At 70.0% G+C, this 56029-nt stretch carries 53 protein-coding genes, 1 tRNA gene and 1 riboswitch (2 of these 55 cut by a window edge); of the genes, 27 read left to right on the top strand and 27 right to left on the bottom strand.

Annotation, left to right across the window (positions count from 1 at the left end; genetic code table 11):
* Window positions 1-619: the 3' portion of a DUF3750 domain-containing protein gene (locus B9N97_RS34080; RefSeq protein ID WP_244561078.1), read on the top strand. It extends 113 nt beyond the left edge of the window; the window shows 619 of its 732 coding nt (coding positions 114-732); its start codon lies beyond the left edge, outside the window; it ends in the stop codon at window positions 617-619.
* Between the two features lie 771 nt (window positions 620-1390).
* Here B9N97_RS34080 and B9N97_RS34070 read toward each other — a convergent pair.
* The 11 genes from B9N97_RS34070 to hisG all read right to left on the bottom strand — a co-directional run bounded on the left by B9N97_RS34070 (window position 1391) and on the right by hisG (window position 10845).
* Window positions 1391-1466: transfer RNA gene (locus tag B9N97_RS34070), tRNA-Phe, on the bottom strand.
* Between the two features lie 118 nt (window positions 1467-1584).
* A complete protein-coding gene (locus tag B9N97_RS34065; protein ID WP_085092235.1) occupies window positions 1585-1788 on the bottom strand; it encodes a DNA gyrase inhibitor YacG in 204 nt (67 codons plus the stop codon).
* A 30-nt stretch (window positions 1789-1818) separates the two neighbouring features.
* Window positions 1819-3054: a ribonuclease E/G gene (locus B9N97_RS34060; RefSeq protein WP_085092234.1), complete on the bottom strand. Its 1236-nt coding sequence runs from the start codon at window positions 3052-3054 to the stop codon at window positions 1819-1821.
* Window positions 3051-3674 carry a Maf family protein gene (locus tag B9N97_RS34055; protein ID WP_085092233.1) on the bottom strand — a complete coding sequence of 208 codons (624 nt, stop codon included), beginning with the start codon at window positions 3672-3674 and terminating at the stop codon, window positions 3051-3053. The genes B9N97_RS34060 and B9N97_RS34055 overlap by 4 nt, the downstream gene beginning before the upstream one ends.
* Before the next feature lie 25 nt (window positions 3675-3699).
* Window positions 3700-3918 (bottom strand): translation initiation factor IF-1, encoded by a 219-nt coding sequence (gene infA / locus B9N97_RS34050; protein ID WP_012977999.1) that lies wholly within the window; start codon window positions 3916-3918, stop codon window positions 3700-3702.
* Window positions 3919-4075: 157 nt separating this feature from the next.
* Window positions 4076-5224 carry a lysozyme family protein gene (locus B9N97_RS34045; RefSeq protein ID WP_085092232.1) on the bottom strand — a complete coding sequence of 383 codons (1149 nt, stop codon included), beginning with the start codon at window positions 5222-5224 and terminating at the stop codon, window positions 4076-4078.
* Between the two features lie 67 nt (window positions 5225-5291).
* Window positions 5292-7643 (bottom strand): hybrid sensor histidine kinase/response regulator, encoded by a 2352-nt coding sequence (locus B9N97_RS34040; RefSeq protein WP_085092231.1) that lies wholly within the window; start codon window positions 7641-7643, stop codon window positions 5292-5294.
* Between the two features lie 187 nt (window positions 7644-7830).
* Complete coding sequence (locus B9N97_RS34035; protein WP_085092230.1) at window positions 7831-8304, bottom strand: arsenate-mycothiol transferase ArsC; 474 nt, start codon at window positions 8302-8304, stop codon at window positions 7831-7833.
* A 16-nt stretch (window positions 8305-8320) separates the two neighbouring features.
* Window positions 8321-8803, bottom strand: coding sequence for a UPF0262 family protein (locus B9N97_RS34030; protein WP_085092229.1), 483 nt, complete (start codon window positions 8801-8803; stop codon window positions 8321-8323).
* 37 nt (window positions 8804-8840) lie between these two features.
* A complete protein-coding gene (gene hisD / locus B9N97_RS34025; protein WP_085092228.1) occupies window positions 8841-10145 on the bottom strand; it encodes a histidinol dehydrogenase in 1305 nt (434 codons plus the stop codon).
* The gene (gene hisG, locus B9N97_RS34020) at window positions 10129-10845 is read right to left on the bottom strand and encodes an ATP phosphoribosyltransferase (RefSeq protein WP_432264224.1); all 717 of its coding nucleotides are present in this window, start codon (window positions 10843-10845) and stop codon (window positions 10129-10131) included. Before hisG ends, hisD begins: the two co-directional genes overlap by 17 nt.
* 536 nt (window positions 10846-11381) lie before the next feature.
* On the opposite strand from hisG, the gene B9N97_RS34015 reads away from it, so the two are divergent.
* The 4 genes from B9N97_RS34015 (at window position 11382) to B9N97_RS34000 (ending at window position 14324) form a co-directional block, all read left to right on the top strand.
* On the top strand, window positions 11382-11579 hold the full coding sequence (locus B9N97_RS34015; protein WP_085092227.1) for a hypothetical protein: 198 nt from the start codon (window positions 11382-11384) through the stop codon (window positions 11577-11579).
* Window positions 11580-11790: 211 nt separating this feature from the next.
* A complete protein-coding gene (locus B9N97_RS34010) occupies window positions 11791-12843 on the top strand; it encodes a methionine ABC transporter ATP-binding protein (RefSeq protein WP_085092371.1) in 1053 nt (350 codons plus the stop codon).
* A complete protein-coding gene (locus tag B9N97_RS34005; RefSeq protein WP_085092226.1) occupies window positions 12821-13489 on the top strand; it encodes a methionine ABC transporter permease in 669 nt (222 codons plus the stop codon). The genes B9N97_RS34010 and B9N97_RS34005 overlap by 23 nt, the downstream gene beginning before the upstream one ends.
* 43 nt (window positions 13490-13532) lie before the next feature.
* Window positions 13533-14324 (top strand): MetQ/NlpA family ABC transporter substrate-binding protein, encoded by a 792-nt coding sequence (locus B9N97_RS34000; RefSeq protein WP_085092370.1) that lies wholly within the window; start codon window positions 13533-13535, stop codon window positions 14322-14324.
* On the opposite strand, the gene B9N97_RS33995 is transcribed toward B9N97_RS34000, so the two are convergent.
* Entirely contained in the window at window positions 14296-18123 is a 3828-nt protein-coding gene (locus B9N97_RS33995; protein WP_085092225.1) for a tetratricopeptide repeat protein, read from the bottom strand. The genes B9N97_RS34000 and B9N97_RS33995 overlap by 29 nt on opposite strands.
* Before the next feature lie 183 nt (window positions 18124-18306).
* Between B9N97_RS33995 and B9N97_RS33990 the strand changes: the two genes are divergently transcribed.
* Genes B9N97_RS33990 through B9N97_RS33945 form a run of 10 tightly spaced genes read left to right on the top strand, consistent with a single transcriptional unit; the run spans window position 18307 to window position 28477 of the window.
* Window positions 18307-18702, top strand: a complete 396-nt coding sequence (locus B9N97_RS33990) for a response regulator (RefSeq protein ID WP_085092224.1) — start codon at window positions 18307-18309, stop codon at window positions 18700-18702.
* An 11-nt stretch (window positions 18703-18713) separates the two neighbouring features.
* Window positions 18714-19346 (top strand): chemotaxis protein CheC, encoded by a 633-nt coding sequence (locus tag B9N97_RS33985; protein ID WP_085092223.1) that lies wholly within the window; start codon window positions 18714-18716, stop codon window positions 19344-19346.
* 40 nt (window positions 19347-19386) lie between these two features.
* Window positions 19387-21381 carry a methyl-accepting chemotaxis protein gene (locus B9N97_RS33980; RefSeq protein WP_085092222.1) on the top strand — a complete coding sequence of 665 codons (1995 nt, stop codon included), beginning with the start codon at window positions 19387-19389 and terminating at the stop codon, window positions 21379-21381.
* Between the two features lie 5 nt (window positions 21382-21386).
* Window positions 21387-22982 carry a chemotaxis protein CheW gene (locus B9N97_RS33975; RefSeq protein ID WP_244561077.1) on the top strand — a complete coding sequence of 532 codons (1596 nt, stop codon included), beginning with the start codon at window positions 21387-21389 and terminating at the stop codon, window positions 22980-22982.
* Window positions 22983-23010: 28 nt separating this feature from the next.
* Window positions 23011-24132, top strand: a complete 1122-nt coding sequence (gene cheB, locus B9N97_RS33970; protein WP_167393487.1) for a chemotaxis-specific protein-glutamate methyltransferase CheB — start codon at window positions 23011-23013, stop codon at window positions 24130-24132.
* A gap of 11 nt (window positions 24133-24143) precedes the next feature.
* Window positions 24144-24779 carry a HEAT repeat domain-containing protein gene (locus tag B9N97_RS33965; protein ID WP_085092219.1) on the top strand — a complete coding sequence of 212 codons (636 nt, stop codon included), beginning with the start codon at window positions 24144-24146 and terminating at the stop codon, window positions 24777-24779.
* A gap of 5 nt (window positions 24780-24784) precedes the next feature.
* Complete coding sequence (locus B9N97_RS33960) at window positions 24785-25663, top strand: CheR family methyltransferase (RefSeq protein WP_085092218.1); 879 nt, start codon at window positions 24785-24787, stop codon at window positions 25661-25663.
* Window positions 25660-26070, top strand: a complete 411-nt coding sequence (locus B9N97_RS33955; protein ID WP_085092217.1) for a response regulator — start codon at window positions 25660-25662, stop codon at window positions 26068-26070. Before B9N97_RS33960 ends, B9N97_RS33955 begins: the two co-directional genes overlap by 4 nt.
* Entirely contained in the window at window positions 26067-28238 is a 2172-nt protein-coding gene (locus tag B9N97_RS33950) for a chemotaxis protein CheA (RefSeq protein ID WP_085092216.1), read from the top strand. The genes B9N97_RS33955 and B9N97_RS33950 overlap by 4 nt, the downstream gene beginning before the upstream one ends.
* Entirely contained in the window at window positions 28238-28477 is a 240-nt protein-coding gene (locus B9N97_RS33945; protein ID WP_085092215.1) for a hypothetical protein, read from the top strand. Before B9N97_RS33950 ends, B9N97_RS33945 begins: the two co-directional genes overlap by 1 nt.
* Here B9N97_RS33945 and bluB read toward each other — a convergent pair.
* From bluB to cobA, 3 genes are read right to left on the bottom strand one after another with little or no spacing between them, the layout of a single operon-like run.
* Window positions 28449-29105, bottom strand: coding sequence for a 5,6-dimethylbenzimidazole synthase (bluB, locus tag B9N97_RS33940; protein WP_085092214.1), 657 nt, complete (start codon window positions 29103-29105; stop codon window positions 28449-28451). The two genes, B9N97_RS33945 and bluB, sit on opposite strands and share 29 nt — an antisense overlap.
* A gap of 2 nt (window positions 29106-29107) precedes the next feature.
* Window positions 29108-30421: a cobyrinate a,c-diamide synthase gene (locus B9N97_RS33935; protein WP_085092213.1), complete on the bottom strand. Its 1314-nt coding sequence runs from the start codon at window positions 30419-30421 to the stop codon at window positions 29108-29110.
* A complete protein-coding gene (gene cobA, locus B9N97_RS33930) occupies window positions 30414-31214 on the bottom strand; it encodes a uroporphyrinogen-III C-methyltransferase (protein WP_085092212.1) in 801 nt (266 codons plus the stop codon). The genes B9N97_RS33935 and cobA overlap by 8 nt, the downstream gene beginning before the upstream one ends.
* A gap of 64 nt (window positions 31215-31278) precedes the next feature.
* Here cobA and B9N97_RS33925 point away from each other — a divergent pair, with 64 nt between their 5' ends.
* Complete coding sequence (locus tag B9N97_RS33925) at window positions 31279-32412, top strand: cobalt-precorrin-5B (C(1))-methyltransferase (RefSeq protein WP_208621368.1); 1134 nt, start codon at window positions 31279-31281, stop codon at window positions 32410-32412.
* Here B9N97_RS33925 and cobM read toward each other — a convergent pair.
* Genes cobM through cbiE form a run of 3 tightly spaced genes read right to left on the bottom strand, consistent with a single transcriptional unit; the run spans window position 32379 to window position 34821 of the window.
* The gene (gene cobM, locus B9N97_RS33920; protein ID WP_085092210.1) at window positions 32379-33152 is read right to left on the bottom strand and encodes a precorrin-4 C(11)-methyltransferase; all 774 of its coding nucleotides are present in this window, start codon (window positions 33150-33152) and stop codon (window positions 32379-32381) included. The genes B9N97_RS33925 and cobM overlap by 34 nt on opposite strands.
* Window positions 33149-33595, bottom strand: a complete 447-nt coding sequence (locus tag B9N97_RS33915; protein ID WP_085092209.1) for a cobalamin biosynthesis protein — start codon at window positions 33593-33595, stop codon at window positions 33149-33151. The genes cobM and B9N97_RS33915 overlap by 4 nt, the downstream gene beginning before the upstream one ends.
* Window positions 33583-34821, bottom strand: a complete 1239-nt coding sequence (gene cbiE, locus B9N97_RS33910) for a precorrin-6y C5,15-methyltransferase (decarboxylating) subunit CbiE (protein WP_085092208.1) — start codon at window positions 34819-34821, stop codon at window positions 33583-33585. Before cbiE ends, B9N97_RS33915 begins: the two co-directional genes overlap by 13 nt.
* Between cbiE and B9N97_RS33905 the strand changes: the two genes are divergently transcribed.
* Window positions 34820-35617 (top strand): cobalt-precorrin-6A reductase, encoded by a 798-nt coding sequence (locus tag B9N97_RS33905; RefSeq protein ID WP_085092369.1) that lies wholly within the window; start codon window positions 34820-34822, stop codon window positions 35615-35617. The genes cbiE and B9N97_RS33905 overlap by 2 nt on opposite strands.
* A gap of 224 nt (window positions 35618-35841) precedes the next feature.
* Here B9N97_RS33905 and cobJ read toward each other — a convergent pair whose 3' ends face one another.
* The 8 genes from cobJ to B9N97_RS33865 all read right to left on the bottom strand — a co-directional run bounded on the left by cobJ (window position 35842) and on the right by B9N97_RS33865 (window position 44969).
* Window positions 35842-36615 carry a precorrin-3B C(17)-methyltransferase gene (gene cobJ, locus B9N97_RS33900; protein ID WP_085092207.1) on the bottom strand — a complete coding sequence of 258 codons (774 nt, stop codon included), beginning with the start codon at window positions 36613-36615 and terminating at the stop codon, window positions 35842-35844.
* Window positions 36612-37352, bottom strand: a complete 741-nt coding sequence (locus B9N97_RS33895; RefSeq protein WP_085092206.1) for a precorrin-2 C(20)-methyltransferase — start codon at window positions 37350-37352, stop codon at window positions 36612-36614. Before B9N97_RS33895 ends, cobJ begins: the two co-directional genes overlap by 4 nt.
* Window positions 37349-37987 (bottom strand): precorrin-8X methylmutase, encoded by a 639-nt coding sequence (locus B9N97_RS33890; protein ID WP_085092205.1) that lies wholly within the window; start codon window positions 37985-37987, stop codon window positions 37349-37351. Before B9N97_RS33890 ends, B9N97_RS33895 begins: the two co-directional genes overlap by 4 nt.
* On the bottom strand, window positions 37980-39326 hold the full coding sequence (gene cobG / locus B9N97_RS33885) for a precorrin-3B synthase (RefSeq protein ID WP_085092204.1): 1347 nt from the start codon (window positions 39324-39326) through the stop codon (window positions 37980-37982). Before cobG ends, B9N97_RS33890 begins: the two co-directional genes overlap by 8 nt.
* Complete coding sequence (gene cobN, locus B9N97_RS33880) at window positions 39323-42715, bottom strand: cobaltochelatase subunit CobN (protein ID WP_085092203.1); 3393 nt, start codon at window positions 42713-42715, stop codon at window positions 39323-39325. The genes cobG and cobN overlap by 4 nt, the downstream gene beginning before the upstream one ends.
* Before the next feature lie 219 nt (window positions 42716-42934).
* Window positions 42935-43996 carry a cobalamin biosynthesis protein CobW gene (gene cobW / locus B9N97_RS33875; RefSeq protein WP_085092202.1) on the bottom strand — a complete coding sequence of 354 codons (1062 nt, stop codon included), beginning with the start codon at window positions 43994-43996 and terminating at the stop codon, window positions 42935-42937.
* A gap of 12 nt (window positions 43997-44008) precedes the next feature.
* Window positions 44009-44770, bottom strand: coding sequence for a CbtA family protein (locus B9N97_RS33870; protein ID WP_085092201.1), 762 nt, complete (start codon window positions 44768-44770; stop codon window positions 44009-44011).
* 10 nt (window positions 44771-44780) lie between these two features.
* Window positions 44781-44969: a CbtB domain-containing protein gene (locus B9N97_RS33865; RefSeq protein ID WP_085092368.1), complete on the bottom strand. Its 189-nt coding sequence runs from the start codon at window positions 44967-44969 to the stop codon at window positions 44781-44783.
* A 44-nt stretch (window positions 44970-45013) separates the two neighbouring features.
* A riboswitch (cobalamin riboswitch) is annotated at window positions 45014-45237 on the bottom strand.
* 319 nt (window positions 45238-45556) lie between these two features.
* Between B9N97_RS33865 and B9N97_RS33860 the strand changes: the two genes are divergently transcribed.
* The 8 genes from B9N97_RS33860 (at window position 45557) to B9N97_RS33825 (ending at window position 53992) form a co-directional block, all read left to right on the top strand.
* Window positions 45557-46324 carry an ABC transporter ATP-binding protein gene (locus B9N97_RS33860; RefSeq protein ID WP_085092200.1) on the top strand — a complete coding sequence of 256 codons (768 nt, stop codon included), beginning with the start codon at window positions 45557-45559 and terminating at the stop codon, window positions 46322-46324.
* Window positions 46317-47039 (top strand): ABC transporter ATP-binding protein, encoded by a 723-nt coding sequence (locus tag B9N97_RS33855; RefSeq protein WP_085092199.1) that lies wholly within the window; start codon window positions 46317-46319, stop codon window positions 47037-47039. Before B9N97_RS33860 ends, B9N97_RS33855 begins: the two co-directional genes overlap by 8 nt.
* A 161-nt stretch (window positions 47040-47200) precedes the next feature.
* Window positions 47201-48409, top strand: a complete 1209-nt coding sequence (locus tag B9N97_RS33850) for an ABC transporter substrate-binding protein (RefSeq protein WP_085092198.1) — start codon at window positions 47201-47203, stop codon at window positions 48407-48409.
* Between the two features lie 216 nt (window positions 48410-48625).
* Entirely contained in the window at window positions 48626-49513 is an 888-nt protein-coding gene (locus B9N97_RS33845; protein WP_085092197.1) for a branched-chain amino acid ABC transporter permease, read from the top strand.
* A 4-nt stretch (window positions 49514-49517) separates the two neighbouring features.
* Window positions 49518-50486: a branched-chain amino acid ABC transporter permease gene (locus tag B9N97_RS33840; RefSeq protein WP_085092196.1), complete on the top strand. Its 969-nt coding sequence runs from the start codon at window positions 49518-49520 to the stop codon at window positions 50484-50486.
* A gap of 376 nt (window positions 50487-50862) precedes the next feature.
* Window positions 50863-52278 (top strand): sigma-54 interaction domain-containing protein, encoded by a 1416-nt coding sequence (locus tag B9N97_RS33835; protein ID WP_244561076.1) that lies wholly within the window; start codon window positions 50863-50865, stop codon window positions 52276-52278.
* A gap of 113 nt (window positions 52279-52391) precedes the next feature.
* Window positions 52392-53204: an IclR family transcriptional regulator gene (locus tag B9N97_RS33830; RefSeq protein ID WP_085092194.1), complete on the top strand. Its 813-nt coding sequence runs from the start codon at window positions 52392-52394 to the stop codon at window positions 53202-53204.
* Window positions 53205-53329: 125 nt separating this feature from the next.
* On the top strand, window positions 53330-53992 hold the full coding sequence (locus tag B9N97_RS33825; RefSeq protein WP_085092193.1) for a DedA family protein: 663 nt from the start codon (window positions 53330-53332) through the stop codon (window positions 53990-53992).
* A gap of 7 nt (window positions 53993-53999) precedes the next feature.
* Here the strand turns inward: B9N97_RS33825 and B9N97_RS33820 are convergent, their stop codons facing one another.
* Complete coding sequence (locus tag B9N97_RS33820) at window positions 54000-54653, bottom strand: LysE family translocator (protein WP_085092192.1); 654 nt, start codon at window positions 54651-54653, stop codon at window positions 54000-54002.
* Between the two features lie 217 nt (window positions 54654-54870).
* Here B9N97_RS33820 and B9N97_RS33815 point away from each other — a divergent pair, with 217 nt between their 5' ends.
* On the top strand, window positions 54871-55857 hold the full coding sequence (locus B9N97_RS33815; RefSeq protein ID WP_085092191.1) for a BMP family lipoprotein: 987 nt from the start codon (window positions 54871-54873) through the stop codon (window positions 55855-55857).
* Between the two features lie 14 nt (window positions 55858-55871).
* A protein-coding gene (locus B9N97_RS33810; RefSeq protein ID WP_085092190.1) for an ABC transporter ATP-binding protein crosses the window boundary here: on the top strand, window positions 55872-56029 show its start. It continues 1375 nt past the right edge of the window; the window shows 158 of its 1533 coding nt (coding positions 1-158); its start codon is at window positions 55872-55874; its stop codon lies beyond the right edge, outside the window.

Here is a 56029-nt window from a genome sequence, read left to right as displayed (position 1 = left end):
GGTCGGCCTCGCCCCCGACGCGGCGACGACGCCGGAGGCGGTGGTGCAGGTCTATGCTGCCCGCGTCCTGTCCTGGCGCGGCGCCTTCGGCGTGCATCCCTGGTTTGCGGTGAAGCCGGCCGGCGCCCGCAGCTATACGGTCTATGAGGTGATCGGCTGGCGCGCATACCGCGGCCTGTCGGTGGTCTCCGTCAGCAACCGCGATCCCGACGGCCGCTGGTTCGGCGCCCAGCCCATTCTGCTGGGCGAGCTGCGCGGCCCTGCCGCCGAAGCCGCCATCCCCAAGATCGCCGAGGCAGCATCCAGCTATCCCTACGCCGGCGAGTACCGTGTCTGGCCCGGCCCCAACAGCAACACCTTCGCCGCCTGGGTCGCCCGCGCCGTGCCGGAGCTGCGGCTCGACCTGCCATCGACCGCGCTGGGGAAGGATTACCTGGGGCGTGGGGTGTTCGCGCGGGCGCCGAGCGGCACCGGCTGGCAGATCAGCCTGTTCGGCGTCGCCGGCCTGCTGCTGGCGCTGGAAGAGGGGCTGGAAGTCAACTTGCTGGGATTGACCATCGGCATCGACCCGCTGGACCTTGCAGTGAAACTGCCGGGGATTGGACGGGTGGGGTGGTGAGAGTAGGCTTCCTCACGCACCTTGTAAGGTAAAATCACATATCGGCAGCAATTCCGACTGCAGAATGCAAGGGCTTAAATATAAGTATAAATCAGAAGCAAATGATTTTATTCAGTTTACTCAAGTATAGATCAGATTAAAGCACTAATGGCAGATAAGATGTGTCTAAGATAACTGTGAAATCATTCGCTTACATACAACGACCATATTCAGGAATGCGATTTAATTCATACTTATGGATGAGTGTTAGCTCTGACGGTGTTCAGGGGCGCAGCCTGAAAAAATTTTTGGGGTACACCATTGACGTCATAACCACCACTTTCTATCTGGTCATTGCGGCCACGTTTGCCGTGATTTTCCTCATTCCAGGAGAATTAGATGAGTAAACTTCCCCCAGGCTCAAACAGCGGCAAGAATGGAGGCATTTATCAGGAAGTCGGTCCGCGCGGTGGGCCAAAAGATAACTATGCTACCGTGCCTGATAATACTCGTTTGCCTCCCACCACACAGCCGGGGAGAGCTTGGGTGCCAATTACGCGCACTCCAGATAGCACCCGGAAAGATTAATAAGGGTAATTTCTTTAAGTGGCGGGGCAGATGTATTAAAGTGCCGTCTGCCTTGCTTCTTAACACGCGTGCAAATCACATTTAATGCATGTATCCATGCATTAAATATTTTATCGCGATTAAATTTATTAATTTTTTGGATTACTGGTTAGAAGGAGTTGCCTAACCACACCATCCAACCCGCTGATTTTAAAGTAGGGAGGATGGTGCCCAGGGACGGAGTCGAACCGCCGACACGGGGATTTTCAGTCCCCTGCTCTACCAACTGAGCTACCTGGGCATCTCGGCGCCGCTTGGTGGGTGACCGTTTCGGTCGGTGCGGCGCGTCGTGTGGGGCGCTTTTTAGAGAGGTTCGGACGGGCTGTCCAGAGGAAAATTCAAAAAAATTTAGACCCGTCTCACAGCGCCTCATCGGGGTCGGATTCGCCGGGCGCGGTGGGGGTCTCCGGGCTCTCGATGCGGTAGACGCCGCCCAGCCAGCGCGACAGATCCACGTCGGCGCAACGCTTGGAACAGAAGGGGCGGGTGGCCGGTTCGGTCGGACGGCCGCAGATCGGGCAATTGGTGCCTGTCTTGGCGCCAAGGGTTTGGGGATCGGACAAGGGAAGGCCTCCGTAACGGACGATACGCGGTCAGGGCCGCAGCAGGGCTGCCAGCGGCGTGCCGCGGCGGGCGCGGGTCAGTTCGACCAGGCCCAGTTTGGACATGCCGTAAACTTGGGTCTGCACCGGGTCGCTTTCCACCGCCTGCGACAGGGCGGCCAGCACGCGCTCGGCATCGCCGCGGCTGCGCATGTTGACGAAATCCACCACCACGATGCCGCCGACATTGCGCAGGCGAAGCTGGCGGGCGATCTCCGCAGCGGCGTCAAGGTTGACGTCCAGCGGGTTGCCGCGCTCCCCGGCATTGACGTCGACCACCGTCAGCGCCTCCGTCCGCTCGATCACCAGCGAACCGCCGAGCTGCAGCGGCACCCGGACGTCGAGAAGCTCGGCAATCGCAGAGTCGAGGTCGCGCAGGTCGAACAGGCGCTGGGCGTCGGTATGGGCGCTGAGGCGCGGCAGAAGGTCGGGGGCGTGGCGGTCGCACCAGTCGCGCAAACCCGACAGCAGCGGCCCGTCGCCCATCTTGATTTGACCGGCCGGGGCCGGGTCGTCGACCAGGATGGCGGCGGGGGCGGCGGCTCCCTGCTCGATCAGGGCGCGGGTCGGGGCGTCGGGGCCCGGATGCAGCAGGCGGGGGGCGGAGCCGGCGCGGGCGTCGTCGCGGATGGCGCGCCATTGCAGGTGCAGCGCCTCCGATTCGGCGGCCAGAAGCTCGTCGGAGACCTGGGCGGCGCCGGCCCGCACGATCCAGCCGGCGCCGGTGGCGAGCTGTTCGATGCGGCGGGCCAGCGCGGCACGCTCCGGACCGGTGCCGAGGCGCTTGGACACCGCGATGTCGCGGCCGAGCGGCGCGTGCACCAGGAACCGGCCGGGCAGGGTGATGTCCATCGTCAGCGACGGACCCTTGGCCCCGGCTGCATCGGCCTTCACCTGCACCATCACCGGCTGGCCGGTGCGCAGCAGCGCGCCGATGGGGGCCGGCTTGGCGCCCGGACGATTGGGGCGCGGTTGCGGAGAGTCGTCGTCGAGGACGGGACGGCGCACGTCGGCGGCCGGCAGCAGGCCGGACAGGCCGTGTCCGAGATCGACGAAGGCGCCGTTCAGGCCGGTGGCGATACGCTCCACCCGGCCCAGGATGACGGCGCCGAGCAGCGACGGGCGGCCGGCATGGTCGATGTGCAGGTCGGTCAGGCGGCCGTCGGCCAGCACCGCCGCCCGCGTCAGCGGGCCGTCGCGGTCGACCAGCAGCTCAAGCCTGCTCATTGTTCAGGAGATGTCGGGGGAGGAAGCGGGAAGCCGGCGCCATGCAGCATGCCGGCGACCTCGTGCAGGGACAGCCCGACGACATTGCTGTAGGAGCCGCCGATCCAGCGTACCAGCGCCCCCGCCCGGCCCTGGATGGCATAGCCGCCGGCCTTGCCCTTCCATTCGCCCGACGCGATGTAGGCGTCGGTTTCCGCCCGGTCGAGCACCTTGAAGGTGACGTCGGTGCGGACCAGCCGGTCAATTCGGCGATGGCCTTCCGTCCCTGGAATCAGCAGGACGATGCCGCCGAGCACCCGGTGCCGCCGGCCGGACAGCAGGGACAGGCAGCGTCGTGCCTCCTCCTCCCGTTCGGCCTTGGGCAGGATGCGGCGGCCGCAGGCGACCACGGTGTCGGCGGCGAGAATCCACGAATCGGGATGGCGCGCGGCGACGCACGACGCCTTCTCCGCCGCCAGACGCAAGGCGTGCTGGGGCGGGAGTTCGTCGCGCAGCGGCGTTTCGTCGAGATCGGCGGGATCGACCGCGTCGGGCACGATGCCGATCTGGCGCAACAGGTCGAGCCGGCGGGGCGAGGCCGAAGCCAGCACCAGCCGGGGCGCCTTGGACGGGATCGTCACGGGGAACCGCGATGCAACAAGGATGCTACTTGAACCGGAAGGTGATGCGGCCCTTGGTCAGGTCGTACGGCGTCATTTCCACATTGACGCGGTCGCCCGCCAGGACGCGAATCCGGTTCTTACGCATCTTGCCGGAGGTGTGCGCCAGAACCTCGTGATCGTTGTCGAGCTTCACCCGGAACATCGCGTTCGGAAGCAATTCGACGACGGTCCCGGAAAACTCGATCAGATCTTCCTTTGCCATAGGCCCTTATGTCCGTCCTAAAAGTTTCGCGGCAATAACTGACCTTCCAAGGCCGCCGGGTCAAGGGGGATTCCCACCGCCGATGCGTTCGGCCGCAGCCATCCGCGCGGGGCAGCCCCGCGTTGTGTGGCGAAAATACCCTGTAACCCCTGCCGCGTCAGACCGACTGATAGGGGTTGAGCGGCGATGCGCCGCCTTCTTCCAGGCGGCGCGGCTGTTCCAGCGCCTTGCCGATTGCCGCGAACATCTCGCGCTGGTCGATCTCCATGCGGCGGGTCAGGCGGCCCACGGTTTCCGCCGCGCTCAGGGCACGGCCGGTGGAGCGGTCGTGGAACAGGTTGTGATTCGCCTTCGCCGCGCTGGGCAACAGGTCGGCGGCGACGGCGCCGGGGCTCGATTCGGCGGCGCGAATCAGCTTCGCCGCCCCGCCGGAGCCCAGAACATAGGCCATGCGGCTCTCCGATTCGCTGGCCGGACGGCCCAGCCGCTTCTCCAGCGCCTCGCGTCCTTCGGCCAGGTAGCGGGCGGCCATGCCGGCCGACAGGTCGACGTCATGGCGCAGTTCCAGGATCTGGCGGCGGATCGCCGGATCCTTGACGCTGGACACGCCGTTGCGGACCTGGATGTGCGAGGCCAGCTCACCCTGGCCATAGGCGGCGCCATGTCGGCGGAACAGGTCGAGCCATGTCGATTCCAGGAACTGGAACGGGCCGGCGGCGGAGCTGTACCTGTTCCTGGCACCGGCATCCAGCCCGCTTTCCTGGGTGGCCTGGGCCAGGATCGCGGTAAAGCTGTGGCCCGACAGGCCGGCGACCTGCTGCGATGCGACCAGCACCCGCGTGGCGGTCGGATCGTCGGAGTTCACCGCCCTGACCGTCTCCGCCACCTTCTTCGAGCTTGGGGTCGGGCCCTGCGCCACCGGCGCCACCGGCGCCGCCGGCTTCAGGCCGGGCAGGGGCGCGCGTGGCGCCGCGGCATCGCCGTCCGCCGGCGCGGAGTCCGCCAGCAGGACCGGCGCCTCCGGTTTGACGGCCGGGAGCGGTACCGTCGTGCCGTCGGCCAGACGGATGGGGGTGACCGGCTTGGCCGCCGGGAAGGGAACCTGGGTGCCGTCGGCCAGCAGGATCGGGGCCGGCGGTTTCACGGACGGCAGCGGCGGCGCCTTCTGGCCGTTCTGGAGCCTGCCGGCCGTATTGGTCTGGACCAGCGCGTCACGGAAGGACACGGCGCCGCCATCGGCCAGCGACGGGGGACTATCGGGCTTGCGCTCCGGTACGGGGGCGAGAGGGGGCTGCGCAACCTTCATGGCACACACTTCACTGCAGACCGGCCGAGCCTGCCGGGAGGGGTGCAGCCACTATAGCACCGACTCGTCAGCTGTGTGCGATCAACTGCGGACGCGGGGCCTCATCCTGACCATCCTCGGGCGGTCCATCGTCTGACGGTCCATGATCCGCGTGCCCGACGCGAACCCAGCGGCCGATCGCGGCCAGCAGCTTGGTCTTCTCCAGCGGCTTGGCCAGATGGGCGTTCATGCCCGCCTGCAGGCAGCGTTCGACCTCCACCTGCAGGACGCCGGCGGACAGGGCCAGGATCGGGATACGGCCAATCGAACCGGGCAGGGCACGGATGCGGCGGGTGGCCTCCAACCCGTCCATCACCGGCATCTGCACGTCCATCAGCACGAGGTCGTAGGCCTGTTCCTGCACCGCGGCGACCGCGGCGGCGCCGTCTTCCACGGCATCGACATGGTGGCCGGCCTTGGTCAGCATGGTCACCGCCAGATCGCGGTTCATCGCCAGATCCTCGGCCAGTAGGATGCGGGCGCCGGGGCTGGCGGGTTCGCTGCCGGCAACGGGGGCGCCGTCGCGCTGGACCGCGGCGCTGCCGGCGGGCAGCAAGGGCAGCGAGAACCAGAAGGTGCTGCCGCTGCCGGGCTGGCTTTCCATACCGATCTCGCCGCCCATCAGCTCCACCAGCCGGCGGCAGATGGCCAGCCCCAGGCCGGTGCCGCCGCGTCCACGTTCCAGCTGGGTGAAGCGCTGGAACAGGTCGCGCTGCCGTTCGGGTGCGATGCCGATCCCGGTATCGGTGACGGTGAAGGTGCAGATGCGACCGCCGCCGCCGACTTTGCTGCTGCCGCTGTCCTCGATCGCCTTGACCGTCAGCCGGACGGAGCCGCGGTCGGTGAACTTCACCGCATTGCTCAGCAGGTTCAGCAGGATCTGGCGCAGCCGGTCGGGATCGCCCATGACGAAGCCGCGGGCGGTGGCGGAGATGCTGGTCTGCAGCTCCAGCCCCTTCTGTTCGGCGGCCAGACGGACGATGGCGACGCAGCGGTCGGCCAGATCGTCCAGCCGGAAGGGGACGCTGACCAGATCGAGCCGCCCGGCCTCCAGTTTCGACAGGTCGAGCACGTCGTTGATGACGGTCAGGAGCGACCGTCCGGCATCGCGCACCTGCGAGGCATAGCGCCGCTGTTCCGCCGTCAGCGGGGTTTCCAGCAGCATCTCCGCGAATCCGATCACGCCGTTCATCGGCGTGCGGATCTCGTGGCTCATGGTGGCGAGGAATTCCTCCTTGGCGCGGCTGCCGGCCCGCGCCTCCTCCATGGCGGAGCGCAGCTCTTGCTCGCGCTGCTTCAGGCGGCGCGACATGTTGTTGAAGGCGTGGGAGACGACGCGGAATTCATGGGGGGCGCGCTCCGCCTCGATCATGGTGCCGCCGCCGCCGTCGCCGATCCGGGTGGCCGCACTGCCAAGTTCCCACACCCAGCGCAGGACCGAGGCGCGCAGCAGCACCCACAGCGCGGTGACGCTGACCAGCGCCGCGATGCCCAGCAGCCCCAGGCTCTGCCACAGGTCGCGCCGCGCCTCCGCGATGATCGGGCCGGTCGGCATGCCGACGGCGAAGACGGTGTCGGTCTCGTCGGAATGGCGGAAGGCCCAAAGCCGGTCGCGCCCGTCGGCGCTTTCGGAATCCAGGTAGCCGTTCCGTTCCTTCAGCATCTGCTGGACGTGCCGCATCTGGCCGACATTGCGGTTCAGCCAGCCTTCCGGATCGGGCTGTCGGGCGACGATCACGCCGTTGTGGTCCAGCACCATCACGCGGGCGTCCGGCTGCTTCAGCACCTTCACCAGATCGGTCAGCCAGGTCAGGTCGACGGCGACGCCCATCACGCGGACGATCCGGCCATCCTCGATGATCGGGCTGGCGACGATGATCAACGGCTTCAGCGAGCGCTTGCCGATGATGAAGTCGCTGACCACCCAGCTTTTGGTGTCGAGAACGCGCTGGAAATATTCGCGTTCGCGCAGCGAGATACCGGCACCCGGGCCGGTGGTGTCGCAGATGATGTTGCCGTCGGCATCGGTCAGCCAGACGCCGGTGGTCCAGCGGTGCTGGCGCGGCATCGGCGCCAGGGTGGCGACGCAGGCGTCGGTGTCGGTGGGCGTGGCGTTGCGGATCGCCGGCACCAGCGACAGCACGCCCAGCAGGTTGCGCGCCTCGCCGATCAGGTCATGCTGGCGCTGCACCCCGTCGTCGGCCAGATGCAGGGCCAGTTCGCGCGCTGCGCCGATATGATCGTCGAGCTGCTGGTCGGCGAGGTAGAGCGCGCCAACCAGCGGCAGCGCCAGCGAGGCCAGCACCACGCCCATCAGGCGCGCGCGCAGGCTGCGCGGGCTGAAGGCGCGGAGCAGGCGGGGCATCAGACCGGCGGGCATGGATGGACGGCTCTCCGCACGAAACTTCGTCGACGCTCCCGAGCCTAAGGCGGCGCGCGATGCGTTGCGATGACACAGCTCAATAACATTGGCGGGGATGCACTGTGAACTGCCTGCAGCGCAAAAAGTTGCAGAATACCAAAATTATTACCGACCATGCCGTGTGTGGCGGCAGGTCGTCGGGCTCTCAGACCGTCGGCCCGCGGGTCAGGGGGAAGCGCTGCTTCACCTTGGCCAGCAGGCCGTCGCGGACCTGCCGGTAGGCTTCCAGCATGGCGTCGCGGGTGCCGTCGACCAGGGTGGGGTCGAAGGTGTTCCAGAACTCCACGTCGCAGGCCATGGTGCGCGTCATCTCGATGGCGCGGTGCTGCGCCTCGGGCGACAGCGAGACGATGAGATCAAAGTTGGTGTCTTCCAGATCCTCGAAGGTGCGGCAGCGGTGCTTGGACAGGTCGATGCCGATCTCCTCCATCACCGCGACGGCGAAGGGATCGACCTCGTCGCCCTCGCGGACGCCGACGGAATCCACATAGACGCGGGTGCCGTGGTAATGGCGCATCATCGCCGCCGCCATCGGCGAACGGATCATGTTATAGGTACAGGCGAACAATACGCTCGTGACCGGCAGGGATGTGAGGACCGGGGTCGCCGCCATGGCCATGCGCCGCCCGTTCCCGTCAGCCGCGAATGTGCAGAACGCAGATCAGCGTGAACAGCCGGCGCGCGGTCTGCAGGTCCATCTCCACCTTGCCGGCCAGACGTTCGCGCAGCATCTCGGACCCCTCGTTGTGCAGGCCGCGGCGGCCCATGTCGATGGCCTCGATCTGCGAGGGCGTCGACCGCTTGATGGCGGCGTAGTAGCTCTCGCAGATCAGGAAATAGTCCCGCACGATCGAGCGGAAGCCGGTGATCGGCAGCATCAGCCGGTCGAGAACGCTGTCGTCCTCGCGCCGGATGTCGAAGACCAGCCGGTTGTCCTCGATCGACAGGTGCAGGTGGTACGGCCCGTCCTCCGCGAAGTCGCAGGGGCAGAACTCGTTGTCCTCCAGCAGGTCGAAGATGGCGACGGCGCGCTCATGCTCGACCTCCGGCTTGTGGCGGACGACACTCCGCTCGTCGAGCGTCACATGGGTGATGCGCCGCTTGCTCTTCGTCGTCACGCCCCGCCTCCCCCGCTGTCTTCAGTCTTTATAGAACTTATTCTTTATAGCCCGGCAGCCGCTGGGCGACGGAGCGCGCGTGCGCCTCCAGCCCCTCGGCCATCGCCAGCGTCACCGCCGTCGGGCCGATGGCACGCAGGCTTTCGGCGTCGCAGGCGACGAAGGTCGTCCGCTTCATGAAGTCCAGCACGTTGAGGCCGGAGGAAAAGCGGGCGCTGCGCGCCGTCGGCAGCACATGGTTGGGACCTGCGACGTAATCGCCGATGGCTTCCGGCGTGTAGCGGCCGAGGAAGATGGCGCCGGCATTGCGGATCTTCGCCGCCAGCGCGTCCGGATCCTCGACAGCCAGTTCCAGATGCTCCGGCGCCAGACGGTCGACCAGGGCGGGAGCGTCGGCCGTCAGGTCGCCGACCAGCACGACGGCGCCATGCTCCCGCCAGCTCTCCCCGGCGATTGCCGTGCGCGGCAGAGTCTCCAGATGCTTCTCCACCGCCGCCGCCACCGCATCGGCAAAGGCGGCATCGTCGGTGATGAGGATCGACTGGGCCGACGTGTCGTGTTCGGCCTGCGACAGCAGGTCCATGGCGATCCAGGCCGGATCGTTCTTCCCATCGGCGACCACCAGGATCTCCGACGGGCCGGCGATGCTGTCGATGCCGACGAGGCCGTAGACCTGCCGCTTGGCGGCGGCGACGAAGGCGTTGCCGGGGCCGACGATCTTGTCGACCGGCCGGATCGTCGCCGTGCCGTGGGCCAGCGCCGCGACCGCCTGGGCGCCGCCGATGCGGTAGATCTCGTCGATGCCGCAGCGCTTGGCGGCGGCCAGCACCAGCGGGTTGATCGCCCCGTCCGGCGTCGGCACCACCATGACGACGCGCTCCACGCCCGCCACCTTGGCGGGCAGGGCGTTCATCAGCACCGAGGACGGGTAGGAGGCGGTGCCGCCCGGCACATAGAGGCCGACGGCGCCGACCGGCGTCCAGCGCGCACCCAGCCGCACGCCGGCGGCGTCGCGGTAGTCGGTGACCTCCGGGATCTGGCGGCGGTGGAATTCCTCGATCCGCGCGGCGGCGAGGTCCAGCGCCTCCAGCGTCTCGGCCGAGCATTTCGCCGTGGCGGCGTCGATCTCGTCCTGGCCGATGCGCAGGGTGTCGGCCGTCAGGGTCTGGCGGTCCCAGCGGGCGGTGTAGTCGATGAGTGCGGCGTCGCCGCGCGTGCGCACCTGATCGATGACGCCGGCGACCAGCGTCTGGACATCCTCGCTGGCCTCGCGCTTGGCGTGCAGCAGCGCCTCGAACCCGGCGGCGAAGTCCGCGTCGCGAATATCAAGCCTGACGGGCATTCACCGCCTCCCGGAACTTGTCGATCCACTGAGAAATCTCGGCCGTCCGCGTCTTGAAGGCGGCGCGGTTGACGATCAGGCGCGAGGTGACGTCGGCGATATGCTCCACCTCCACCAGCCCGTTGGCCTTCAGCGTCGAGCCGGTGGAGACCAGATCGACGATGCGGCGGCACAGCCCCAGCGTCGGCGCCAGTTCCATCGCGCCGTTCAGCTTGACGCATTCGGCCTGGACGCCGCGCGCGGCGAAATGGCGCTTGGTCACCTCCGGGTATTTGGTGGCGACGCGCACATGGCTCCACCGCGACGGATCGTCGCCCTCCATCATCTCCACCGGCTCGGCGACCGACAGGCGGCAGGCGCCGATGCCGAGATCGAGCGGGGCGTAGATTTCCGGATAGTCGAATTCCATCAGCACGTCGTTACCCGCCACGCCCAGATGGGCGGCGCCGAAAGCGACGAAGGTCGCCACGTCGAAGGAGCGGACACGGATGATGCTGAGGTTCGGCACGTTGGTGGCGAAGCGCAGAAGCCGGCTCTTGTCGTCGTCGAAGGCCGGCTCCGGATGGATGCCGGCATGGGACAGCAGCGGGCGCAGCTCCTTCAGGATGCGGCCCTTGGGTAGGGCCAGCACCAGCTGGTCGTCGACCGGTGTGGCCGTTACGGCGGCAGTCACCCCTTGGGCGCTGGGATCGGCGGACAAAACACTCTCCTCGCATCGCTCGCCGGGGCGATGTGCATGCCCCGGATGAACCATCGACGCGATAGATAGCACATTCCACGCGCCCGTCACCTGTCGCTGTCGCGCCGCACCAATTTAACAGCGAAAATCCGCGCAATGCGTTATTTCACACAAATCGCAGAATTGCGGTTGACCATACTCCACGGAAAGGATAGATAAATATCCATCGGACGCCCCGCCGGGGTATCCCGCGGCAATTTGACTTTGCAGCTTGCGCCGCGTCACCAAACGCTAAAGCGCCACGATACCGGTCGTGGACCTCTTCAAGAAGGAGAGACCGGAATGACCTCGCGAGTTTCCGCTCCCCCATCCGTGCTTCGGACCGTTTTCCCGGCCTGCATGATGCGTTCGGGCCTGTGTTGCCGCTGACCTCGCGGCTGCAGAACACAGCGCCCATCCCGCACATCCGCCAGTCCTGAACGCAATTGCGCCGCGCCGCCACAGCCGTCTCCGGCAGGCGCCGCAACGGAACCCATAGTCCGGGGGAGTCCTTCGCCATGTCCCATACAAACGCCTATGCCATCGAAGTCCAGGGCCGCTCCGCCGGCATCGTCGTCGCCGAACGCGGCGGCTTCACCTTCTTCGTGTCCGACTGGGCATTCCGCGATCTCGACCGCCGCGTCTTCCGCAATGTCGGACAGGCCCAGCGCGCCGCCCACCAGCATCTGAACCGCCTGCCTGACCGCCGGCGCTGAGTTCAGGTGGGGTACATTCCATCTGCGCGGACCGCATGGAAGCCAGACCAGTGCGGCGGAACCATACCGCTGTATTGCCGGACCGAACTGCGGCACTTTGGGGCTCCGCGATTTCGACCATGACCAGAATGCGCCGGATCCGGCCTTGCCCCTGCTCTTCCGAAGAGCGGGGCAGGGCCGGGAAACTCCGCAAGCCAGACTTCGAAGAATGATGATAACGCTAACAAACATTCACAAGACCTACCCGGCCCGCGGCGGCGGCGCTTCGGTCCAGGCGCTCGCCGATGTCGACATCACGGTCGGCCGCGGCGAGATCTTCGGCATCATCGGCCGGTCCGGCGCGGGGAAATCCACCCTTCTGCGCACGGTCAACCTGTTGGAGAGCCCCAGTTCGGGCAGCGTCATGGTGGACGGGGTGGAGATGACCGCCCTGTCGGCGGCGGAGCTGCGCCGGGCACGGCATTCCATCGGCATGATCTTCCAGCATTTCAACCTGCTGTCATCGCGCACCGTCTTCGACAATGTGGCGCTGCCGCTGGAACTGGCGGGAACACCGAATGCTGAAATCCGCAAGGCGGTGGAGCCGCTGCTCGACCTCGTCGGGCTGGCCGACAAGCGCGACCGCTACCCGGCGGAGCTGTCGGGCGGGCAGAAGCAGCGCGTCGGCATCGCCCGCGCCCTTGCCAGCAAGCCGAAGGTGCTGCTGTCGGACGAGGCGACCTCCGCGCTCGATCCGGAGACGACGACGCAGATCCTGCATCTGCTGGCCGACATCAACCGGCGGCTGGGGCTGACCATCGTCCTCATCACCCACGAGATCGCCGTCATCAAGGAGATCTGCCACAAGGTGGCGGTGATGGAAGGCGGCCGGGTGATCGAGCAGGGGCCGGTCTTCGACATCTTCGCCCATCCGCAGCACCCGACCACCCGCAGCTTCGTCGATCCCGTCATCAACCGCGGCATCCCCGACAGCCTGCGCGACCGGCTGTCGCCCCGGCCCGGTCCCGGCAGCAACCCGGTGCTGCGCATCACCTTCACCGGCGAGAAGGCGACCACCCCGGTCATCAGCGCCATCAGCCGCCGGCTGGAGCTGGACCTGAACATCTGGCACGGCCAGATCGACGAGATCCAGGGCGCCCCCTTCGGCACGCTGGTGGTGGAGGCGCTGGGCGACACGGCCAAGGTCGATGCCGCCATCGCGCTGGTGAAAGAGAACAATCTGGGTGTCGAGGTGTTGGGCCATGCTCTCCCCGCAAATCATTGACCTGCTGATCAAGGGGCTGGTCGACACGCTGCACATGGTGGCGGTGTCGGGCGCCATCGGGACGCTGATCGGGCTGCCCATCGGCGTGATGCTGGCCGTCACCGGGCGGGGCGAACTGCTGCAGAACTTCGCCTTCAACAAGGTGATGGGGGCGGTTGTGAACATGACCCGCTCCACCCCCTTCATCATCCTGGTGGTGGCGATCATCCCCTTCACCCGGCTGATCGCCGGCACCTCCATCGGCACCAACGCCGCCATCGTGCCGCTGACCGTCGCCGCCGCCCCCTTCATTGCCCGCGTCGTCGAAAACGCGGTGCGCGAGGTGGATCGTGGGCTGGTCGAGGCGGCGCAGGCGATGGGCGCCACGCCCTTCCAGATCATCCGCAAGGTTCTGCTGCCGGAAGCCCTGCCGGGCATCGTCGCCGGTCTGACCCTGTCGGCTGTCAGCCTCGTCGGCTATTCGGCCATGGTGGGCGCGGTCGGCGGCGGCGGGCTTGGCGACCTCGGCATCCGCTACGGCTATCAGCGCTTCCTGCCGGAGGTGATGCTGGCGGTGGTCATCGTGCTGATCGTGCTGGTGCAGATCGTCCAGTCGACGGGCGACTGGATCGCCCGCCGCGTCAACAAACGCAATCTGAAATCCTGAACCAAGAAACCCCCTGACCCAAGAAATCCAAGGAGTGTTCGAGATGCTGCGCTTCCGTTCGCTGGCTTCGCTGCTGGCCGGCGCCGCCACCCTGGCCGTCGCCTTCGCCGCCTCTGCCGAAACCATCAAGGTCGGCGTCACCGCCGGTCCGCATGCCCAGATCCTGGAGGCGGTGAAGCCCATCGCCGCCAAGGACGGGCTGGACATCCAGATTATCGAGTTCACCGACTACGTCATCCCGAACCAGGCGCTGGCCGGCGGCGATCTGGACGCCAACAGCTTCCAGCACCAGCCCTATCTGGACAATCAGGTGAAGGACCGCGGCTTCGATCTGGTCAGCGTCGGCAAGACGGTGGTCTATCCGATCGGCATCTATTCCAAGAAGGTCAAGAGCCTGGACGAGCTGCCGTCGGGTGCCAAGGTCGCCATTCCCAACGACCCGACCAACGGCGGCCGCGTCCTGCTGCTGCTGCAGGCCAAGGGCCTGATCAAGCTGAAGGACGGCGGCAATCTGAAGGCCTCGCCCATCGACATCGTCGAGAACCCGAAGAAGCTGGAGATCGTCGAACTGGACGCCGCCCAGTTGCCGCGTTCGCTGGATGACGTGACCGTCGCCGCCATCAACACCAACTTCGCGCTGGAGGCCGGCATCGACCCGGTCAAGGACGCCATCGCCCGCGAGGCGGCGGACAGCCCCTATGCCAACGTCATCGCCGTGCGCAAGGCCGACAAGGACAAGCCCTGGGTCGCCAAGCTGGTGAAGGCCTACAACAGCCCGGAGGTGAAGGAATTCATCCTCACCAAGTTCAAGAACGCCGTCGTTCCGGCATTCTGAGAGCATTGAGGGCACGCCCGGCGGCGCTGAGCGCGTCGCCGAGCGTTTCCCCCGGCCGCGGTTCGAACAGCCGCATCGACGGATACCAGGGCCGGCAGCCGGTGCCCAGCGCCGTCCAGTCCCCCGCCGGCCCGATCCGCCACACCGGTACGCCAAGCGCGCCCGCCATCTCCGCCACCGACGTTCCGGCGGAGATCACCAGATCCAGCGCCGCCGTTAGGGCCGCCGCACCGTCGAGGTCGTTCTTGAGGTCCAGCGGCGGGCGGTGGATGGCGATGCCGAAACGCTGTTCGGCGTCGGCGAGTTCGGCTTCGCAGTCGTCGTACTGAAGATTGATCAGGCGCAGGCCGGGCAGGGTGAGGATTGGCGCCCAGTCGGCCAGCGGGGCGTAGTTGGCGGCGCGGAGTGCGCCGCGCAGGCTGCTGCGCCAGCAGAGGCCGATGGTGAGGGTGGGGTTGGGCGTCTGCATCCGCTGCCCCCTCCCCATCCCTCCCCCGCCTTTGGCGGGAGAGGGGGCAGGATGCTTGGCGGCGCCGCTTGATCGTGAAGCGGCGGCAGTGCCCTCTCCTGCCGAAGGCGGCGGAGGGTTAGGGAGGAGGCCGTCGTCGCCACCCAATCCACCCAACCACCCCCGCCACCGCTCCACCGCCGCGCCGTCCGCCCGCAGCCATCCCCCCTGCGCCGGAAAGCTCCCTAGCCCCCAGCCCAGCAGCAAGGGCAGCGACCCCGCCGGGACGTGGCAGTCGGCATCCACCGGATCAGCCGTCGCCGCGCGGACCATCGCCCGCGGGAATGACCGCGCGAATAACTCGACCAGCCGCGGCTCGCATTCCAGAACCACCCGGCCGGCGCGTGCGATCAGGTCGGCGTAGCAGGCGCTGAACATCAGCTCGTCGCCCACCCCCTGCTCGCGCCAGACCAGCACGGTCTTTCCGGCCGGGTCGCCGCCATCCCAGGCGGGAACGCGGAAGCGGCGGTCGGGCAAGGCCTGCCCGGCGGCGAAGCGCGCTTCCAGCCCGGCCCAGCCCCCGGCAATCTCCCCCCGCGCCAGCGCCGCATAGCCGCGGTTGAAGGTGGCGAGCGTCAGGGTAGGATCGTCCTCCACCGCTTGGCGATAGGCCGCGTCCGCTTCGGCCGGGCGACCGGCGGCGTGCAGGGCATTGCCGAGATTGTAGCGCCAGTCGGCCCGCCGCGGCTCCAGGGCCAGGGCGCGGCCCCAACCCTTCAGCGCGGCGTCGAGCCGGCCCTGCCGCTGCCGCAGGTCCGCCAGCCCGGCCCAGCCGGCGCCGGTTCCGGGGGCGAACAGGATCACCCGCCACCAGACCAGCCCGGCGGCGGTGCCGTCGCCCGCCCGCTCCAACGCCAAAGCGAGGTTGCCGAGCGTGCCGAGGTCGCCCGGCCGGCCCTGGAGCGCCAGCCGCAGATGCGCCACCGCGTCGACCGGCCGGTCGAGCGCCAGGGCCGCCAGCCCCAGATTGCTGGTCGCCGCCGGGTCGCCGGGGCGCAGGCGCAAGGCCCGGCCGGCGGCGCGCTCCGCCTCGGCGGCATGGACGGGAACCCGCAAGGCGTCGGCCGATAGGGCGGTCCAGGCCTCGGCCAAAGCCGGGTCGAGGGCGAGCGCCCGCTGGAAGTAGGGCAGGCCGTCGCCACCCAGCGCCTGCCGCGCCAGCCCGGCATTGGCCCACAGCCCGGCATGAAACGGTGCGAAGCGCAGCGCCGCGTCGGTCGCCTCAGCCGCCTCGGCCGCCGCGCCGCGGGACAAGCGCAGAGCGCCGAGATTGCCCAGCGCCTCCACGTCGTCGGGGGCGAGCGTGGCGGCGGCCAGCCAGTCGGCCTCGGCGTCGGCCAGGGCGCCCATCTCCTGATGGGCCAGCGCGCGGCGCTTGTGGCGGTCGGCGGTCGGCTCCGCCGCGATGGCGCGGCTCAGCAGGGTGGCGGCGATGTCGGGACGGCCGGCCTGATGGCCGAGCAGCGCGTAGCCCTCCAGCGCCGCCGGCACCTCGCCACCCTGGTCGAGGATGCGCTGATAGGCCTTCTCCGCCTCGGGCCAGCGGCCGGACTCGTGGAGCGAGCGGGCTTCGGCCAGCCATTCTTCGACAGGTGGGGCAGGGGGCGAGGACGGGACCAGCCGGCGCAGCTCCGCCGCCATGCGGGCCAGAAGGTCGGCCAACCCCTCGCCGGGGCGTGTGCTCCACAGCCGCATCGACGGGAACCAGGGCCGGGCGCCGCTGCCCAAAGCCGTCCAGTCGCCGGCCGGGCCGAAGCGCCAGACCGGCACCCCCAGCGCGCCCGCCATCTCGCCGACCGAACTCGCCACCGTCACCACGAGGTCGAGGTTGGCGATCAGGGCGGAGACTCCCTCCAAATCGTTCTTCAGGTCGGTGTCCGGCCAGCGCCGGATGCGGACACCCAGCCGCGTTTCGACTTCAGCGATCTCCGCCTCGCGCCCGTCATATTGCAGGGTGACCGGGATCAGGCCGGGCAGGGTCAGCAGCGGCGCCCAGTCGGCCAGCGCGGTGTAGGAGGCCTTGCGCTCCCCCAGCATGTTCTGGCTGCCCCAGCAGATGCCGACGCGCAAACCCGGTCCCAAGTCCGCCAACCGCTCGGCCCATGCCGCGGCGCGCGCCGGGTCGGGCGCCAGCCAGGACGGCCGGGCGGGAAAATCGACCAGGGTCGGGCGCAACCGCCGCGGCAGCGATCCCATCGCCAAATGGGCGTCGGCATCCGTCGGGCCGGTCGTCTCCGCCCGCACCGTGACGCCGGGCAGGGCGCGGCCGACCAGCCCGGTCAGGCGGGCATCGACCTCCACCACCAGCGCCCCCGGCCCCAACCTTGCGGCGAGGTCGGGCAGGGCGGTGCCGAACATCAGCTCGTCGCCCAGCCCCTGTTCGCGCCAGACCAGCACGCGCCGGCCGGTCGCGCCGTCCCAGGCCGGCAGGGCGATGCTGCGCCCGGCCGACACGCGGCGGGAGGCGAAGCGGGCCTCATACTCGTCCCACCCCTCGGCCAGCCGCCCTTGGCCCAGCAGCCGCAGGGCGAGGTTCCAACGGGCCAGCGCGAAGCCGGGGGCATGGACGAGCGCGTTGCGATAGAGCGCCTCCGCCTCCTCGCCGCGCCCCTGCGCCTCGCGCAGCAGGGCGAGGTTCACCATCGTCTCGGCATCGCCGGGGGCAAGGCGCAGCGCTTCCAGGTGCGCCGCCTCGGCCTCGCCGGTGCGGCCGGTCTCCTTCAGCACGACGCCGAGGTTGGTCAGGGCGGTGGCATGGCCGGGGTCGAGGCGCAGGGCGTGGCGCAACGCCGTTTCCGCCTCGCCATAGTCGTCCTGCGCCCGCAGCAGCGTGCCGAGATTGGCCCAGGCCTCGGCATAGCCGGCGTCGAGGTCGAGCGCACGGCGGTAATGGCTTGCGGCCTCCGCCAGCCGGTCCTGCTCCTGCAGGGCGCTGCCCAGGCTGTTGTGCGCCTCGGCATAGGCCTCGCGCAGGGCGAGCGCCCGGCGGTATTCCGCCTCCGCCTCCTCCAGCCGGCCCAGCGCGTGGAGGGCGAGGCCGAGGTTGGCATGCTGCTCCGCCATCTTCGGGCGCCGGGCGATGGCCTGCCCGATCAGCCGGACGGCGTCGGCATCCCGGCCGCGCTGGTGGTGCAGAACGCCCAGCAGATGCAGCGCGTCGGCGTTCGCGCCGTCGGCGGCCAGCATGGCGCGATAGGCGCGCTCCGCCCCGTCCAGATCGCCGGCGCGGTGGTGGGCCAGCGCCTCGCGCAGGAGGGCGGCCAATCTGGCGGGGGCTGCGGGTGGCGGCATGAGCGAGGGGTGCCAAGGGATGGAACGGGCCATTTCGATAGCATGAGTCGGCCGGAGGGCGCGCACCCAAAATCCCGAACGCATTTAAGGGGACTGGCGCGCCACTTTTCATCCTGTATACTTGCGCACAATTCGGCCCAGGGCCAACATCGTCGGCCGATCTCCATCCAAAAGGCTTATATCTTGAGTAAGACTGCAATCATCGTCGACGACAGCAAGCTTTCGCGCATGCATGTGCGGGCCATGGTCTTGCGCAACAAGCCCGACTGGTCGGTGGTCGAGGCGGCGAACGGTGACGAACTCTTCAAGACGTTGCAGGACACGCCGGTCGATGTCGCGATCATCGATTACAACATGCCCGGCGACAATGGCGTGGACACCGCGGCCAAGCTGCGCAGCAGCCATCCCGGCGTCCACATCGCCATCATCACCGCCAACGCCCAGGACGCGGTGGTGTCGGGCATCCGCGCGGTCGGCGCCGCCTTCATGCCCAAGCCGCTGGAGGAGGAGCAGGTCGTCCGTTTTCTGAACTCCACCGCCCTGCCGCCGCGCCGGCCGACCCAGGCCCCGCAGGAGTGATCGCAGCCCCCATGCTGAGCGATCTGGAACGCGACGCCCTGGCCGAACTGGGCAACATCGGCATCGGCCGGGCATCGACGGCGCTCGGCCGCATGCTGGGCGGGCTGGTCACGCTGTCGGTCCCGTCGGTGGAGATGGTGCCGCTGGCCGATGTGGCCGGGCTGCTGGACCGGGCGCTGACGCCGCCGCTGGTGGGCATCTCCGAAACGCTGGGCGGCCTGTTCGCGGGATGCGCCCTGCTGGTCTTCCCCCAGGCCGGCAGCCTGTTCCTGGTGCGCGCCGCCCTGCCGCCCGACGTGCCGGCGGAGGACGCCTCCGAGATGGAGGACGAGGTCCTGGCGGAGCTGGGCAACGTCGTGCTGAACAGCGCGCTGGCCCTGGTCGCCAACCTGCTGGGCGAACCGGTGGAGACCGGCCTGCCGGCGGTGTTCCGCGGCAGTGCGGCGGAGATCCTGCGGGGATGTTCGGGGACGCCGCCGACCGCTGACGGTGCCGCGGTGCTGTTCCACATCGACCTGCGCACGACCCTGCCGGGCGGCGACGGGGCGGTGGTCGGAGGACGGGTGGTCCTGCTGCTCGACGCCGGCTCCGCCGGGGCGCTGCAGGCGACGCTGGGCCGCTATATCGGGCGGCTGGTGGCGTGACGGCAACAAGAACAACCGGCTGGAAAGGCGGGTAAGGACCATGGCACTCATCAAGAAGACCAAGATCGACACGGCGCACACCGGCCGGAGCAAGCCCGGCGCCGCCGGCGATCCGGATCGGTCCGCCCCCGGAAATCAGGCCCCCGGAAATCATGCCGCCGGAACCGAGACCGCCACGGCCGAAGCCGCACCGCCGGGCGCGCCGCAGCGCCGCCGGGCGCGTGCCGATTCGCGCCGCCGGCAGGCCGCCAGCGGCATCGCCGCCGCCTCCACCGAACTGGCGAGCGGCGTCACCCAGGCGGCCTCGGCGGCGGAGGAACTGCGCCGGGCGATGGAGCAGATCGCCGCCGGGGCTGAGGAATCGGCCAGCGCCACCCAGCAGTCCCAACGCATGATCGGCCGCGCGTCGGAACTGCTGACCCGTTCGCGCAGCACGGCGGAACAGGCGGTTCTGCGGGTCGAGGCGCTGCAGGCCACGCTGAAGGACGTCAGCGGCCAGATCCTGTCCTCCATCGAAGGCATCGTCCGCGCCGCCGAACGGCAGGAGGCGTCGGTGCGGCTGGTGCGCGACCTGGAAGCGCGGGCGCAGGAAATCGGCACCATCGTCCAGAGCGTCGCCGCCATTGCCGACCAGACCAACCTGCTGGCGCTGAACGCCGCCATCGAGGCGGCGCGGGCGGGGGAGGCCGGCAAGGGCTTCGCCGTCGTCGCCGACGAGGTGCAGGCGCTGGCGGAGCGGTCGGAACGCAGCGCCAACGACATCCAGGCGATGGTCGCGGAAATCCAGGAGGCGGTGGCCTCCATCGCCGCCGGCATCGTCGCCTCTGCCGACGCCGCCAAGGCGGAGGTGGAGCGCGGGCGCATGATCGTCCAGCAGCTGGAAGGCGTGCGGTCGGACATGTCGACCATCGTCCAGGGGGCGCAGGAGACCATCCGTGCCGCGGTGGAGGCCGATCAGGCCGCCCGCGAGGCCCTGCGCGGGGCGGAGACCATCGCCGCCAGCGCCGAGGAGCAGTCCGCCGCCGCCGAGGAGGCGCTGCGGACGGCGGGAGAGCAGGCGCTGGCCCTGACCCAGAGCCAGCGCGCCGCCGGCCAGCTGTCCGAACTGGCCGAGGATCTGGAGGGAACCGCCGATCTCGCCGCCACCGCCGACGAGCTGGCGTCGGCCGCCGAGGAGCTGTCGGCCGCCATCGAGGAGATCAACCGCGGCGCCGCCCAGATCATGACCGCCATCGGCCAGATCTCCGGCGGCGCGCAGGCGCAGAGCGCGGCCACCCACCAGTTGGCCTCGGCGATCGCGGAAATCGACGCCGCCGCGACGCTGGCCGCCAGCCGCGCGGGCGAGTCGGTCGACCGCTGCGGCTCGATGGAAGGGCTGCTGGGCGAAACGCGCGAGACCATCGGAAAGCTGGCCGACGGCATGTTGGAGGCGGTGGAGTCCTCCCGCCGCGCCGGCGAGCGGCTGGACGCGCTGGAGCGGATCGGCCGGCGCATCGACAAGGTGGTGGACGCCATCGCCACCGTCGCCATCCAGACCGGCATGCTGGCGGTCAGCGGCTCCATCGAGGCGGCGCGGGCGGGGGAGTTCGGCCGTGGCTTCACCGTGGTCAGCGGCGACATCCGCAAGCTGGCGGGCGACAGCGCGGAAAGCGCGGAGCGGGTGAAGGACATCGTCCGCGACATCCAGGACCAGATGCTGCGGGTGCGCCGCGACGTGGATGAGGTCTCCGCGACGGCGGTGACGGAGATCGCGCGCCACCGCGCCTTCGGCGTCACCCTGACCGCCGGCGCGCAGGAACTGCGGGTGGTCACCGCCGGTGGCCGCGAGATTCTGGACGCCGCCAACGAGACCACCGCCGCGCTGCGCGAGACCCGCGTCGGCGTGGAGCAGGTGGCCGCCGCCGCCGCCGCCGCGAACCTGTCCGGTTCCGAAGCGGCCAAGGCCGCGCGCGAGCAGGCGAAGGGGGCCGAGGAGCTGGCGTCGGCGATCGAGGAGATCGCGGCGATGGCCGACAGCCTGCTGGGCGCGGCTTGACCGCCGTGGCCCAAGACGTGGCCGATGGCGCTCTCGCCTTCGTCACGGTGACGGTCGGCGACCTGCGCCTTGCCCTGCCGCTGGCGGCGGTCCGCGCGGTGATCCGGCTGCCGGAGTTGGTGCGCATTCCGCTGGGACCGCCCAGCCTCGACGGGCTGGCGCAGTGGCATGGCGAGGCGGTGCCGGTTCTCGACCTTGCCGGGGCGTTGGGCCGGCCGATGGCGGTTCCGGCCGGTGCCCGGGCCACGCGGGAGACGCGCGTGGTGCTGGTCGGGCATCACGGCCAACCGGTGGGGCTGCGGGTGGATGCGATGGCCGGCATCCTGCGCAGCGACCCCGACCGCATCGATCCGGTGACGCAGGAGGAGGGCGGGCTCGACCCCGCCATGCTGGACGGCCTGCTGCGCGACGGCCCGGCCACCATCCTGAAGCTGGACGCGCTGATCGAGCGCCAGTTCGGCGACCGGACGGAAGGCGGGCGGGCGGATCGCAGGACGGGCGGATTCGGGCTTGCGACGGCGGGCGAAGCCGCCAAGGCCGGTGCCGGAGCCGACCGCCAGGCCCTGCTGGTCTTCGAGGTCGCCGGGCAGGAATTCGCCCTGCCGGTGGACCGGGTGCGCGAGGTTCTGCCGGCCCCGCGCGAGGTCGCCCGCATGGCGCGGGCCAAGGCGCATCTGCTGGGCGTGATGGCGGTGCGCGACCGGCTGCTGCCGCTGGTGGGCTTGCGCGCCCTGTTTGGATTGGACGGCACCGGCGGACAGGCGGCCGGCCGCCGCGTCGTCGTCGTGCGGCCGGGGGCGGGGCAAGCGCCCGTCGGCGTGCTGGTGGACGAGGTGCGCGAGATCCTGCGGCTCGATCCCGCGCAGATCGACCCGGTGCCGCCGCTGCTGGCCCGCGAGCCGGAGTTCGAGGATCTGGACGGCATCGCCCGCGCGGATGGCGGGCGGCGGCTGGTGTCGGTGCTGTCGGCGCAGAGGCTGTTCCGCCATGGCGCGGCACTGGCGGACAAGGCCGGCGTGGAAGCGGGCGCAAAGCGGGACGGGGCAAAGGGGGACGGGATGGAACCGGCTATGCCCGCGGACGGCGGCGAAGGAAAGATCGGCGTGGGGGAGCGCTTCGTCGTCTTCCGCCTCGCCGGGGCCGAATACGGACTGCCGGTCGCTGCCGTGCGCGAGGTGCTGCGCCGGCCCGACGGCATCACGCCGCTGCCCAACGCGCCCGACTTCGTCGCCGGCGTGCTGACCCTGCGCGGCGAGGTTCTGCCGCTGATCGACCAGCGCCGGCTGCTGAACCTGCCCGCCGCGGACTCCGCCGGGAAGCCGGCCGCCGGGATCGAGCGCGGTCGGGTGGTGGTGGTCGGGCGCGACGGGCTGCTGGTCGGGCTGCTGGTGGACGGTCTGTCCGGCCTGGTGACGGTCCCGGCGGAGCGGATCGGTCCGGCACCGGCGGTGTCGGCGGCACAGCGGCGGCTGATCCGCCGGGTGGCGACGCTGGATACGGCCGGGGATATGGCCGGCGGCGCCCGCCTGATCCTGCTGATGGACGCGGAAAGCCTGCTCGACATGGACCGGTTGGCCGACCTGCCTGTTATCCCGCAGTGACGGCTGGGAGCCTGGAGTGGGGGACGGCGTGCTGACGGTGCTGGTGGTGGACGATTCCGCGTTGATGCGCCGGCGCATCGCGGATCTGCTGAGCGAGGCCGGATTCCGGGTGGAGACCGCCGCGACGGGGGAGGAGGCCCTGGCGCGACTGCCGGTCGTCGATCCGGATGTTGTGACGCTGGACGTCACCATGCCGGGCATGGACGGGCTGACCTGCCTTGCCCGCATCATGGTGGAGCATCCCAAGCCCGTCGTCATGGTCTCCGCCCTCACCGGCGCGGGGGCGGAGGAGACGCTGGAGGCGCTTCGGCTCGGCGCGGTGGAGGCGGTGCAGAAGCCGGCCGCCGGCGCCATCGGCCGCATCGGCGAGGAGCTGGTGGAGACGGTGCGCGCCGCCGCATCCTCCCGCCCGCGCCGTGTCCACGGCCTGCGCGAACGGCTGCGGCTGGCCCGCGCCCGCATCGCCGGAGAGGATTTCGTGGCGCCCGAGGAGTTGCCGCCTGCCGTACCGCCGTTGGCGGCGTCGCCCGCAGCCGTGGCGGCGATGGGCGGCGAGGGGGTGGTGCTGATCGGCGTCTCGACCGGCGGGCCCAGCACGCTGGAGGACATCCTGCCCCTGCTGCCGGCCGGCTTTCCCTGGCCGGTGGTGGTGGCGCAGCATATGCCGGCCGCCTTCACCGCGACGCTGGCGCGCCGGCTGGACGAGCTGTGCGCGCTGAGGGTGGTGGAGGTGGAGCGGGCGACGGTGCTGGCGCCGGGCATGGTCTGCATCGCCCGCGGCAGCGCCGATGTCGAACTGGCGCGGCGCGGCGGGCGGCTTCAGGCGGTCTGCGTGCCGGCCTCGCAGGACCGGCCCTGGCATCCCAATGCCGACCGGCTGGTGACCAGCGCCCTGCGGCTGCTGCCCGCCGACCGGCTGGTGGGGGTGCTGCTGACCGGCATGGGCAATGACGGGGCGGCGGCGATGGCCGAGCTGCATGCCCGCGGCGGCCGCACCATCGCGGAGTCGGAGGACAGCGCCGTCGTTTTCGGCATGCCGCAGGACCTGATTCGGCGCGGCGGTGCCGGCGTCGTGCTGCCGTCGGGCCGGATCGCCGGCCAGCTCACCCGCTGGCTGATGCCGGCCGGCCGGCGCGTCGGGATCGATTGAGGAGTGATGCCATGGGACTGGTGAAGAAGAAGGCCGCTCCGGAATTGGCCCCGGTCTTGGCACCGGCCGCGACAGGCGCCCGGCCGGACCCGTTGGCCTCGCTTGAGGATGCCGACGCCGCGGTCCGTCGCGATGCCGCCCATGCGTTGGGCCATGCGGCGCTGCCGGGCGCGGAGGCGGCACTCGCCCGCCGGCTTCAGACGGAGGGGGATGCCGGCGTGCGTGAGGCGATCCTGACCGCGCTCGCCCGCATCGCCACGCCGGACGCGGCGGCGGCGCTGGTCCCCTTCCTCGACCGCGAGGATGCGGCTTTGCGCAACGCGGCGCTGGAAAGCCTGCAGCAGATGCCGGCGGAGGTCGCCGCCCCGGCGCTGCTGCCCCTGCTCGACCATGCCGACGCCGACCTGCGCATCTTCGCGGTGCAGGGGCTGGGCAGCCTCGTTCATCCGAGCCGCGCCGACTGGCTGGCGAGGGTGATGGAGCGCGATGCCGACGTTAATGTCTGCCTCGCCGCGGTGGAAGCGCTCGCCGAGGCCGGCAGTCCGGAGGCGCTGTCCAGCCTGGAGACGCTGGCCCGCCGCTTCCCCGGCGACGCCTTCGTCGCCTTCGCCGTCGACGCCGCCCGGTCCAGCTTCCAGGGACGGTGAACGGATTGACCGACGCCGAGCCGGAAGGCCTGTCCCAGGAGGATTATGCGACGCTCTGCGGATTCCTGCGGGATCGCACCGGCCTGTCCTTCACCGAGGCCAAGCGCTATTTCGTCGACCGCCGCGTCGCCGCCCGCATGCAGGCGGTCGGCGCGACGGGCTTGCGCGCCTATATGAATCTGCTGCGCTTCCAGGCGTCGGGCGAGGAGCTTCAGCGGCTCGTCAACCTGATGACGGTGAACGAGACCTATTTCTTCCGCGAGAAGTACCAGCTCGACTGTCTGGTGAACTCCGTGCTGGACGAGCTGGTGCGCGGACGGCCGAAGGGGGCGCGGCTGCGCATCTGGTCGGCCGGCTGCGCCACCGGCGAGGAACCCTATTCCATCGCAATCATGCTGCTGGAAAACTGGCGCCGGGTGGACGATTACGAGATCGAGCTGCTGGCGTCGGACATCGACAGCGCGGTTCTGGAACGCGCGCGCGAGGGCATCTATGACGAGCGCGCCCTGCAGGGGCTGCCGGCCCATCTGCGCGCCAAGTATTTCCAGCCCCTGCGCGGAGCGGCGGAGGCCGGCGGGCCGCGCTGGCAGATCGTGGAGGATCTGCGGGAATCGGTCGATTTCTCTCTGGTCAACATCGCCGACCCGCAGCAGGTGCGGGCCTTCCGCGGGATCGACGTGATCTTTTGCCGCAACCTGCTGATCTATTTCGACGATCTGGGCCGACGGGAGGCGGCGAGCATGTTCCACGATGCCCTTGCGCCGGGCGGCTTCGTCTGTCTCGGCCATTCGGAAAGCATGAGCCGCATGTCGTCGCTGTTCGTCCCGCGCCGCTTCCCCGACGCCATTCTCTACCAGAAGCCGGTCGACGGGGGTGCGGCATGAGTGGAACCAACGCTGGCGGGCCGCGCATCCTGGTGGTGGACGACGCCGTGACCGTGCGCGCCTTCAGCCGCCGCGTGCTGGAGGCCGACGGCTTCGTGGTTGACGAGGCGGTGAACGGCATCGAAGGGCTGGAACGCGCCATGGCGACGCCGCCGGATCTGGTGATCGTCGACGTCAACATGCGCAAGATGGACGGCTATACCATGCTGCGCGTCCTGCGCCGCGACCCCGGACTGCGCGACGTGCCCGCCATCATGATCAGCACCGAATCGAAGGACAGCGACCGCGAGCAGGCCCTGCTGGCCGGCGCCAACTGGTACATCGTCAAGCCGCCGCGGCCGGAGATGCTGGTGGAGGCGGCGCGGCTGCTGACCGGACGGCCGCCCGACAGGGAGGACGCGCCATGAGCGAGCTGTTCGACCAGTTCGTCGTCGAGGTGCAGGAGCTGCTGGAGACGGCCGGTGCCGCCTTGCTGGCGCTGGAGCGCGACCCGGCCGACCGCGCGTCGGTGGACGAGCTGTTCCGCGCCTTCCACACGCTGAAGGGGGCGAGCGCCCTGTTCGACATGGCGCCCTTCACCCTCCTGGTCCATGCCGGGGAGGACACGCTGTCGCTGCTGCGCGACGGCCGGCGCGCCATGACGCCAGAGCTGGCCGACCGGCTGTTCCGCGCGCTCGACCAGTGCGCCCGCTGGGTGGCGGCGCTGGAGGAGGCCGGCGCGCTGCCCGCCGATGCGGCGGCGGCGGCGGAGACGCTGGTCCGCGGGATGGCGGGGGGAGAGACGACAACCGATGCGGCGGCTTCCGCTGGAGAGGCGGACGCTTTCCCGTGGGTGGCGGCGCTGACGGACACGGAGCGCGCAGCCGTGGGCGAAGGCGCGCTGACCGCCATCGACTACACGCCCGATCCGGAATGCTTCTTCACCGGCGACGACCCGCTGGCGCTGTTCCGCCGGGTGCCCGACCTGCGGCTGCTGCGGGTCGAGCCGACGGAGCCGCTGCCGCCCCTGGCGGAGATGGACCCCTACCGCTGCCTCCTGCGCTTCCGCGCCCTGAGCGGCGCCGGGGTGGAGGCGGTGACGCCCGCCTTCCGCAGCGTGCCCGATCAGGTGCGGATCGGCAGCGTCGCGCTTGCCCCCATGCTTGCGCCTTCCGCGGCACCGCCGGGTTCGCTGGCGGCGGCGATGCTGGATGAGCAGGCGCGCATCCTCGATCTGCCCGGCAACGCCGCAGAGCGCGACTCCCGCCGCGCCGCGGCGGCGCGGGCGGTCGCCGCGATCCTGACGGCGCTGGGGCGGGCGACGGAGCGCGCCGCCGTGGAGGCCGCCTGCACCGACGCTCACACGCTGCGCCGGTTTCTGGCCGACGGACCTGCGGAAAAGCCGGCCGTGGCCGAGCCCCGTCCCGCCACCGCCGCCCCGCGCCGCGTCCTGCGGGTGGAGCCGGAGCGGATGGACGCGCTGATGGCGCTGGTCGGCGAGCTGTCGGTGGTGAAGGGACAGCTGGGGCCGCTGGTCCGCCGCGCCGGGGACGGCGAGATGGCCCGCGACCTGAAGAGCTTCGAAGCCCGGCTGGACGGTCTGGTCGGCGACCTGCGCCATGCGGCGCTGCGGCTTCGGCTGCTGCCGCTGGCGCGCGTGTTCGACCCGCTGCCCCGGCTGGTGCGCGACACCGCACGCCGGCTGGACAAGACGGTAGAGCTGGTGCTGGAGGGGGCGGAGACGGAGGCCGACAAGGACATCCTCGACGTGCTGGGCGAGCCGCTGCTGCATCTGGTGCGCAATGCGCTGGACCATGGCATCGAGGCGCCGGAGCGGCGGGCGGCGACGGGCAAGCCGCCGGCCGGCACGCTGCGGGTCCGCGCCTTCCAGGACAAGGGTGGGGTGGTGGTGGAGGTATCGGACGACGGGGCCGGCATCGACCCGGCGGCGATGCGCCGCGCCGCCGTCGCCAAGGGGCTGCTGGAGCCCGACGCCGCGGCGGCGCTCAGCGATGACGACGCGGTGCGGCTGGTCTTCGCCCCCGGTTTCAGCACCGCCGACAGCGTGTCCGACCTGTCCGGCCGCGGCGTCGGCATGGATGCGGTGCGGGCGGCGGTGGAGCGTGCCGGCGGCCGGGTGGAGATCGCCTCCACCCCCGGCAGCGGCACGCGGGTGCGGCTGTCGCTGCCGCTGACGCTCAGCATCACCCGCGTCGTGGTGGTGGAGGCGGCGGGATCGCTCTACGGCATTCCGGTGGCGCTGGTCGGCGGTGTCCAGCGGGTGCCGCGCGCCGAGATCCGCGGGGTCAAGCGGGCGGAAAGCGTGGTGCTGCGCGACCGGGTGGTGCCGCTGGTCCGCCTGCGCCGCCTGCTGGGCCAGCCCGGCGACGAGCGCGTGCGCGAGGCCGATTGCGTTGTGCTGGCCGAACTTGGCGACGGGCCGGTCGCCGTGGCGGTGGACGATGTCGGCGAGCGCGCCGACGTGGTTCTGCGCCCGATGACCGGGGTGTTGCGATCCTTGAGCGGCTATGCCGGTACGGCGGTGCTGGGCGACGGCCGTCTGATCCTGGTGCTCGATCTGCGGGAGCTGTTGTGATGCCGATCCGCTATGACGCCGACCTCGCCCGATTCGAGGCCGCCTGCACGGTGGAGGACGCCCTGCCGCTCGCCGAATGGCTGGAGGCGACGGCCGCGCCACGCGTGGACCTGTCCGCCTGCACGGACCTGCACACGGCGCTGCTGCAATTGCTGATGGCGGCAAGGCCGGTGGTCACGGCGGGGCCGGAGGATGCGTTTCTGGGGCGCGTCATCCCTCTCCCTCCCACCGGTCCCTGAACACCAGATCATCCAGCGGCAGGCGCTTGCGCCAGCCCTTGGTTTCAAGCTCCGGTGTCGCCTCGAAATGGCTGACGTGGCCGAGGCAGAGATAGGCGATCGGCACGATCCGCTCCGGGATGCCGAGTGCCTGTTTCAGCGCGTCCTCATGCAGGATGCTGACCCAGCCGACCCCCAGACCTTCCGCCCTTGCCGCCAGCCACAGATTCTGCACGGCGCAGACGCAGCTGTAGAGGTCCATCGCCGGCATGTGGGTGCGGCCCAGCACCACCGGGCCGGAGCGCTCGCGGTCGCAGGTGATGCACAAATTCACCGGCGCCTCGCGGATGCCCTCCAGCTTCAGGCGGCTGTAGAGGCTGCGGCGCTCACCCTCGAACATTGCCGCCGCTTCTTCGGTGGCGCGGATGAAGTCGGCGTGGATGCGCGACTTCACCGCCGGGTCGGTGATGACGATGAAGTTCCACGGCTGCATGAAGCCGACCGACGGCGCATGGTGGGCGGCCAGCAGGACGCGGTTCAGAACCTCGTCGGGCACCAGGTCGGGTCGGAACTGCCCACGCACGTCACGGCGGGAGAAGATCGCCTTGTAGAGCGCGTCGCGCTCCGCCGGGGTGAAATCCTCCTCCATCGTCACCCCCGCGCGATCAGGTGGACGAAAGACCCCAGCGCCAGCCCGCGCCGGCTGCCCAGCGACCCAAGGTCGCCGCCATCCGCCGCCGTCGCATGCAGCAGCGGCGCGTCGTCACCGCGCGACAGCGTCGAGGCATAGTGGAACTCATGCCCCATCAGCGGAGTTCCTGCCGCACCCAAAGGCCCGTCGGCCAGCAGAGACGCCCGGCGATAGCCCAGATGCAGCCGCCGCCTGGCGAAGGAGGTGCGCACGCCCAGCAGCCCGGTCATCGGGTGGGTGACGCCGTCGGCATCCTCCAGCGTCTCCCCCATCACCATATAGCCGCCGCATTCGCCATAGACCGGCAGCCGCTCCGCCGCCGCGCGCAGGCCGTCGCGGAAGACGTGGTTGGCGGCGAGGCGGCCGGCATGCAGCTCCGGATAGCCGCCGGGCAGGTAGATTGCGTCCGCATCCTCCGGCGGCGCCTCGTCCGCCAGGGGAGAGAAGAATCGCAGCTCCGCCCCCGCCGCCTGCCAGCCGGCGGTCAGGTGCGGATAGACGAAGGTGAAGGCGGCATCCCGCGCGATGGCGATGCGCTGCCCCAGCGGCGGCAGGGCGGGTGCATCGCTGCCGCGCCCGGCCCGTGACGGCTTGGCCAGCGCGACGACGCGGTCGAGATCGACATGCTCCGCGACGAAGCGGCCCAGCGCCGCCAGCCGGTCGGCCAGCCCCTCCGTCTCGTCGGCCTGGACGAGGCCGAGATGACGCTCGGGCAGGCTGAGATCGGGGGCACGGGGCAGGGCGCCCAGCAGGGGGATGCCCAGCGCCTCGATGGCGTTGCCGGCCAGCGCCGTGTGGCGCGGGCTGCCGACATTGTTCAGCACGACGCCGCCGATGGTCACGTCGTCGCGGTAGGTGGCGAAGCCCTTGACCAGGGCTGCGGCCGACTGCGACTGGCCCTTGGCGTTCACCACCAGCAGGACCGGCCAGCCGGTGCGCGCCGCGATCTCAGCCGTCGATCCGGTCCCGGTGGCCCCAATCCCGGCGACGCCGTCGAACAGGCCCATCAGCGCCTCACAGACCAGCAGGTCGGCGCCCTCGGCGGCGCGGGCGGCCAGCCCGTCCAGCAGGTCGGGGCCCATCGCCCAGGTGTCGAGGTTCACGCTCGGCCGGCCGGTGGCGGCGCGGTGGAAGGCCGGGTCGATATAGTCCGGCCCCGACTTCACCGCCCCCACCGCCACGCCGCGGGCGCGCAAAGCGGCCAGCAGGCCCAGCGTCAGCGTCGTCTTGCCGGTGCCCGAGGCTGGGGCGGCGATGATGAGGCCATCAGCCATGCTGAAGCGCCGCCTGGGCCGGCAGCCACTCCAGCGCCGGGCGCAGCCGCACCACCTCGCCGATGACGATGATGGCGGGCGGTTCCAGGTCGCTGGCCGCCAGATCGGCGACGCAGGTGCCGAGGCTGGTGACGAGGCTCTTCTGGTTGGCGGTCGTCGCCTCGGTCACCACGCCGACGGGGGTGTCGGCGGACAGGCCGCCGGCCATCAGCTCCGCCGCGATGGTCGGCAGCGCCTTCCAGCCCATATAGAGGATCAGCGGCGCCTTGGTGGCGGCCAGCGCCCGCCAGTCCGGCCCGCCGCCCAGCGAATGGCCGGTCGCCAGGATCACCGCCTGGTTGGTGTCGCGGTGGGTCGCCGGGATGCCGGCATAGGCCGGGCCGGCAATGCCGGACGTGATGCCGGGCACGATGCGGAAGGGGATGCCCTGGGCGGCCAGCGCCTGCGCCTCCTCCCCGCCACGCCCGAAGACGAAGGGGTCGCCGCCCTTCAGCCGCAGGACGCGGTGCCCCTCCTTCGCCAGCTCGATCAGGCGGTTGGTGATGTCGTCCTGGTGGGCCGAAGGACGGCCGCCGCGCTTTCCGGCGAACTCCAGCCTTGCCGACGGGCTGGCGAGCGCCATGATCCGTTCGCCGACCAGCGCGTCATGGACGATGACGTCGGCTTGCCTTAGACCTTGCAGGGCCAGCAGGGTGAGCAGGCCGGGGTCGCCGGGGCCGGAACCGGCCAGCCAGACGCTGCCGGGGGCGAAGGGGACCAGGACGCTTTCGGGAATGGACGACTCAAACGACATGAACGCGGACTCGGGCTCGGAGAAGACGGAAGGCGGTGCGGGCGGGACCGGGGAGGGCTCCGGCATGCCGGAGCATGCTACACCCTTGCGGCGCGGCTGGACGACGGGAACCTGCGCCACCGCCGCGGCGCGGGCGGCGGCAGAGGCTCTGTTCGGCGGGGAGTTCCCCGACCCGGTGACCGTGACCCTGCCCGGCGGTCAGACCCCGGCCTTCGCCCTGGCGGTGACCGAGCGGGGGGAGGGGTCGGACGGCATCCCGGGCGGCCCCTGGGCAATGGCCGGCGTGGTCAAGGATGCCGGCGACGATCCGGACGTGACCCACGGTGCGCTGGTGCGAGCGCGGGTCTGGCGCGGCGCGCCCGGCAGCGGTGTGACCTTCCGCGCCGGCCCCGGCGTCGGCACCGTGACCCTGCCCGGCCTGCCCTTGGCCGTCGGCGAGCCGGCGATCAACCCGGTGCCGCGCAGCATGATCGCGCAGGCGGTGGGGGAGGCGGCGGCCGAGGCCGGTCAGCCGGCTGACGTGGTGGTCGAAATCGGGGTGGAGAATGGCGAACAGCTCGCCAAGCGCACGATGAACGGGCGGCTCGGCATTCTGGGCGGGCTGTCGATCCTGGGAACCACGGGCATCGTCGTACCCTATTCCTGCGCGGCCTGGATCGCCTCGATCCAGCGCGGCATCGACGTGGCGCGGGCGGCCGGGCTGACCCATGTCGCAGCCTGCACCGGCGATTTGTCGGAAAAGGCGGTGGTGGCGCGCTATGGCCTGTCCGAACAGGCCTTGCTCGACATGGGCGATTTCGTCGGCGGCACCCTGAAGTATCTGCGCCGGCACCCGATTCCCCGCCTGACGCTGTGCGGCGGCTTTGCCAAGTTCGGCAAGCTGGCGCGCGGGCTGATGGACCTGCACAGCAAGCGCAACAGCGTCGATTTCGAGTGGCTGGCCGAGCGGCTGGCGGATCTCGGCGCCGGGCCGGACCTGATCGCGCAGGCGCGCGGCGCCAACACCGCGGCGCAGGTGCTGGGCATGGCGGATGCCGCCGGCTTGGCCCTGGCCGACCATGTGGCGGAACTCGCCCGCCGCGCCGCGCAGGATGTGCTGGAGGATGCGCCGGTCGCCGTCGAGGTGCTGGTCACCGACCGCCAGGGGCGCATCGTGGGAGAGGCTCACTCCCCCAACTCCTGGCCCAGTCCCCGATAGCGGCGCACATGGCTGCCGTCATACAGCGCGCTGCAGCGGAACTCCTCATGGCCCAGCGCCGGGCCGACCAGGATCAGCGCGGTGCGTTCCATCGGTGAGGCCGCGACCTGCGCCGCAATGTCGGCCAGCGTTCCGCGCAGCACGCGCTCGTCCGGCCATGTCGCGCGGTAGACCACCGCGGCCGGGCAGTCGGCGCCGTAGAGCGGGGTCAGCCGCTCCACCACCCGGTCGATGACGTGGATCGACAGGTGGATCGCCAGCGTGGCGCCGGACGCACCCAGCACCTCCAGCGTCTCGTTGGCCGGCATGGCCGAGGCGCGGCCTTCGGTGCGGGTCAGGATCAGCGTCTGGCTGACCTCCGGCAGGGTCAGTTCCCGCCCCAGCGCGGCCGACGCGGCGGCGAAGGCCGGTACGCCGGGGGTGATGGTGTAGGGGATGCCCAGTTCCCGCAGCGCGCGGGTCTGCTCGCCCAGCGCGCTGTAGACCGACAGGTCGCCCGAATGCAGCCGCGCCACGTCCTGGCCGGCGGCATGGGCCGCCTGGAACTCGGCGACGATCTCCTCCAGCGTCAGCGGGGCGGTGTCGATGATCCGGGCATCGGCGGGGGCGTGGGCGATGATTTCCTTCGGGACCAGCGAGCCGGCATAGAGGCAGACCGGGCAGCGCGCGATCAGGTCGCGACCGCGCAGGGTCAGCAGGTCGGGAGCACCCGGTCCGGCACCGATGAAATGGACGGTCATGAGCGGGTCTCCAAAAGAGCGACGGCCGGCAGGGCGAGCGCCACGGTGGCGCGGGGGGTGGAGCGGCGCGGCAACAGCAGGCGCGATCCCGGCCCGGCGGCGGCCAGCGCCGCGGCCTCCGCGACCGAGGCCAGCCCGACCGCGGCCAGCACGGTGGCGGAGCGGGTGTGGACGCGGTCCTGCGCGGCCAGCATCGCGTCCTCTTCGATGAAGCGCAGCGGCAGGCCGAGCGCGCGGGCGGCCTCGGCCAACCCGGCCTCGTCGGCCTTCATCGCCGGGGCGGCCAATGCAGCCAGCTGGCGCGCCGCGTCGGGCAGGGCCGCCTCGTCGAACGCGGTGACGACCAGGGCGGCGATCTCCTCCCAGCCGCAGCCACGGCGGCAGCCGAGACCGACGAAGACCGGGCCGAACAGCAGCGCATCATGATGGGTCAGGCGGTCCATGCACCCTCCGCATAAGGCTTTTCGGCCCTCCACAACGTCACCGGCATGGCGGCGCGCCAGCCACGGAAGCCGCCGACCGCCGAGGCGCGCGCCACCGAAATCTGGGTCAGTTCGCCGCCGAGGCGCTTGTGCGCGTCGATCAGCACCGCCTCGCTTTCCAGAGTCACCGCGTTGGCGGCGATCCGGCCGCCGGGGGGCAGGGCGTCCCAGCAGGCCGCCAGCACGCCGTCTGCGGTCAGCCCGCCGCCGATGAAGATGGCGTCCGGCCGCTCCAGCCCGTCTAGCGCGGACGGCGCCTTGCCGCGCGCCAGCGCCAAACCGGGCACACCGAAGGTCGCGGCGTTGGCGAGGATGCGGGCGATGCGCTCCGGGTGATGTTCAACGGCGATGGCGCGGTTGGCGGCATCGCGCAGCATCCATTCGATGCCGATGGAGCCCGATCCGGCGCCGACGTCCCACAGCAGTTCCCCCCGGCGCGGCGCCAGGAAGGACAGGGTGACGGCGCGCACCTCGCGCTTGGTGATCTGGCCGTCATGCTCGAACCAGTCGTCGGGCAGGCCGGGGGCCAGCGGCAGGATGCGGGCACCGGGGGCGGCGACGCAGTCCAGCGCGATGGTGTTGAGGTCGGCGGTGCGGTCTGCCGTCCAATTGTCGGCGGTTGCCTCCAGCCGGGCTTCGCGCGGGCCGCCCATCGCCTCCAGCACCGTCAGGCGCGAGGCGCCGAAGCCGCGGGCGCGCAGCAGGGTGGCGAGCTTGGCCGGAGTCGTTCCGTCCCAGGAAAGAAGCAACAGCTTCGCGTTCGGTTGCAGATGCGGAACGACCTGCTCCAGCGGGCGGCCATGGACGGTCAGGCAACGGCAGTCCTGCAAGGGCCAGCCCAGGCGGGATGCCGCGAGGCTGAAGGCGGAAGCCGCCGGGATCACCGTCGTTTCCGCAGCCGGAACGAACCGCGACAGCGTGGCGCCGACGCCGTACCAGGACGGATCGCCGCTCGCCAGCACGCAGACCCGCCGTCCGCGCCGCGCAATCAGACCGGGGAAGGCGTCGGTTATCGGCGACGGCCAGGGCAGCCGTTCCTGTCCCGCAACGACCGGCACGAGATCGAGATGGCGGGCGCCGCCATAGAGGACGGCCGCGCCTTCCACCGTGGTCCGGGCGGCGGGCGACAAACCGTCCCAGCCATCCTCGCCGATGCCGACGATGCTGAGCCAGCGGGGCGTTCCCATGCTATCCATGGCGCCGATCCTGACGGGTGGAGAGGGGGCGATGGTCAAGGCGCTGATGGTCAAAGTGCTGATCCTGGGCGGCACGACGGAGGCGACGGCGCTGGCAAAGCGTCTGGCCGTCCATCCGCGCATCGACGCCCGCGTGTCGCTGGCCGGCCGGACGAAGAACCCGGTGCTGCCGCCGCTGCCGACCCGCATCGGCGGCTTCGGCGGGGTGGAGGGGTTGGCCGGTTACCTGCGCGACGAGGGGATCCAGGCGGTGATCGACGCGACCCATCCGTTCGCGGACCAGATCTCCGCCAATGCCGCTACGGCCTGCGCGCAGGCAGGTGTGCCGCTGCGCCTGCTGACCCGCCCGGCCTGGGTGGCGGGGCCGGGCGACCGCTGGATCGGCGTGCCGGACATGGCTGCGGCGGCGCAGGCTTTGCGCGGCCTGGGCGACACCGTGTTCCTGACCATCGGCCGGCAGGAGGTCGCGGCCTTCGAGGCGATGCCCGACAAGCGCTACCTGATCCGCGCGGTGGACCCGCTGGAACCGATGCCGAAGCTTCCCCGCATGAGCCTGATCCTCGACCGCGGGCCGTTCACCCTGGAGGGCGAACTGGCGCTGATGGGCGGGGAGCGGGTGGAGGTGGTCGTCAGCAAAAACAGCGGGGGACGCGCCACCGACGCGAAGCTGCAGGCCGCGCGGAAGCTGGGGCTGCCGGTGGTGATGGTGGAGCGGCCGGCGGGCAACGGCGTGGCGGAGTTGCACGACGTGGAGGATGCGGTGGGCTGGCTGGAGGGGGTGGGCTGACGATCCCCCCAGCGTAATCCCCCTCTCCCCCCCGCTTTCGCGCAAACGAAGTTTGCGCTGTCGCGGCAGGCGGACCAAAGGTCCGCTGAGAGCGGGGAGAGGGTCGGGGTGAGGGGGATGCGCCGCGTGACTTCCCGAGAATCCTCGCCGCGCTTCCCCCTCACCCAACCCTCTCCCCGGGGGGGAGAGGGTTACTCGCGGTGGGTTGGTCATCACGCCCATCCTCACCCCCGATAGTGCCGGGGCGTATACACCCAGCGCCCGCCATCGGCCCGTGCGACGAACCGCGTGTGCGATGCGCCGATGATGACCAGCGTGCGCATGTCCGCCTGCTCCGCCCGCACCTCGCCCAGTGTCGTCACCGTCAATTCCTCATCCGGGCGGCCGACGGCGCGGCCCAGCACGATGGGGGTCTCAGGCGCACGGACCTCGCGCAGGGCGTCGAAGGCGGCACCGAGCTGCCAGGGCCGGGCGCGGGAGATCGGGTTGTAGAGCGCGATGACGAAATCCGCCTCCGCCGCCAGACGCAGGCGCCGCAGCACCACCTCCCACGGCTTCAGATTGTCGGACAGCGAGATGGCGCAGAAATCATGGCCCAGCGGCGCCCCGGCCCGCGCGGCTGCCGCCTGCATGGCGGAAACGCCGGGATCGACCGAAAGAGGCACCGCATGCCACGCCTCGGGTGCGGCCGGATCGTCCAGCGCCTCGAAGATGGCGGCGGCCATGGCGAAGATGCCGGGGTCACCGCCCGACACCACCGCCACCCGCCGGCCCTGCGCTGCCAGATCCAGCGCGAAGCGGGCGCGGTCCAGTTCCACCCGGTTGTCGGAGGCGTGGCGCACCTGGTTTCCCGGCGGCACGCGCTCCACATAGGGGAAATAGCCGACGAGGTCGGTTGCCTCGGCCAAGTCGCGCCGCGCCTCCGGCGTCAGCCAATCCTCGGGGCCGGGGCCAAGCCCGACGACTTTGAGCCAGCCAGTCTTCTCCTTTTGGCTCATCCCCGCTTGCCCTCGCCCGGAATGACGATCTGGGAGAAGTAGGGGGCGACGTCCGGCGCCTCCAGGAAGGGCATGAAGCGCTGTTCGTCCATGCTGGCGCGCTCGACATACCACGCCCGTTCGGCCAGCCCGGCGGCGGCGATGGCGCGGCGGACCTTCGGCAGATTCTGGCCCAGCTTCATCACCACGCAGGCATCGGCGGCGGTCAGCGCACGGACCAGAGATTCCTCGTCCAGCGTGCCGGGGATCACCGACAGCACGTCGTCGCGCAGCATCAGCGGACGCGGCAGTAGGGAGGCGCTGCACACCATGCTGGTGACGCCGGGGATCACCTCGGCCTTGAAGCGGCCGGACAGCCGCAGGAACAGATGCATGAAGGAGCCGTAGAAGAACGGATCCCCCTCGTTCAGCGCGGCGACGGAGCGGCCGGCGGCGAGATGGGCGGCGATGCGCTCGGCCGATTCATCGAAGAAGGCCTCGATCTGGCGGCCATAGTCCGGGTGGGTCGGCGGCAGCTCCACCGTCACCGGATAGACCATCGGCAGCTCGATCTGGTCGGCGGCGATGGCCTGATCGGCGATGCGGCGGGCCTGACCGCGTGTGCCGCGCTTGCAGAAATAGGCGACGACCGGACAGGCGCCGATGGTGCGCACCGCCTTCAGCGTCATCAGTTCAGGATCGCCGGGGCCGACGCCGACGCCGAACAATGTACCGGGGGTAGGGATATCGCCGCTCATTCCACGTCGCTCGCCAGGGCGTTGACGGCGGCGGCGGCCATGGCGCTGCCGCCGCGCCGGCCCCGGATCGCCAGATAGGGAACGCCGAAGGGGTTCTCGGCCAGCGCCTCCTTGCTTTCCATCGCGCCGACGAAGCCGACGGGGAAGCCCAGGATCGCCGCCGGCTTAGGCGCGCCGGCCGCCAGCATCTCCAGCAGGTAGAACAGCGCGGTCGGCGCGTTGCCGATGGCGACCACCGATCCGCCGAGCCGGTCGCCCCACAGGTCGAGCGCCGCGGCGGAGCGGGTGTTGCCGATGCTCTTCGCCAGATCGGGCACGGTGGGGTCGCGGAGCGTGCAGACCACCGCGTTGTCGGCCGGCAGGCGGGCGCGGGTCACGCCATGGGCGACCATCTCGCTGTCGCAGAGGATGGGGGCGCCGGTGCGCAGGGCCGCGCGGGCGGCGGCGCCGACATCGGCGGAGAACAGCAGGTCCTGGGCCGCATCGACCATGCCGCAGGCGTGGATGACGCGCACCGCCACCGGCTTCAGGTCGTCGGGGATGGCGGACAGGTCGGCTTCCGCCCGGATGGTGGCGAAGGACTGGCGGTAGATGGCCGCTCCGTCGCGGATATAGTCGTAGAGCGGCTCAGGCACCGGTGGACTCCTCGGTCAACAGATCCGCGACGCGGGCCACGGCATCGGCGGGGGACAGGCCGGTGTGCGGGGTGGCGTCACCGGGTTTTGCGCTCAGGGCAACGTCATACACCCCGTCGCGGGCGGTCAGGGTGACATCGGCGATGGCGGGATGGGCGCAGCCCTTGGCGCAGCCCGACACATGCACCATTCGGACATGGTCCAGCAAGGGGCCTGCGCGGTCGGCGATGGCGAGCGCCGTCGCATGGGTATCGGTGGTGCCGACATCGCAGCCGCCCGCCCCGCTGCAGGCGGTCAGCTTCAGCCGGCGGTCGGCGTGCGACAGGATGGCGCCGTGGGCGCGGGCGATGGATTCGGCGTCCGAGGAGGGCGCGACAAGGATCAGGGCGCGCCAGGGGGTGATGCGGAACTCGACGCAGGAGGAGGCCAGGGCGGCGAGGGTGGCGGCGGTGAGGCGGCCGAAGGGGAAGGCGGTGGTGAGGAAGGCCGGCGCCTCTCCCACGCGGAATCCCTTCTCCCCCCTGGGGAGAAGGTTAGGATGAGGGGGTTCGGCGGAGCCGAAGACTTCCATGAGGTGCGCCACTTGCCCCCACCCTAACCCTCCCCCGCTGGGCGGGGGAGGGGATATCTGAGCGGAGAGACGCGTTACAAACGGAGCAGTGCCAATTGCCGCGACCAGACCCGCCATGCGGCGTGGCGGCTCCGGCAGTGACGCGCGCAAGTCCAGAAAGGCGCGGCCCAGTGCGGACGCCACATCCGCCACATCCTCGGCCCGGCACAGCCCGAGCGGGGCCGCCTTCGCCAGCGTGCCGCCCAGCGACACCCGGAACCGCTCCGCGTCCACAGCATCGAACCGTACGTCCGTGCCGCTGTCCGCCAGATGTCCGATTCCGCCGCCGCAGACCAGCCAGCCGAACTTCGGCGGCAGGCCGTGCAGGGCCGTATCCTCGGCCAGACGCGCGTCAAGCGTACGTGCCACCCCCCGTACGTCCATCAGCGCGGATGGGTCCAGTCCGGCAGTGGGGGAGCACAGCACGTTGCGCACCGCCTCGCTCGCCGCGTCGGCGGAGACGTGGCCCATGGCGCGCAGGGCGTCGGTCACCGGCTCCAGCGCGTCGTCGGCGATTCCACGAAGCTGCAGGTTGCCGCGCTGGCTCAGGTCGATCAGACCGTTGCCGTAACGATCTCCCAATTCCGCGAAGCGGCGGGCATGATCGGCGTGCAGCACGCCGGCCGGAACGCGGACCCGCAGCAGGAAGCCGTCGCCGACCCGCATCGGTGCAAGCACGCCGGGGCAGGTGCCGCGGCGTCTCGGCTGATTGGCGACAGGGCTGGTCATGCGGCGGTCTCCCGGAGGCGCCGCAGATCCTCCGCGGTGGAGTTGCGGCGGGGATGCCACAGGCCGCGATCGAGCGCCTCGCTCATGCGCGCCAGAATGTGCCGGGCGGCGGCAGGATTGGCATGCGACAGGAAGTCCCACACCTCCGCATCCTCGACGTACGCGTCATACAGCTGGTCGAAATGGGCGGGGCGTACGGCGTCGGTGGTGGCGGCGAAGGCGAACAGCGTGTCGACGCTGGCCGCCAGCTCCGCCGCCCCGCGATAGCCGTGGCGCATCATCCCCCGGATCCAGCGCGGGTTAGCCGCCCGGCCGCGCAGGGTGCGGGCGATCTCCTCCGCCAGCGTGCGGACGGCGAGCTTCTCCGGATCGGCGCTGTCGAGATGATAGAGCGCCGGTTCGGAGTCCTCCAGCGCGGCGGCGGCGGCGAAACCGCCCTCGAACTGCATGAAGCCGTCGGTGGACAGCACGTCATGTTCGCGCTGGTCCTGGTGGTGGACCAGCGCATCGGCCCCGCCGACCCGCCGGCGGAACAATGCCGGCAGCGGCACCCCCTCCAGCCCGGCGCCATAGGCGTGGCAGCCGCCCTCCAGATAGGCGGCGCCGAAATCGGCGCGCGCGGTCCAGCCGCCGCGCGCGATCATGCCGGACAGCGCGGTGCCGTAGATGCCGGGCGCGGCGCCGAAGATGCGGGCGGTGGCCCAGCGGCGGGCGTCCGTCGCGCCGGTGCCGGCTGCCGCGAGGCGCTGCTCCTCCGCACGCGCGGTGGCGGCCAGCGGGTTGGTGTCGTCGGGCTCGTCCAGCCCGGCGACGGCCCGCACCGCCTGGTCGAACAGGGCGATCTGTTGCGGGAAGACGTCGCGGAACAGGCCGGAGATGCGCAGCGTCACATCGACCCGTGGGCGGCCGAGCACGCCGGCCGGCATGATCTCGTACCCCGTGACGCGCCCGGAACCGTTCTCCCAGATGGGGCGAACGCCGAGCAGGGCCAGCGCCTGGGCCAGCTCGTCGCCGCCGGTGCGCATGGCGGGTGTGCCCCAGCAATCCACCACCAACCGGCGCGGCCAGTCGCCATGGTCCTGGAGATAGCGGGTGATCAGCGCGTCCGCCGCCTGCCATCCCAGCGTCCAGGCCGTCGGCGTCGGCACCCCACGCGGGTCGAGCGCATAGAGGTTCCGCCCGGTCGGCAGCGTGTCCGCCCGTCCGCGCGCCGGCGAGCCGCCGGGTCCGGGGCGGACGAACCGGCCGTCCAACCCGTCGAGCAGCGCCCGCATCTCCGCCTCGCCGCAGGCATCGACGGCGGTGGAGACGGCGGCCGGATCGGCGGAGCGGGCAACCGCTGCGGTCAGGCGATCACGGCGCTCGCCGGTCGGGCTGTGGCCGAAGACATGCAAGCCGTCGCGGATCTGCAATTCCTTGATGTCGCAGAGATGGGCGTCCAGCCGCGACAGGATGGCGTCGGGATCGTCGTCGGGGCGCAGATTGCAGTCGGCGGCGACGCCGGATTTCCAGGCGAGGTCGAGGATCGTCTCGCGCAGCATGCCCAGCCGCCGCGGATCCAGCCCGGTCGCCTGCGAATATTCGTCGATGGCGGTTTCCAGCGCGGCGAGGTCGCCGTAGAGGCCGGATTCGACGGGTGGCGGGGTCAAGTGGCCGATCAGGACGGCGCCCAGGCGGCGGCGCGCCTGCACGCCCTCGCCGGGATTGTTGACGATGAAGGGATAGAGGGTCGGCAGGGCGCCGCCAACGATCTCCGGCCAGCAGTCGGTCGACAGCGCGACCGCCTTGCCCGGCAGCCATTCCAGCGTGCCATGGGCGCCGATCTGCACCAGGGCATGGACGCCGACGGCATGGCGCAGCCACAGATGGAAGGCGAAATAGCCGTGGCTGGGGGGCGTGTCGGGATCGTGGTGCTGGGCGGTGGTCAGTGGACCATGGCCGCGGCTGGGCTGCACCGCCACCACGGCGTTGCCGCAGGGCAGGACGCGGAAGGCGAAGGCGCCGTCGCGGCAGGCGGGGTCGTCGGCCGGCTCTCCCCATGTCGCGGCAATGCGGGCGCGTAAGTCCGGCGGGGCGAGGCGCCGGTAGTCGGCCAGGGACAGCGTCGAGGTGGGCGTAGCGGTGAGGGACGCCATCATCTCGGCGCCGCTGTCCGGAATGGCGGACAGGCTGTAGCCCTCGGCGGACAGGCGGTTGAGCATCGCGATTGAACTGGCCGGGCTGTCGAGGCCCACCGCATGGCCAATGCCGCCGCCGGGGCCGGGATAGTCGGACAGCACCAGCGCCAACCGCCGCTCGGCCCGCGGGGTGCGGGACAGCCGGACCCAACTGGCCGCAAGGTCGGCGGTGAAGGCCACCCGGTCGGCGATCGGGCGCAGCACCGGGGCGGCAAATTGCAGGTCGGGGTCGGGCTCGCCCACCATCTTGAAGGCGATGGCGCGGGCGATGATGCGGCCGTCCATCTCCGGCAGCACGACGTTCATCGCGAGGTCGGACGGCCCGAGACCGCGCGAGGACGCCTGCCAGCCGGCTTCCGGCGTGGTGGAAAGGATGGCCTGCAGGACCGGGCTGCCATTCGCCTCCAGGGGGGAGCCGTCGTCGCGCGCCGCCGAGAAGGCGGTGGTGTTGACGACCACGGCGGCGTTCCGGGCGGTTAGGCTGGCGCGCATCCAGGCGGCGCAGTCCGGCTCCTTCAGGCTGGCGACGAACAGCGGGCGGGGGGCGAGACCGCGCGCAGCCAAGGCGTCGCACAGCGCATGGACCGGAGCGAGGTCGCCGGCCAGCAGGTGGGAGCGGTAGAAGACGACGGCGGCCACCGGTGCATTTGCGGTGATGGGGCCGCTCCAGCCGTCATAGGCGCCGAAACGCGGGACCGGGGCGGGGTCGTCATGGGGGAGGGGCGTGCCGGCCAGCGTCGCGGCGCAAGCCAGCAGATGGGTCATGTTGGCCGGACCGCCCTCGGTGAAATAACGCCACAGGCGGTCGGCGGCGTCCGGAGGGACAGTGCCGTATGCGGTGAGGTTCGGGTCGGCCTGCGCCTCCCCCGGCAGCACGGCCAGCGGGATGTCGCGCTCGCGGCAGAGGGCGGAGAGGCGGTCGAGACCGTAGCGCCAATAGCCGCTGCCGCCGAGCAGGCGCAGGACCACCAGTTTCGCCTTGGCAACGATGGTGTCGGCGTAGAGATCGACCGACAGGGGGTGGCCGAGACGGTTGAGGTTGGCAAGGCGGAGGCTGGGCAGCCGGTCGCGCCCCACCCGCCACGCGGCGGCGAGCGCGGTCAGGTCGCTGTCGGAGAAGGACAGCATGACGAGGTCGGCCGGCGTCTGCCCCAGATCTTCCGCCTGGGGGCCGGCGTCCAGTTCGTCCTGGCGGGCGGCGAGCAGGTGCATGGTTTGACGTCCAGGGGGCGGCGGCAGTGCCCCCACCTTAACCCTCCCCCGCTCTCAGCGGACCTACGGTCCGCCTGCCGCGTCAGCACAAAGCGGAGCTTTGTGCGAGAGCTGGGCGGGGGAGGGGACAGGTGCTGATGCGGCAGAGTAGCGGCAGTCCCTCCCCCGCCCAGCGGGGGAGGTTAGGTGGGGGTCTAACTCCGCACCAAACTCAACCTATTACCCAACAACCGCCCTGGTCACCGCGTCACGGTCCAGCCCGGTCTCGCCGATCACCACCAGACGGCTGCGGCGCTCCTCGCCGGGCTTCCACAGGCGGTCGTAGTGGGTCTGGATGCGGGTGCCGACGCCCTGGACCAGCAGGCGCATCGGCTTGCCGGGCACGTCGATGAAGCCCTTCAGGCGCAGCACGCCATGCAGGCCGGCAACCTGTTCCAGCGTCATCGCCAGACGGGCGGGGTCGGGCTGCGACGGCAGTTCCACCACGAAGCTGGTGAAGTCGTCGTGGTCGTGGCCCTCTTCGTCGTCATGATGGCTGGGCCGGTTGGCGAGGTCGTCCTCCACCGCCGCACCGACGCCGAGCAGCACCAGCGGATCGACGGCGCCCTGCGACGCGCGGACCAGCTTGGCGTCGCGGCCGACGGTATGGCTCAGCGCGCCGCGGATCAACTCCTCGACGCGGGCGAGGTCGCCAGCGGCGACCAGATCGGTCTTGTTGACGACGATCAGGTCGGCGCAGAGAAGCTGGTCCTCGAACACCTCTTCGATCGGCGTTTCGTGATCCACGGTGCCGGCGGCGTCGCGTTGGGCCTCCAGCGCGGCAGGATCGGGGGCGAAGCGGCCCTCCGCCGCCGCAGCGGCGTCGACCACGGCGATGACGCCGTCCACCGTCACCCGAGTCTTGATCGCCGGCCAGTGGAAGGCCTGCACCAGCGGCTTCGGCAAGGCGAGGCCGCTGGTCTCGATCACGATATGCTCGGGCGGCTCCGGCCGAGCCAGCAGCTTTTCGATGGCCGGGACGAAGTCGTCGGCGACGGTGCAGCACAGGCAGCCGTTCGCCAGCTCGATCACGTCGTCTTCGGTGCAGGTCGGGTTGCCGCAGGCGCGCAGGATGTCGCCGTCGATGCCGACATCGCCGAACTCGTTGATGATCAGCGCCAGCCGGCGGCCGTCGGCCTTTTCCAGCAGGCCGCGGATCAGCGTGGTCTTGCCGGCGCCGAGGAAGCCGGTGATGACGGTCGCCGGAACCTTGCCGGCGGCCGTTTTCGCAAGTGCGGACATGGGCTTCTTTCCTTAACGCGCGCCGGGCTGGACCCGCAAGGCCGGGCGGGACTCGGTCTCGCGGACCAGACCGCTCATCAGCCAGCCGCAGGTGGCCCCCAGGATCGCCCAGAACAGGGCGGCCCCACCGAGAGAGGCGGTGACGAAATGGGCGGCCAGTTCCGGCGGAACCGCACCCTCGGCGCTTTCCGGATGGGGGGCGCCGATCAGATGGGGCAAAGCTGCGGCCAAAATGGCGGCGGCGATGACCAGACGGTTGCGGGCGAAGGCGAGCGCGGCCATGCCGACGCCGGCCCCGGCGGCGGCGGACAGCCACCAGAGCTGACGCAGCTCAAGCTCCGCGCCGGCCATACCCGGCAGTTCCGGCGGCAGACCGAATGCGGGCGCCAGCGAGACGGCGACGAAGCCGCCCATGCCCCACACCAGCCCGCGCCGCGCATCGACCGGACGGCCGGCCAGCAGGATCGCGGCACCCAGCAGCAGCGCATAGGCGACGCCGGTCAACAGGTTGGCGGCGATGGTCAGGCCGATGCGCTGCATCGCCTCGTCCAGTGTCGTCGGCACCCCTTCGCCGATCTCGCGCACGGGGCCGTGCTGATGCGCCGGCGCGCCGGCGGGCGACGCCGAAGTTGCCGGAGGCGGGGTGACCACCTCGTACTTCTCGGCTTCGAGGATCAGCGGGACGGTCGTCGCCTGCTGAACGACGGACGCGGCCGTGCCGGAGAGCACGCCCGCGACCAAAGCGGCTGTGAACAGCCGCCGGATCAGATCCATGACCCGCTGCTTAGTGGCAGGGGAACGCGAAGGAGTGACGGGCGTCGTGGGCCGCGTCGTGGATCTGCTGCGGCTGGGCGAAGCCGACGCCATACAGCAGGAAGCTGCCGAGCAGGATCGCGGCAAAGGCGGCGACCGCGGTCTGGGCGGCGCTGCGGGTCGCGGAGTTGCCGACGGAATTGATGGAACGGGTGGTCATCGAAGACATCCTTGCTCTCCCGCCACACCCGGCGGGGTTGGGAAAGGTTGATACGTCCGCCGGCAGGTTTCCTGGCTCGCGGGTCGCCGCATCGCCGTCCGCCTTCCCGGCCCGTGGAGGGCCAGTGGCATGATGGACGGGACGCTCGCCGCTTACAGTTGCGGGGGCAGCCGCGGCATTGGCGCTTCCAAGGAAGCACCGCACCGCATTCCCTATTATCCCCGCCGCCCGTCAGGACGGGCAGGGCACCGTCGGACCGCCACCATCGCAGTGCCGCACGCGTTTGGCAAGCCCACAATAACGCGTCTGCCACACGGACGATCTTGCGCGCCGACATTTTGGATGCTGTCATGTTTGGCGGACAGAGTGTCCGGAAATCCGACACTTTCCGGTGCTAGGGTGAGCGAGTGGATGGAGGACGCCGCAGCGAAACCGGCGGAGAAACAAAGGGGCCGACGGCCCGACCGAAGCGAACCCGGCCGTGGCACGCTTCGTGCGTACAACAATCGGTGAAACGTCCCGCCGCTTGGCGGCTCCCGGCATGCGTTGCCGGACATAAGGACGAACGGGAGGAGAATTCGCGACCGATGAACGCCGCACCGAACGACGACATCATCCTGGAAGCGCGCAACCTGACGAAGGAGTTCAAGGGCTTCGTGGCGGTGAAGGAGGTGAACCTTCAGGTTCGCCGCGGCACCATCCACGCGCTGATCGGCCCGAACGGCGCCGGCAAGAGCACGGTGTTCAACCTGCTCACCAAGTTCCTGACGCCCACCCGCGGCCAGATCCTCTACAAGGGCCGCGACATCACCCGCACCAAGCCGGCCGACATCGCGCTGATGGGGCTGGTGCGCTCCTTCCAGATCTCGGCCGTCTTCCCGCACCTCAGCGTGCTGGAGAATGTCCGGGTGGCGTTGCAACGCCCGCTCGGCACCAGCTTCCATTTCTGGAAGTCCGAGTCGTCGCTCTACGACCTGCATGACCGGGCGCTGGAACTGATCGAGGCGGTGAACCTCACCCCCTGGGCCGGCCACACCGCCGCCGAGCTGCCCTATGGCCGCAAGCGCGCGCTGGAGATCGCCACCACCCTGGCCCTCGACCCGGAGGTGATGCTGCTCGACGAGCCGCTGGCCGGCATGGGCCATGAGGACATCGAGGGCACCGCGGCTCTCATCAAGCGCGTCGCCGCCGACCGCACCGTGCTGATGGTGGAGCACAATTTGTCGGTCGTCGCCCACCTGTCGGACACCATCACCGTGCTGCGCCGGGGCGAGATCCTGGCGGAGGGACCGTACGAGGTCGTCTCCAAGAACCCGCAGGTGATGGAAGCTTATATGGGGACCGGACATGCCTGACGGGATGCACACCAAGACTGCGATGCTGGAGATCGCCGACCTGCACGGCTATTACGGCGAAAGCCATGTGCTGCACGGCGTCAGCCTGGAGGTGCGGCAGGGCGAGGTGGTGACGCTGCTGGGCCGCAACGGCGCCGGCAAGACCTCCACCATGCGCGCCATCATGGGGATCATGGGCAAGCGCACCGGCTCCATCCGCTTCCAGGGCCAGGAGCTGATCGGCATGGCCCAGCACAGGATCCCGCGGCTGGGCATCGGCTATGTGCCGGAGGAGCGCGGCATCTTCTCCAGCCTCAGCGTGGACGAGAACCTGACGCTGCCGCCGGTGGTGAAGGACGGCGGGATGACGGTTCCGCAGATCTACGACCTGTTCCCCAACCTGAAGGGCCGCGGCTCGACGCAGGGCACCCGCCTGTCGGGCGGCGAGCAGCAGATGCTGGCGATCGCCCGCATCCTGCGCACCGGCGCCACCCTGATCCTGCTGGACGAGCCGACCGAGGGCTTGGCCCCGGTCATCATCGAGCAGATCGGCGTGGCGGTGCGGGCGCTGAAGGCGCGCGGCTTCACCATCGTGCTGGTGGAGCAGAACTTCCGCTTCGCCGCCACCATCGCCGACCGCCATTACGTGATGGAGGAGGGCCATGTGGTGGACATGATCCCCAACGACCAGCTCGAAGCCAACATGGACAAGCTCCACACCTATCTCGGCGTGTAGGCCGTCCAGCAATCCGGCATCGCTTGCCGACCTCACCGGCGCAAGCGCCGTTCCGCCCCTGACGGGAGCGGGACGGCGAACCGTCGGTTCTTGCCCGACTACGGCCACTGGGACCCGAAGGGCCCCGGCCGACAATAAAACCAAGAGGGAGAGACCTTCTGATGCGTACGCTTCTTCTCGCCGGCACCGCCTTGCTGACGCTCGCCGGGACCGCGATTCCGGCTTCCGCCCAGGTGTCGGACAACGTCATCCGCATCGGCGTGCTGAACGACCGTTCCGGCATCTACGCCGATCTCGCCGGCGAGGGCTCCGCCATCGCCGCCCGGATGGCGGCGGAGGAGTTCGGCAACAAGGTCGCCGGCGCCCCGGTCGAGATCGTTGTCGCCGACCACCAGAACAAGGCCGACATCGCCGCGTCGAAGGCGCGTGAGTGGGTGGACACCGGCGGCGTCGACGCCATCGCCGACGTGCCGAACTCCGCCGCCGCTCTGGCGGTGCAGGGCATCACCAAGGACAAGAAGCGCATCTTCCTGATGTCCGGTCCCGGCGCCACCGCGCTGAGCGGCGCGCAGTGCAGCCCCTATGGCTTCCAGTGGACCTACGACAACTACGCCATGGCCGCCGGCACCGGCCGCGCCCTGTACGAGCAGGGCAAGAAGAAGTGGTTCTTCGTGACCGCCGACTACGCCTTCGGCCAGTCGCTGGAGGAGGAGACCACCAAGATGGTGAAGTCGCTGGGCGGCACCATCGTCGGGTCGGTGCGCCATCCGCTCGGCACCTCCGACTTCTCGTCCTTCCTGCTGCAGGCGCAGGGCTCGGGCGCCGACGTGATCGGTCTGGCCAATGCCGGCGGCGACACCGTCAACGCCGTCAAGCAGGCGGCGGAGTTCGGCATCACCCAGGCGGGTCAGAGCCTCGCCGGTCTGCTGATGTTCATCACCGACGTCAATGCGCTGGGGCTGCAGTCGGCGCAGGGCCTGATGCTGACCACCGGCTTCTATTGGGACATGGACGACCAGACCCGCGAATGGTCGAAGAAGTTCGAAGCCAAGGCCGGCAAGAAGCCGACCATGGTGCAGGCCGGCGTCTATTCGGCGGTGAAGCATTACCTGAAGGCGGTGGAAGCGGCCAAGACCGACGACGCCGACAAGGTCGCCGCCAAGATGCGCGAGCTGCCGGTCGAGGACATGTTCGCCAAGAAGGGCAAGGTCGCCGCCAACGGCCGCATGTTCCACGACATGTATCTGGCCCAGGTGAAAACCCCGGCCGAATCGAAGGGCGCCTGGGACTATTACAAGATCGTCAAGACCATCCCGGCCGACACCGCCTTCATGGACCCGAAGCAGAGCGGCTGTCCGCTGGTGAAGTGAGGGGGGTTAGCCCCCACCCTGACCCTCCCCCGCTCTCGGCCGGCCGAAGGCCGGTCCGATCGCGGGAGAGGGCACTGCCACCGTCGATTGCTGAAACCCTCGCCAAGCATCATACCCCCTCTCCCGCGAAGCGGGGGAGGGATGGGGAGGGGGCATTCGATGGCAGCCAGTTATCAAGACCAAGAACAACACCAACGAACCGGGAGAAATGCGGAGATGGTCAGCCTGCTGGGAATCCCGCCCCAAGTGCTGTTCGGGCAGCTTCTGCTCGGCCTGATCAATGGGTCCTTCTATGCGCTGCTCAGCCTCGGGCTGGCGGTGATCTTCGGCATGTTGAACGTCATCAACTTCGCCCACGGTGCGCTCTACATGGTCGGCGCCTTCGTGGCGTGGCTGCTGCTGACCTATGCCGGCATCGGCTATTGGGGCGCGCTGGTGATCGCGCCGGTGGTCGTCGGGCTGCTCGGCATCCTGCTGGAAAAGACGATGCTGTCGCGGCTCTACAAGCTGGACCACCTCTATGGGCTGCTGCTGACCTTCGGGCTGGCGCTGATCCTGGAGGGGGCGTTCCGCCACCAGTACGGCGTTTCCGGCCAGCCCTATCCGATTCCTGCAGCCCTTCAGGGCGGGCAGAATCTCGGCTTCATGTTCCTGCCCAACTATCGCGGCTGGGTCGTCGTCGCCTCGCTGGTCATCTGCTTCGGCACCTGGTTCGCGATCGAGCGGACCAAGCTGGGCGCCTACCTGCGCGCGGCGACGGAGAACCCGACGCTGGTGCAGGCCTTCGGCATAAACGTGCCGGTGATGGTGTCGCTGACCTACGGCTTCGGCGTGGCGCTGGCCGGGCTGGCCGGCGTGCTGGCGGCGCCGATCTATCAGGTGTCGCCGCTGATGGGCACCAACCTGATCATCATCGTCTTCGCGGTGGTGGTGATCGGCGGCATGGGGTCGATCCTGGGCGCCATCGTCACCGGCCTTGGGCTGGGGCTGCTGGAGGGGTTGACCAAGGTCTTCTATCCCGAGGCGTCCAACATCGTCGTGTTCGTCGTGATGGCGATCGTCCTTCTCATCAAGCCCGCGGGCCTCTTCGGACGGGAGCGTTGATCCAATGACCGTCGCCAGCAATTCCACCCGTGTCGCGGTTCGGGGTCCGGCCATCGGCACGGCGCTGATCGCCGCCGTCCTGCTGCTGCTCGCCCTTGCGGCACCCTTCGTGCTGTATCCCGTTTTCCTGATGAAGGTGCTGTGCTTCGCGCTGTTCGCCTGCGCCTTCAACCTGCTGATCGGCTTCGCCGGCCTGCTCAGCTTCGGCCATGCCGCCTTCTTCGGATCGGCGGCCTACATCGCCGCCCACACCGTGAAGGAATGGGGCTGGGCGCCGGAGGCAGGGCTGCTCGCCGCCACCGTGGTGGCCGGGCTGATGGGGCTGGTCTTCGGCCTGATCGCCATCCGCCGCCAGGGCATCTATTTCGCCATGATCACCCTGGCGCTGTCGCAGATGGTGTTCTTCCTGGCGCTGCAGCTGCCCTTCACCCATGGCGAGGACGGCATCCAGGGCGTGCCGCGCGGCCTGCTGTTCGGGCTGTTCGACCTCAGCCAGCCGCTGACCATGTACTACACCGTGTTGGCGATCTTCCTCGCCGGCTTCGCCCTGATCTGGCGCACGGTGCATTCGCCCTTCGGACAGGTGCTGAAGGCGATCCGCGAGAACGAGCCGCGCGCGGTGTCGCTCGGCTACCGCACCGACCGCTACAAGCTGGTCGCCTTCGTGCTGTCGGCCTCGCTGGCCGGGCTCGCCGGCGGGACCAAGGCGATTGTGTTCCAACTCGCCAGCCTGACCGATGTGACGTGGCAGATGTCGGGCGAGGTGGTGCTGATGACGCTGCTGGGCGGCATGGGCACGCTGTTCGGGCCGGTGGTCGGTGCCGGGCTGGTGGTGACGCTGGAAAGCTACCTCGCCTCCACCAGCCTGCCGGTGCCGGTGGTGATCGGCTGCATCTTCGTCGTCTGCGTGCTGGTCTTCCGCCGCGGCATCGTCGGCGAGTTGATGCACCGGCTGTCCAAGCGCGGGCATTGAATCCGCGGTCTTCTCCGTAACTCCCCCAGGGGGACCGAAAGGTCCCCCTCTTTTTCCCTTTCCCACCCGTCCGGGTTGAAAGACCCAAAAAGAAACGGGGATATGGCGGAGGATGTAGAGAACTCGTCCGGGTTGCCTTTTTAAATAGGGGCCCGGGCCGGCACGCGGCAAAGCTTTGATCTGATGAACGGGTGCGGATCGACCCCGCGCACCCGACTGGATCTGTGCGCCTTCCTTTTAATCCGACGGATGGGCTACTATGTTGACCTCTGATATTGTTGGCAAATTGCGTTGCAATGCAGCAGGCCCCAAAGCCGGCGCCGCAATGGGCCTCGACACCGGGACGACGAAGATCGGTCCCGTTTGGGAGGGTGACGTGGGCGACACCGTCGATTTCGAAGCGTTGCGCCAGCGGGCGGTCCATTCCCTGTTCGAACATCTGGAATCCATGTGCGTCGGTGCCGTCGCCGTCGACCACACCGGCCGCATCGCCTGGATGGACGAGAAGTACAAGGCGCTGCTGGGCGTTCCCGGCGACCCGCGCGGCCGGCAGGTGGAGGACGTCATCCCCAACAGCCAGCTGCGCCGGGTGATCGACAGCGGCCAGCCGCAGCCGCTGGACATCATGGAGTTCGACGACCGCTCCTTCGTGGTGACGCGGATGCCGCTGTTCGGCACCGACGGCTCGATCATCGGCGCCATCGGCTTCGTGCTGTTCGACCGCGCCGAATATCTCCGCCCGCTGGTCCGCAAATACGAAAAGATGCAGGAGGAACTGGCCCGCACCCAGCAGGAGTTGGCGCATGAGCGCCGGGCCAAATACTCCTTCTCGCAGTTCCTCGGCGCCAGCGAATCGATCCGTGAGATCAAGCGGCTGGGCCGCCGCGCCGCCCAGATGGACTCGACCGTGCTGCTGCTGGGCGAGACCGGGACGGGGAAGGAGTTGCTGGCCCAGGCCATCCATTCCGCCAGCCCGCGGGCGGCCAAGCCCTTCGTCGGCGTCAATGTCGCCGCCATCCCGGAAACCCTGCTGGAGGCGGAGTTCTTCGGCGTCGCCCCCGGCGCCTACACCGGTGCCGACCGCCGCCACCGCGAAGGCAAGTTCCAGCTCGCCAACGGCGGCACCCTGTTCCTGGACGAGATCGGCGACATGCCGCTGCCGGTCCAGGCCAAGCTGCTGCGCGTGCTGCAGGAGCGGGAGATCGAGCCGCTGGGCTCCAACAAGGTGGTGCGGGTCGATGTGCGCATCATCGCCGCCACCAGCCGCGACCTGCACGCCCTGGTGAAGGAAAAGCAGTTCCGCGCCGACCTCTATTACCGGCTGAACGTGGTGCCGATCACCCTGCCGCCGCTGCGCGACCGGCCGGAGGACATCGAGAGCATCGCCGACCGCATCCTGGAACAGCTGGCGATCCAGCAGGGCACGCCGCCGCGCGAGCTGCTGGAATCGGCGGTGCAGGTGCTGCGCGACTATGACTGGCCCGGCAATGTGCGCGAGCTTTACAACACGCTGGAACGGGTGGTGGCGCTGACCGACGCGCCAATCCTGACCGCGCCGCACATCCGCAGCGTGTTGCCCGGCATGCAGCATCCGGCCGGCGCCTCCGCCCTGCCGCTGGCGGCGGGAGCGCGGCCGTTGCAGGAGGTTCTGCACGCCGCCGAACGTCACGCCATCGCCGCCGCGCTGGAGGAGGCCAACGGCGTGAAGGCACGGGCGGCGAAGCTGCTGGGCATTTCGCGCGCGTCGCTGTACGAACGCATGGTGACGCTGGGGCTTGGGGCGACGCAGTAGGGGCCGGCATAGCGCGCCGGTCATAAATTCCGCATCGCGAAACCTTGTTCCATTGACGCGCTGTCCGGCCGCTGGCAGGATCGTCCCGCTATCTTTTGCGGGAGGAACGGGTCATGCGCAGGCGGGAAGAGGCTCTGGTCGCCGACGATCTGGCGGACGACGAGAAGGACCCGCGCTTCGTCACGGCGCTGGCCCGTGGGCTGGAACTTCTGCGCGCCTTCCGCCGCAACGAGTCGATGCTCGGCAATCTGGAACTGGCGCAGCGCACCGGCCTGCCCAAGCCGACGGTGTCGCGGCTGACCTACACGCTGGCGAAGCTGGGCTATCTCGCCTACGACCAGAACACCGGCAAATACCGGCTTGGCACATCGGTGCTGGCGCTGGGATATGCCAGCCTGTCGGGCATGGGCATCCGGCAGGTCGCCCGGCCGCTGATGCAGGAACTGGCCGACCAGACCGGCCTTGCCGTGGCGCTCGGCGGGCGCGACCGGCTGAGCATGATCTATCTGGAATGCTGCAAGGCGACCGGGCCGATCACCCTGTCACTCGACGTCGGCTCCCACATCAAGCTGTCGACCACCGGCATGGGTCGCGCCTATCTGGCCGCCTTGCCGGAGGCGGAGCGCGCGCCGCTGATGGCGAAGCTGGAGGAGCATGAGGGGGAGCGCTGGCCCGAGATCCGCGACGGCATCCTCCAGGCCATCGAGGATTACCGGACGCGCGGTTACTGCCGCTCCATCGGCGCCTGGAAGTCGGAGGTGCATGCCGTCGGCGTCCCCTTCGTGCCGCGCGACGGCTCGCAGGTGCTGGCCTTCAACTGCGGCGGGCCGGCCTTCATGGTCGATCTGAAGAAGCTGGAGGAGGAGTTCGCCCCCCGGCTGGTGGCGATGGTCCGGCGGATCGACGCGGCGCTGTTCAATGGGTAATGGGGGTTTAGGAATCTTGCGAGGTTAAGTGGGGGCATCGTCAGCCGACACTTGGGAACCCCCCGCCGTGCCGCGCCGTTTTCCCGATACGGGTCATCTCGACCGGTGGGGAAGGACGGAACGGCATGGATGGTGGGTTGACGGACTGGCTGGTGCAGGTGATGCACCATCTTCACTATATCGGGATCTTCCTGCTGGTGGCGCTGGCGCGGGTGTTCCCGCCGCTCCCCGCCGAGTCGGTGATCCCGCTGGCCGGGATCGGGGCAGCGACCGGCGAGTTCTCGCTGGTCGGGATCGCCATCGCCGGCGGGCTCGGCTCGCTGGCGGGCCAACTGGTGTGGTTCCTGCCGAGCCGGCTGATGGGGCGCGAGCGGCTCGAGGCGTTCCTGAAGAAATACGGCCCCTGGCTGACCATCAACCCGAAGAAGGTGCGGCAGAGCACCGACTGGTTCGCCAAGCGGGGCGGGCTGGCCGTGCTGTTCTCGCAGCCGGTGCCGGGGGTGCGGACGCTGATCTCCATCCCGGCCGGCGCCTGCAAGATGTCGATCCTGAACTATTCGCTGGCGTCCGGCGTCGGATCGGTGCTGTGGACGCTGCTGCTGGCCTGGACCGGCTACACGCTGTCGACCTGGCCCTTCGCCCACCGGCTGGTCGGCTATTTCACCGTCGGGCTGCTGGTGGTGCTGGTGGGGCTCTACCTGTGGCGGCTGGCCACGCACCTGCATCTGCTGCGCAAGGGCGGTGCGGCTGCCGAGGCGCCGAGCGTCACTCCATCGGCCGGCTGCTGAAAAGGCTTCAGGCCGTCGCCATGCCGACGATGCCGGTGGCGGCCATGCCCAGCGCCCACAGGCCGAAGACGCCCAGCGCCACGCCGGTGCAGTGGTTCAGCATGGTCAGGCCGCGATCGGATATGCGGTGGCGCACGGCGGCCACCCCCATCGCCAGCGTCATCCACCACAGCGACGAGCCGATGAAGACGCCCAGCACCAGGGTCGACGCCTCCAGCCGGCCCAGCGTGCCGCCCAGCCCGAAGCCGGCGAAGATGGCGATGAAGGCCATGATGGTTGCCGGGTTGGTCAGGGTCAGCGACAGGCCGGTCATGAAGCCGGTGAACCAGGACTTGCTGTCGGGGGCGGCCGCGGCCTCCCGCTCCTCCGCTTCCGGCTGCTGGCGGAAGGTGCGGACCGCCACCACCAGCAGGAAGATGCCGCCGACCAGCTGGAAGGCGATCTCGTGCCCGCGCAGGAAGCTGAGCGCCGCCGACACGCCGAAGGCGGCGATGGCGCCATAGAAGGTATCGGCCACCGCGGCGCCGAACCCGGTGAAGAATCCCATCAGCGGCCCATGCTGCAGGGTGCGGCGGATGCACAGCAGACCGATCGGCCCGACGGGTGCGGCGATGGCGAATCCGAGAACGATTCCCTGCAAAAGCACCCAGACTTCGTCCACCGAGCGTCGTCCCCCGAATTCCTGTGGCCGGTCGTGCCGGTTTCTCGCGACCAGTTCGTCGCAACGACCATCGGCGGGGGTGATAAACGCCCCCGCCCCTGTCGTCAACCGGGGGCGCCGCGAATCGCTGCACCGTATCAGCCGCTTTCCCTGTTGTGCGGAATGATGGCGCGGTTATCCTTTGGGTCAAGTTTCCGCAGTCGGGAGTGGGTGGGACATGAAGACGCGTATTCTTGCCGGCATGCTGGCGATGACGGCGATCGCGGCGGCCGGCGTTCCGGCACTGGCCGACGACTTCTCGCCGGCGGTGGTGTTCGACCAGGGCGGCAAGTTCGACAAGTCCTTCAACGAGGCGGCCTATAACGGCGCCGAGCGGTTCAAGAAGGAAACCGGAACCGCCTACCGCGAGTTCGAGATCACCAACGAGGGCCAGCGCGAGCAGGCGATGCGCACGCTGGTCCGCCGCGGCGCCTCGGTGATCGTCGCCGTCGGCTTCTCGCAGACCGCGGCGGTGGAGAAGGTGGCGAAGGAATCGCCCAAGACCAAGTTCTGCCTGATCGACGACAAGCTGGACGCCCCCAACGTCCAGTCCGTGACCTTCAAGGAGGAGGAGGGATCCTATCTGGTCGGCATGGCGGCGGCGCTCGCCTCCAAGTCCGGCAAGGTCGGCTTCGTCGGCGGCATGGACATCCCGCTGATCCGCAACTTCCTGACCGGCTACGAGCAGGGCGTGAAGCATGTCGCAGCGAACGACGAGGTGTTCGTCAACATGACCGGCACCACGCCGGCCGCCTGGAACGACCCCGGCCGCGGCGCCGAGCTGGCCAAGAGCCAGTTCTCGCGAGGCGCCGATGTGGTCTTCGCCGCGGCGGGCGCCACCGGCCTTGGCGTGCTGCAGGCGGCGGCCGATGCCGGCAAGCTGTCCATCGGCGTCGACAGCAACCAGAACCATGTCCACCCCGGCAGCGTCCTGACCTCCATGGTCAAGCGGGTGGATGTCGTCGTCTATGACTGCATGAAGGCGGCGAAGGACGGCAGCTGGAAGCCCGGCCACCGCGTCGTCGGGCTGAAGGAGGACGGCGTCGGCTATGCGCTGGACGACAACAACCGCAAGCTGATTACGCCGGAGATGGAAGCGAAGCTGGAAGAGGCGAAGAAGCAGATCATCGCGGGCTCGCTGGCGGTCAAGCCGTACCAGCCCTGAGCCCGGATCGCCAGATGCATCAGGAGAGTGCGCCGATCGCCCTGGAAACGGTGGCGATCAACAAGTGGTTCGGCGCCAACCATGCCAACCGCGACGTGTCGCTGGCGGTGCCGGCCGGCACCATCCACGGGGTGATCGGCGAGAACGGCGCCGGCAAGTCGACGATCATGAG

The organism is Azospirillum oryzae, assembly GCF_900177515.1.
GTDB classification, from domain to species: domain Bacteria; phylum Pseudomonadota; class Alphaproteobacteria; order Azospirillales; family Azospirillaceae; genus Azospirillum; species Azospirillum oryzae_A.
Note: the sequence above shows the minus strand (reverse complement) of the source record. Positions and strands in the feature narration are given on the sequence as shown.

Coding starts and splice junctions, on each gene's coding strand:
- B9N97_RS33870 (WP_085092201.1), bottom strand. CDS start 44,770: ATGGATCTGATCCGGCGGCTGTTCACAGCCGCTTTGGTCGCGGGCGTG.
- B9N97_RS33950 (WP_085092216.1), top strand. CDS start 26,067: ATGAGCGAGCTGTTCGACCAGTTCGTCGTCGAGGTGCAGGAGCTGCTG.
- cobG (WP_085092204.1), bottom strand. CDS start 39,326: ATGACCAGCCCTGTCGCCAATCAGCCGAGACGCCGCGGCACCTGCCCC.
- B9N97_RS33915 (WP_085092209.1), bottom strand. CDS start 33,595: ATGGACCGCCTGACCCATCATGATGCGCTGCTGTTCGGCCCGGTCTTC.
- B9N97_RS34010 (WP_085092371.1), top strand. CDS start 11,791: ATGATAACGCTAACAAACATTCACAAGACCTACCCGGCCCGCGGCGGC.
- B9N97_RS33815 (WP_085092191.1), top strand. CDS start 54,871: ATGAAGACGCGTATTCTTGCCGGCATGCTGGCGATGACGGCGATCGCG.
- B9N97_RS33965 (WP_085092219.1), top strand. CDS start 24,144: ATGGGACTGGTGAAGAAGAAGGCCGCTCCGGAATTGGCCCCGGTCTTG.
- B9N97_RS33995 (WP_085092225.1), bottom strand. CDS start 18,123: ATGCCGCCACCCGCAGCCCCCGCCAGATTGGCCGCCCTCCTGCGCGAG.
- B9N97_RS33895 (WP_085092206.1), bottom strand. CDS start 37,352: ATGAGCGGCGATATCCCTACCCCCGGTACATTGTTCGGCGTCGGCGTC.
- B9N97_RS33905 (WP_085092369.1), top strand. CDS start 34,820: ATGCTATCCATGGCGCCGATCCTGACGGGTGGAGAGGGGGCGATGGTC.
- B9N97_RS33925 (WP_208621368.1), top strand. CDS start 31,279: ATGCCGGAGCATGCTACACCCTTGCGGCGCGGCTGGACGACGGGAACC.
- infA (WP_012977999.1), bottom strand. CDS start 3,918: ATGGCAAAGGAAGATCTGATCGAGTTTTCCGGGACCGTCGTCGAATTG.
- B9N97_RS34015 (WP_085092227.1), top strand. CDS start 11,382: ATGTCCCATACAAACGCCTATGCCATCGAAGTCCAGGGCCGCTCCGCC.
- B9N97_RS33955 (WP_085092217.1), top strand. CDS start 25,660: ATGAGTGGAACCAACGCTGGCGGGCCGCGCATCCTGGTGGTGGACGAC.
- B9N97_RS33830 (WP_085092194.1), top strand. CDS start 52,392: ATGCGCAGGCGGGAAGAGGCTCTGGTCGCCGACGATCTGGCGGACGAC.
- B9N97_RS33850 (WP_085092198.1), top strand. CDS start 47,201: ATGCGTACGCTTCTTCTCGCCGGCACCGCCTTGCTGACGCTCGCCGGG.
- B9N97_RS33860 (WP_085092200.1), top strand. CDS start 45,557: ATGAACGCCGCACCGAACGACGACATCATCCTGGAAGCGCGCAACCTG.
- B9N97_RS34000 (WP_085092370.1), top strand. CDS start 13,533: ATGCTGCGCTTCCGTTCGCTGGCTTCGCTGCTGGCCGGCGCCGCCACC.
- B9N97_RS34045 (WP_085092232.1), bottom strand. CDS start 5,224: ATGAAGGTTGCGCAGCCCCCTCTCGCCCCCGTACCGGAGCGCAAGCCC.
- cobW (WP_085092202.1), bottom strand. CDS start 43,996: ATGTCCGCACTTGCGAAAACGGCCGCCGGCAAGGTTCCGGCGACCGTC.
- B9N97_RS33980 (WP_085092222.1), top strand. CDS start 19,387: ATGGCACTCATCAAGAAGACCAAGATCGACACGGCGCACACCGGCCGG.
- B9N97_RS33845 (WP_085092197.1), top strand. CDS start 48,626: ATGGTCAGCCTGCTGGGAATCCCGCCCCAAGTGCTGTTCGGGCAGCTT.
- cbiE (WP_085092208.1), bottom strand. CDS start 34,821: ATGGGAACGCCCCGCTGGCTCAGCATCGTCGGCATCGGCGAGGATGGC.
- B9N97_RS33935 (WP_085092213.1), bottom strand. CDS start 30,421: ATGGCTGATGGCCTCATCATCGCCGCCCCAGCCTCGGGCACCGGCAAG.
- cobJ (WP_085092207.1), bottom strand. CDS start 36,615: ATGAGCCAAAAGGAGAAGACTGGCTGGCTCAAAGTCGTCGGGCTTGGC.
- B9N97_RS33840 (WP_085092196.1), top strand. CDS start 49,518: ATGACCGTCGCCAGCAATTCCACCCGTGTCGCGGTTCGGGGTCCGGCC.
- B9N97_RS34035 (WP_085092230.1), bottom strand. CDS start 8,304: ATGGCCATGGCGGCGACCCCGGTCCTCACATCCCTGCCGGTCACGAGC.
- hisD (WP_085092228.1), bottom strand. CDS start 10,145: ATGCCCGTCAGGCTTGATATTCGCGACGCGGACTTCGCCGCCGGGTTC.
- B9N97_RS33945 (WP_085092215.1), top strand. CDS start 28,238: ATGCCGATCCGCTATGACGCCGACCTCGCCCGATTCGAGGCCGCCTGC.
- bluB (WP_085092214.1), bottom strand. CDS start 29,105: ATGGAGGAGGATTTCACCCCGGCGGAGCGCGACGCGCTCTACAAGGCG.
- cobM (WP_085092210.1), bottom strand. CDS start 33,152: ATGACCGTCCATTTCATCGGTGCCGGACCGGGTGCTCCCGACCTGCTG.
- cobN (WP_085092203.1), bottom strand. CDS start 42,715: ATGCACCTGCTCGCCGCCCGCCAGGACGAACTGGACGCCGGCCCCCAG.
- B9N97_RS33825 (WP_085092193.1), top strand. CDS start 53,330: ATGGATGGTGGGTTGACGGACTGGCTGGTGCAGGTGATGCACCATCTT.
- B9N97_RS33855 (WP_085092199.1), top strand. CDS start 46,317: ATGCCTGACGGGATGCACACCAAGACTGCGATGCTGGAGATCGCCGAC.
- B9N97_RS34005 (WP_085092226.1), top strand. CDS start 12,821: ATGCTCTCCCCGCAAATCATTGACCTGCTGATCAAGGGGCTGGTCGAC.
- B9N97_RS34060 (WP_085092234.1), bottom strand. CDS start 3,054: ATGAGCAGGCTTGAGCTGCTGGTCGACCGCGACGGCCCGCTGACGCGG.
- B9N97_RS33865 (WP_085092368.1), bottom strand. CDS start 44,969: ATGACCACCCGTTCCATCAATTCCGTCGGCAACTCCGCGACCCGCAGC.
- B9N97_RS33985 (WP_085092223.1), top strand. CDS start 18,714: ATGCTGAGCGATCTGGAACGCGACGCCCTGGCCGAACTGGGCAACATC.
- B9N97_RS34040 (WP_085092231.1), bottom strand. CDS start 7,643: ATGCCCGCCGGTCTGATGCCCCGCCTGCTCCGCGCCTTCAGCCCGCGC.
- cobA (WP_085092212.1), bottom strand. CDS start 31,214: ATGTCGTTTGAGTCGTCCATTCCCGAAAGCGTCCTGGTCCCCTTCGCC.